This window comes from Bacteroides mediterraneensis, assembly GCF_900128455.1.
GTDB lineage: Bacteria > Bacteroidota > Bacteroidia > Bacteroidales > Bacteroidaceae > Phocaeicola > Phocaeicola mediterraneensis.
On record NZ_LT635783.1, the window covers coordinates 3321231 to 3378901 of the forward strand.

The 57671-nt window shown below is 47.6% G+C and carries 51 protein-coding genes (2 of these 51 cut by a window edge); 34 read left to right on the forward strand and 17 right to left on the reverse strand.

Annotation, left to right across the window (positions count from 1 at the left end; all coding sequences use genetic code 11):
* The 9 genes from BQ7480_RS14215 to BQ7480_RS14255 form a co-directional block, all read left to right on the forward strand.
* Positions 1-1079, forward strand: partial view of a S41 family peptidase gene (locus BQ7480_RS14215; protein ID WP_235816694.1) — the 3' portion only. The gene continues 331 nt to the left of window position 1, outside the view; the window shows 1079 of its 1410 coding nt (coding positions 332-1410); the start codon falls outside the window, past its left edge; its stop codon occupies positions 1077-1079.
* A gap of 131 nt (positions 1080-1210) precedes the next feature.
* Complete coding sequence (locus BQ7480_RS14220; protein ID WP_072543382.1) at positions 1211-2704, forward strand: TolC family protein; 1494 nt, start codon at positions 1211-1213, stop codon at positions 2702-2704.
* A 9-nt stretch (positions 2705-2713) separates the two neighbouring features.
* Entirely contained in the window at positions 2714-3697 is a 984-nt protein-coding gene (locus BQ7480_RS14225) for an HlyD family secretion protein (RefSeq protein ID WP_072543383.1), read from the forward strand.
* A gap of 8 nt (positions 3698-3705) precedes the next feature.
* Complete coding sequence (locus BQ7480_RS14230) at positions 3706-4881, forward strand: ABC transporter permease (protein ID WP_072543384.1); 1176 nt, start codon at positions 3706-3708, stop codon at positions 4879-4881.
* Positions 4882-4893: 12 nt separating this feature from the next.
* The gene (locus BQ7480_RS14235) at positions 4894-6156 is read left to right on the forward strand and encodes an ABC transporter permease (protein ID WP_072543385.1); all 1263 of its coding nucleotides are present in this window, start codon (positions 4894-4896) and stop codon (positions 6154-6156) included.
* 131 nt (positions 6157-6287) lie between these two features.
* On the forward strand, positions 6288-7631 hold the full coding sequence (locus BQ7480_RS14240) for a TonB family protein (protein WP_072543386.1): 1344 nt from the start codon (positions 6288-6290) through the stop codon (positions 7629-7631).
* 24 nt (positions 7632-7655) lie between these two features.
* The gene (locus BQ7480_RS14245) at positions 7656-9854 is read left to right on the forward strand and encodes a S9 family peptidase (protein ID WP_072543387.1); all 2199 of its coding nucleotides are present in this window, start codon (positions 7656-7658) and stop codon (positions 9852-9854) included.
* 79 nt (positions 9855-9933) lie between these two features.
* Entirely contained in the window at positions 9934-10785 is an 852-nt protein-coding gene (gene lipA, locus BQ7480_RS14250; RefSeq protein WP_072543388.1) for a lipoyl synthase, read from the forward strand.
* A gap of 51 nt (positions 10786-10836) precedes the next feature.
* On the forward strand, positions 10837-11826 hold the full coding sequence (locus BQ7480_RS14255; protein WP_072543389.1) for a hypothetical protein: 990 nt from the start codon (positions 10837-10839) through the stop codon (positions 11824-11826).
* 10 nt (positions 11827-11836) lie between these two features.
* On the opposite strand, the gene BQ7480_RS14260 is transcribed toward BQ7480_RS14255, so the two are convergent.
* The 4 genes from BQ7480_RS14260 to BQ7480_RS14275 form a co-directional block, all read right to left on the reverse strand.
* Entirely contained in the window at positions 11837-12541 is a 705-nt protein-coding gene (locus tag BQ7480_RS14260) for an SAM-dependent methyltransferase (protein WP_072543390.1), read from the reverse strand.
* A gap of 19 nt (positions 12542-12560) precedes the next feature.
* Entirely contained in the window at positions 12561-13553 is a 993-nt protein-coding gene (locus BQ7480_RS14265; RefSeq protein ID WP_072543391.1) for a gliding motility protein GldB-related protein, read from the reverse strand.
* 6 nt (positions 13554-13559) lie between these two features.
* Positions 13560-14417: an enoyl-ACP reductase FabI gene (locus tag BQ7480_RS14270; RefSeq protein ID WP_022354832.1), complete on the reverse strand. Its 858-nt coding sequence runs from the start codon at positions 14415-14417 to the stop codon at positions 13560-13562.
* Between the two features lie 328 nt (positions 14418-14745).
* Positions 14746-15720 (reverse strand): ROK family protein, encoded by a 975-nt coding sequence (locus tag BQ7480_RS14275; protein ID WP_072543392.1) that lies wholly within the window; start codon positions 15718-15720, stop codon positions 14746-14748.
* 147 nt (positions 15721-15867) lie between these two features.
* Here BQ7480_RS14275 and BQ7480_RS14280 point away from each other — a divergent pair, with 147 nt between their 5' ends.
* The 5 genes from BQ7480_RS14280 to BQ7480_RS14300 are packed head-to-tail and all read left to right on the forward strand — an operon-like array spanning position 15868 to position 21586.
* A complete protein-coding gene (locus BQ7480_RS14280) occupies positions 15868-16587 on the forward strand; it encodes an ABC transporter ATP-binding protein (protein ID WP_072543393.1) in 720 nt (239 codons plus the stop codon).
* A 12-nt stretch (positions 16588-16599) separates the two neighbouring features.
* Positions 16600-17850 carry an ABC transporter permease gene (locus tag BQ7480_RS14285; protein ID WP_072543394.1) on the forward strand — a complete coding sequence of 417 codons (1251 nt, stop codon included), beginning with the start codon at positions 16600-16602 and terminating at the stop codon, positions 17848-17850.
* A 2-nt stretch (positions 17851-17852) separates the two neighbouring features.
* Positions 17853-19097, forward strand: a complete 1245-nt coding sequence (locus tag BQ7480_RS14290; protein ID WP_072543395.1) for an ABC transporter permease — start codon at positions 17853-17855, stop codon at positions 19095-19097.
* A 38-nt stretch (positions 19098-19135) separates the two neighbouring features.
* Positions 19136-20233: an efflux RND transporter periplasmic adaptor subunit gene (locus BQ7480_RS14295; protein WP_072543396.1), complete on the forward strand. Its 1098-nt coding sequence runs from the start codon at positions 19136-19138 to the stop codon at positions 20231-20233.
* A gap of 3 nt (positions 20234-20236) precedes the next feature.
* Positions 20237-21586: a TolC family protein gene (locus BQ7480_RS14300; RefSeq protein WP_072543397.1), complete on the forward strand. Its 1350-nt coding sequence runs from the start codon at positions 20237-20239 to the stop codon at positions 21584-21586.
* Between the two features lie 132 nt (positions 21587-21718).
* Here the strand turns inward: BQ7480_RS14300 and BQ7480_RS14305 are convergent, their stop codons facing one another.
* A complete protein-coding gene (locus tag BQ7480_RS14305; RefSeq protein ID WP_072543398.1) occupies positions 21719-23131 on the reverse strand; it encodes a methyltransferase RsmF C-terminal domain-like protein in 1413 nt (470 codons plus the stop codon).
* Positions 23132-23209: 78 nt separating this feature from the next.
* Between BQ7480_RS14305 and BQ7480_RS14310 the strand changes: the two genes are divergently transcribed.
* Both BQ7480_RS14310 and BQ7480_RS14315 read left to right on the forward strand, forming a co-directional pair.
* Positions 23210-24004: a thymidylate synthase gene (locus BQ7480_RS14310; protein ID WP_072543399.1), complete on the forward strand. Its 795-nt coding sequence runs from the start codon at positions 23210-23212 to the stop codon at positions 24002-24004.
* Positions 24005-24025: 21 nt separating this feature from the next.
* Positions 24026-24520, forward strand: coding sequence for a dihydrofolate reductase (locus tag BQ7480_RS14315; protein ID WP_072543400.1), 495 nt, complete (start codon positions 24026-24028; stop codon positions 24518-24520).
* A gap of 10 nt (positions 24521-24530) precedes the next feature.
* On the opposite strand, the gene BQ7480_RS14320 is transcribed toward BQ7480_RS14315, so the two are convergent.
* The 3 genes from BQ7480_RS14320 to BQ7480_RS14330 all read right to left on the reverse strand — a co-directional run bounded on the left by BQ7480_RS14320 (position 24531) and on the right by BQ7480_RS14330 (position 27925).
* Complete coding sequence (locus BQ7480_RS14320; protein WP_022354822.1) at positions 24531-25010, reverse strand: Lrp/AsnC family transcriptional regulator; 480 nt, start codon at positions 25008-25010, stop codon at positions 24531-24533.
* A 174-nt stretch (positions 25011-25184) separates the two neighbouring features.
* A complete protein-coding gene (locus BQ7480_RS14325; RefSeq protein WP_072543401.1) occupies positions 25185-26426 on the reverse strand; it encodes a hypothetical protein in 1242 nt (413 codons plus the stop codon).
* A gap of 68 nt (positions 26427-26494) precedes the next feature.
* The gene (locus BQ7480_RS14330) at positions 26495-27925 is read right to left on the reverse strand and encodes a carbon starvation CstA family protein (protein ID WP_072543402.1); all 1431 of its coding nucleotides are present in this window, start codon (positions 27923-27925) and stop codon (positions 26495-26497) included.
* Between the two features lie 242 nt (positions 27926-28167).
* On the opposite strand from BQ7480_RS14330, the gene BQ7480_RS14335 reads away from it, so the two are divergent.
* From BQ7480_RS14335 to miaA, 9 genes are all read left to right on the forward strand, one after another.
* On the forward strand, positions 28168-29823 hold the full coding sequence (locus BQ7480_RS14335; protein WP_072543403.1) for a glycoside hydrolase family 10-like protein: 1656 nt from the start codon (positions 28168-28170) through the stop codon (positions 29821-29823).
* 86 nt (positions 29824-29909) lie between these two features.
* Positions 29910-31079, forward strand: coding sequence for an AIR synthase-related protein (locus BQ7480_RS14340; protein WP_072543404.1), 1170 nt, complete (start codon positions 29910-29912; stop codon positions 31077-31079).
* Positions 31080-31412: 333 nt separating this feature from the next.
* The gene (prfA, locus tag BQ7480_RS14350) at positions 31413-32522 is read left to right on the forward strand and encodes a peptide chain release factor 1 (RefSeq protein WP_072543406.1); all 1110 of its coding nucleotides are present in this window, start codon (positions 31413-31415) and stop codon (positions 32520-32522) included.
* A 33-nt stretch (positions 32523-32555) separates the two neighbouring features.
* Positions 32556-33380: an orotidine-5'-phosphate decarboxylase gene (gene pyrF / locus BQ7480_RS14355; RefSeq protein WP_072543407.1), complete on the forward strand. Its 825-nt coding sequence runs from the start codon at positions 32556-32558 to the stop codon at positions 33378-33380.
* Positions 33381-33674: 294 nt separating this feature from the next.
* Positions 33675-34715 (forward strand): UDP-3-O-(3-hydroxymyristoyl)glucosamine N-acyltransferase, encoded by a 1041-nt coding sequence (gene lpxD / locus BQ7480_RS14360; protein WP_072544061.1) that lies wholly within the window; start codon positions 33675-33677, stop codon positions 34713-34715.
* A 4-nt stretch (positions 34716-34719) separates the two neighbouring features.
* On the forward strand, positions 34720-36105 hold the full coding sequence (locus BQ7480_RS14365) for a bifunctional UDP-3-O-[3-hydroxymyristoyl] N-acetylglucosamine deacetylase/3-hydroxyacyl-ACP dehydratase (RefSeq protein ID WP_072543408.1): 1386 nt from the start codon (positions 34720-34722) through the stop codon (positions 36103-36105).
* Position 36106: 1 nt separating this feature from the next.
* Entirely contained in the window at positions 36107-36874 is a 768-nt protein-coding gene (gene lpxA / locus BQ7480_RS14370; protein ID WP_072543409.1) for an acyl-ACP--UDP-N-acetylglucosamine O-acyltransferase, read from the forward strand.
* Between the two features lie 44 nt (positions 36875-36918).
* Complete coding sequence (locus tag BQ7480_RS14375; RefSeq protein ID WP_072543410.1) at positions 36919-37476, forward strand: IS1096 element passenger TnpR family protein; 558 nt, start codon at positions 36919-36921, stop codon at positions 37474-37476.
* 98 nt (positions 37477-37574) lie between these two features.
* Positions 37575-38486 carry a tRNA (adenosine(37)-N6)-dimethylallyltransferase MiaA gene (gene miaA / locus BQ7480_RS14380; RefSeq protein ID WP_072543411.1) on the forward strand — a complete coding sequence of 304 codons (912 nt, stop codon included), beginning with the start codon at positions 37575-37577 and terminating at the stop codon, positions 38484-38486.
* Here the strand turns inward: miaA and BQ7480_RS14385 are convergent.
* Genes BQ7480_RS14385 through BQ7480_RS14395 form a run of 3 tightly spaced genes read right to left on the reverse strand, consistent with a single transcriptional unit; the run spans position 38473 to position 40159 of the window.
* A complete protein-coding gene (locus BQ7480_RS14385) occupies positions 38473-39495 on the reverse strand; it encodes an AI-2E family transporter (RefSeq protein WP_072543412.1) in 1023 nt (340 codons plus the stop codon). The two genes, miaA and BQ7480_RS14385, sit on opposite strands and share 14 nt — an antisense overlap.
* A gap of 19 nt (positions 39496-39514) precedes the next feature.
* Positions 39515-39856 carry a hypothetical protein gene (locus BQ7480_RS14390; RefSeq protein ID WP_072543413.1) on the reverse strand — a complete coding sequence of 114 codons (342 nt, stop codon included), beginning with the start codon at positions 39854-39856 and terminating at the stop codon, positions 39515-39517.
* Entirely contained in the window at positions 39857-40159 is a 303-nt protein-coding gene (locus BQ7480_RS14395; protein WP_072543414.1) for an FtsB family cell division protein, read from the reverse strand.
* 118 nt (positions 40160-40277) lie between these two features.
* On the opposite strand from BQ7480_RS14395, the gene BQ7480_RS14400 reads away from it, so the two are divergent.
* The gene (locus BQ7480_RS14400; protein WP_072543415.1) at positions 40278-42116 is read left to right on the forward strand and encodes a DNA polymerase III subunit gamma/tau; all 1839 of its coding nucleotides are present in this window, start codon (positions 40278-40280) and stop codon (positions 42114-42116) included.
* Positions 42117-42207: 91 nt separating this feature from the next.
* Here the strand turns inward: BQ7480_RS14400 and queF are convergent, their stop codons facing one another.
* The 3 genes from queF to BQ7480_RS14415 are packed head-to-tail and all read right to left on the reverse strand — an operon-like array spanning position 42208 to position 44026.
* Positions 42208-42666, reverse strand: coding sequence for a preQ(1) synthase (queF, locus tag BQ7480_RS14405; protein ID WP_022354806.1), 459 nt, complete (start codon positions 42664-42666; stop codon positions 42208-42210).
* Positions 42667-42668: 2 nt separating this feature from the next.
* Positions 42669-43331, reverse strand: a complete 663-nt coding sequence (gene queC / locus BQ7480_RS14410) for a 7-cyano-7-deazaguanine synthase QueC (protein ID WP_072544062.1) — start codon at positions 43329-43331, stop codon at positions 42669-42671.
* Between the two features lie 8 nt (positions 43332-43339).
* The gene (locus tag BQ7480_RS14415) at positions 43340-44026 is read right to left on the reverse strand and encodes a queuosine precursor transporter (RefSeq protein ID WP_072543416.1); all 687 of its coding nucleotides are present in this window, start codon (positions 44024-44026) and stop codon (positions 43340-43342) included.
* Between the two features lie 336 nt (positions 44027-44362).
* On the opposite strand from BQ7480_RS14415, the gene BQ7480_RS14420 reads away from it, so the two are divergent.
* From BQ7480_RS14420 to BQ7480_RS14435, 4 genes are all read left to right on the forward strand, one after another.
* Entirely contained in the window at positions 44363-45223 is an 861-nt protein-coding gene (locus tag BQ7480_RS14420) for a nitroreductase family protein (RefSeq protein ID WP_072543417.1), read from the forward strand.
* A 13-nt stretch (positions 45224-45236) separates the two neighbouring features.
* Positions 45237-46277: a magnesium/cobalt transporter CorA gene (gene corA / locus BQ7480_RS14425; protein ID WP_072543418.1), complete on the forward strand. Its 1041-nt coding sequence runs from the start codon at positions 45237-45239 to the stop codon at positions 46275-46277.
* A 28-nt stretch (positions 46278-46305) separates the two neighbouring features.
* Positions 46306-46953, forward strand: coding sequence for an endonuclease III (gene nth / locus BQ7480_RS14430; RefSeq protein ID WP_072543419.1), 648 nt, complete (start codon positions 46306-46308; stop codon positions 46951-46953).
* A 123-nt stretch (positions 46954-47076) separates the two neighbouring features.
* Positions 47077-48636, forward strand: coding sequence for a sulfatase (locus tag BQ7480_RS14435; RefSeq protein ID WP_083581838.1), 1560 nt, complete (start codon positions 47077-47079; stop codon positions 48634-48636).
* A gap of 334 nt (positions 48637-48970) precedes the next feature.
* On the opposite strand, the gene BQ7480_RS14440 is transcribed toward BQ7480_RS14435, so the two are convergent.
* Positions 48971-49318: a MerR family transcriptional regulator gene (locus tag BQ7480_RS14440; RefSeq protein ID WP_072543420.1), complete on the reverse strand. Its 348-nt coding sequence runs from the start codon at positions 49316-49318 to the stop codon at positions 48971-48973.
* A 15-nt stretch (positions 49319-49333) separates the two neighbouring features.
* The gene (locus BQ7480_RS14445; RefSeq protein WP_072543421.1) at positions 49334-50299 is read right to left on the reverse strand and encodes a M23 family metallopeptidase; all 966 of its coding nucleotides are present in this window, start codon (positions 50297-50299) and stop codon (positions 49334-49336) included.
* 133 nt (positions 50300-50432) lie between these two features.
* Here BQ7480_RS14445 and alaS point away from each other — a divergent pair, with 133 nt between their 5' ends.
* Complete coding sequence (gene alaS / locus BQ7480_RS14450; protein ID WP_072543422.1) at positions 50433-53051, forward strand: alanine--tRNA ligase; 2619 nt, start codon at positions 50433-50435, stop codon at positions 53049-53051.
* Between the two features lie 183 nt (positions 53052-53234).
* Entirely contained in the window at positions 53235-54599 is a 1365-nt protein-coding gene (locus BQ7480_RS14455; protein WP_235816695.1) for an MATE family efflux transporter, read from the forward strand.
* A gap of 8 nt (positions 54600-54607) precedes the next feature.
* Here BQ7480_RS14455 and BQ7480_RS14460 read toward each other — a convergent pair whose 3' ends face one another.
* Positions 54608-55516: an AraC family transcriptional regulator gene (locus tag BQ7480_RS14460; RefSeq protein WP_072543423.1), complete on the reverse strand. Its 909-nt coding sequence runs from the start codon at positions 55514-55516 to the stop codon at positions 54608-54610.
* Positions 55517-55679: 163 nt separating this feature from the next.
* On the opposite strand from BQ7480_RS14460, the gene BQ7480_RS14465 reads away from it, so the two are divergent.
* Positions 55680-56930: a TolC family protein gene (locus BQ7480_RS14465; protein ID WP_072544065.1), complete on the forward strand. Its 1251-nt coding sequence runs from the start codon at positions 55680-55682 to the stop codon at positions 56928-56930.
* A gap of 34 nt (positions 56931-56964) precedes the next feature.
* Positions 56965-57671: the 5' portion of an HlyD family secretion protein gene (locus BQ7480_RS14470; RefSeq protein WP_072544066.1), read on the forward strand. It continues 184 nt past the right edge of the window; only the first 707 of its 891 coding nucleotides appear in the window; the start codon lies at positions 56965-56967; its stop codon lies off the right edge, out of view.

Sequence of the window (57671 nt, forward strand, 5' to 3'; positions counted from 1 at the left end):
CGGAAAATGGGACGAACGCCCTCAGAGTGTTGTACACCCAGCCAGACTCTCCTGCGGAAGAGGCCGGATTAAAACGAGGTGACTGGATTATTGCCATAGACAACAAAAAAGTATCTACCAGCGATTATGCCACTTATATCACTCGTCCTACCAAAGCCTACAGCTTCACATTAGGGAAATACAATCCTTATCCCGAAGAAGTGGATGATCCGGAATTTAACTACATTGAATTTGACACGCTGGGCGTTGTACAAATGCCGGCACCTCGCTACGTAGAGGAAAAAGACGTGCTTAAAACAGGCATTGTATCTGCCGGAAGCCGTAAAGCCTTCTACATTTTATATAATGAATTCGATGAAAACACGGACCTGCTTAAAGAAGTGCTCACACAAATGAGCGGACAACAGTTTGACGACATCATTCTCGATTTGCGATATAATCCGGGAGGCTATGTAAACACCTCACAACTGCTAAGTACGGCATTGGCTCCTTCCACGGCCATGGGACAACCGTTCCTGTACATGATTTACAACGATAAGCTCAACAAGACCGAAACTTTGAACTTTGATGCGAGCTTGTTGCCGGGCGGAAGCAGCCTGTCTTATCAGAACCTCTATGTCATTACTTCTGAAAATACGGCCTCGGCTTCTGAAATCGTCATCAACTGTCTGAAACCTTACATGGAAGGACGCCTGTTCCAAGTAGGAACATCGACCTATGGGAAAAATGTAGCCCAACAGCTGTTTACCAGTGCTGATTCTCCGGGAATTGAATTATGGCTTACCACAAGCTATCTAAGCAATTCCCAAGGATATTATGAATACTTTCAGAACGGACTCTCGCCGGACTTTGAAATTGAGGAGAACTACGAAGAGGAACTCGGTGAGCTTGGCTCCACACAAGATCAGCTTTTGCAACCCGTACTTTATAAAATGGAAAATGGAAGCTTTCCGACCACCACGGAAGGGAATGACGAAACTACGACTTTACGTCAGAGCCGCACATACGGGAAAATGCAGGTATTGGTTGACCCCATTGCCCAAAAGCCACACTACAACCGGATAAAACCCGCCAAGTAACCCCTATGATACATTCCTGAAAAATAAAGCTAATTTACCATTTCTTTTCAACAAAATGCTTTGACGATTTGTTGTAATGTCATACATTTGCAATGTTGCATAAGCAACCAAATATAAAGTCAGCATCAGCAATGAAAAGGATTACAAGTTTACTCTTACTGCTCAGTACAATCCTCAGCAGTCACGCCCAGCAGATACTCACCCTGGACAGCTGCCGGGCACTTGCCCTGGCCAATAACAAAGAGTTACGGATTTCGCAAGAAAAAGTGAATGCCGCCCACTATGAGAAAAAAGCCGCATTCACAAACTACCTGCCCAAAATTGACCTTACGGGAGGATACATGCGTACCCAAAAAGAAATCTCCCTGTTAAGTGACGCACAGAAACAAACCATCGGGAATTTGGGTACCAACGTGGGAGGACAGCTCCAACAAGGCATGCAATCGGCCGAATTCCAGGCAGCCATGCAACAGTTGGCCGCAGCCAATCCCGGTCTGGCGGCCGGACTGCAGGGACTCCTTCCGGGGGCTGTAGCCGGACTGACGGAAGGGCTGAACAGCATCGGTCAAAGTCTGGTAGATGCTTTCCATACGGATACCCGTAACCTGACCGTAGGAGCTGCTACGCTTACCCAGCCGATTTTCATGGGAGGCAAAATTATCGCCTACAACAAAATCACCAAATATGCCGAACGCCTGGCCGAATCGCAGCATGCCACGGGCATGCAGGATTTAATCCTGCAAACAGATCAGGCTTACTGGCAAATCATTTCGCTTGTCAACAAGAAAAAACTGGCTGAGAACTTCCTGGAACTGGTACAGAAACTGGATTCGGACGTAGATAAAATGATTGCGGAAGGAGTAGCAACCAAAGCCGACGGACTTAGCGTGAAAGTGAAGGTCAACGAAGCCGAGATGATGCTGACACAAGTGGACAACGGACTGAGCTTATCGAAGATGCTGCTGTGCCAGCTTTGCGGTCTTCCGCTGGATACGGAATTCCAACTGGCTGACGAAAGCATGAAAGACCTGCCGCTTCCCAACACCTACACCGAAGCAAACGTCAGCACGGCTCTAAGCAACCGGGAAGAGCTGAAAAGTCTGGAACTGGCCTCGGAAATCTACCGCCAGAAAGTAAACATCGCCCGCTCCGAGTTCCTTCCATCGGTGGCCCTGACCGCCAATTATCTGGTAACCAACCCGTCGCTGGTAAACGGATTCGAAAACAAATTCCGCGGAATGTGGGCCGCAGGAGTCATCGTGAAAATCCCCATATTCCACTGGGGAGAAGGTATCTATAAGGTAAAGGCAGCCAAGGCAGAAGCCAATATCGCACGCTACAAGCTGGAAGACACCAAAGAAAAAGTAGAGCTGCAAGTCACACAAAACTCCTATAAAGTCAACGAATCGACCAAGAAACTGGCCATGGCCGAAAAGAATATGGAGAAAGCGGAAGAGAACCTACGCTATGCCAACCTGGGATTTAAGGAAGGGGTAATCCCTACCAGCAACGTACTGGAAGCACAGACGGCCTGGTTCTCTGCGCAAGCTGGAAAAATCGACGCACAGATAGACGTCAAAATGAGTGAACTTTATTTGAACAAATCAATGGGAATTTTAAAATAACACAACAATATGGAAAAGACGCAACGCAACAATATCATGCTGGCTTTCTTCACACTGTTAGCCGTGATTGTCATCGTGAGTATCATCGGATTCTTTACGCTAGGAAAAGGCCCTGAAATCATTCAGGGACAGGCGGAAGCGACGGAATACAGGGTATCCAGCAAGGTGCCGGGACGTGTTTTGAAATTCTTTGTCAGCGAAGGCGACAAAGTAAAGGCGGGAGATACGCTTGCCATTCTGGAAGCTCCCGATGTCATGGCCAAACTGTCGCAGGCTCAGGCAGCCGAACAAGCAGCTCAGGCACTGAACGAGAAAGCATTACGCGGTACCCGCAGCGAACAGCTGCAGGCTGCATACGAAATGTGGCAGAAAGCCAAAGCCGGACTCGAAATCGCCGAAAAATCCTACAACCGTGTCAACCGCCTGTATGAAGAGGGAGTGATGACGGCACAGAAAAGAGATGAAGCCAAAGCGCAATATGAAGCGATGAAAGCTACCGAACGTGCGGCCAACGCTCAATATACCATGGCCAAAAACGGAGCCCAGCGGGAAGACAAAGCCATGGCAGCCGCCCAAGTGGAACGTGCGAAAGGTGCCGTGGCCGAGGTTTCTTCTTACGTATCCGAGACCTTTCTGACAGCTTCTGCCGACGGAGAAATCTCAGAAATCTTCCCGAAAGTAGGAGAACTGGTAGGTACGGGTGCTCCCATCATGAATGTGGCCCAGCTGGACGACATGTGGGTAACCTTCAACGTACGGGAAGACTTCCTGAAGGACTTCAGCGTAGGCAACAAGATAAAAGCCTACATTCCTGCCCTGGAAAAGGATGTGGAGTTCCAGGTGACCGTCATGAAGGATTTGGGAACCTATGCCGCTTGGAAGGCGACCAAAACTACGGGTCAGTTCGACCTGAAAACGTTTGAAGTAAAGGCAAAGCCCGTGCAGACCGTAGAAAACCTGCGTCCGGGAATGTCCGCCATCATTGAAAAGTAAAAGTAACCATGTCGAAAACCACCTGTCAATGTTTTCTCAAGGTTGTACAGCGGGAGATTTTCCGCATAGCAACCAAGCCCATGTACCTGTTCTGCATGGTCATTGCCCCGTTGTTCTGTTTCCTGTTTTTCACGACACTGATGGGAAACGGACTGCCGACCAATCTGCCTGCAGGTGTGGTGGACCTCGACAACACTGCCACGACACGCAACATCATCCGCAATCTGGATGCTTTTCAGCAGACCCGGATTGTGGCACACTACCCAAGTGTGACGGAAGCACGGCAAGCGATACAACGAGGAGAAATTTACTCATTCTATTACATTCCGGAAGGGACTACGGAAGCTGCACTTGCTCAAAGGCAGCCTAAAGTATCCTTCTATATCAACTATTCCTACCTGATAGCGGGTTCCTTGCTCTACAAGGACCAGCGGACCATGTCGGAACTGGCCTCGGCCGCCATCGGACAAGCCACGTTACTGGCCAAAGGTGCCACGGAAGACCAGGCATTGGCTTTCCTGCAACCGGTAGTAATTTCCACGCATGCCCTGAACAACCCTTGGTTGAACTACTCTGTGTACCTCTGTAACACACTGTTCCCGGGCATTCTGATGCTGCTGATTTTCCTGACAACGGTCTATACCATCGGCACGGAAATCAAAGAAAATACCTCCAAGGAACTGATGCAGCTGGCAGATAATTCCATTGTGACGGCACTGACGGGAAAACTGTTTCCGCAGACCCTCATTTTCTTCATCATGGCTACTTTCTACAATGTATACCTGTACGGCTTCCTGCATTATCCCTGCCACAGCGGAATCATTCCGATGCTGCTGGCCGGACTGTTGCTGGTGCTTGCTTCGCAAGCCTTCGGGGTCTTCCTGTTCGGACTGTTCGGGTCATTGCGTCTGGCCTTGAGTGCAGCTTCCCTATGGGGAGTCATCTCCTTCTCCATCTCCGGATTCACCTTTCCGGTAATGGCCATGCACCCTACCTTGCAAGCTTTGTCCGTATTGTTCCCTTTACGGCACTATTTCCTGATATACGTCAATCTGGCATTGAACGGCTATCCGGTTATTTATGCCTGGCATGCGGTGATAGCCTTGCTGCTGTTCATGCTGCTACCTTTCTTTATTCTAAAGAAACTACGTACAGCCATGCTCCATTACGTCTACCTACCTTAACACATTGCATTCATGAAAAAAGAATCATTGAAACAAACCATACGACAAGGCTTTGCTGGACTCTTCCATATTTGCGCGCAAGAGCTGAAAGCGGTCTTCAAGGATCAAGGGGTACTGATTTTCTTCCTGCTTGTTCCTTTGGCTTATCCATTGGTATATGCTTTTATCTATACGAATGAAGTGGTCCGTGAAGTACCGACTGCTGTAATTGACAACAGCAATACAGCCCTCAGCCGGGAGTTCATCCGTTCGGTTGACGCAAGTGCCGATGTGCACATCCAGTCCCATTGTGCGGATATGGAGGAAGGAAAGGCACTCTTGAAAGAAACAAAAGTATATGGTATCATCTACATTCCGGAAAGCTTCAGCAAAGACATCTCCTCCGGAAAGCAAACCACCGTGAGTGTGTATTGTGACATGAGTGGAATGTTATATTATAAAGCTTTGGTATTGGCCAGTACCAATGCCTCACTGGCACTCAACAAACAGATTCAGATAAAACGTCTGGGAAACACCACCGAACGGCAGGATGAAATCAGCACGGCTCCCATTGAATACGAAGACATCTCCTTATTCAACCCGCAAGATGGATTTGCCAGCTTCCTGATTCCAGCCGTACTGATACTTATCATACAACAGACCCTTTTGCTTGGCATCGGACTTTCTGCCGGAACCGCCCGTGAGAGCAACCGTTTTCGGGATTTGGTCCCAATCAGCCGGCAATATCAGGGGACACTGCGCATTGTCGGCGGAAAATCACTGGCGTATTTTCTTATATACGTCCTGATCACCGCCTACGTGCTATGCTTGGTTCCCAAGATGTTCTCTTTGGTTCAAATCGCCCAGCCAGCCACCCTATTGGCTTTTGCCGTCCCCTACATTCTGGCCTGTATCTTCTTCGCGATGACCTGTTCCATTTTCATCCATCACAGAGAATCGTGCATGATGATTTATGTGTTTACCTCCGTGCCTTTGCTGTTCATCTCAGGTATTTCCTGGCCGGGAGCTGCTGTTCCGACATTCTGGAAGATTTTCTCTTATCTGTTCCCTTCCACATTCGGCATCAACGGATTTGTACGCATCAACAACATGGGGGCAACTCTCCCTGAAGTCCTCTTTGAATACAAAGCGCTCTGGATACAGACCCTCGTCTACTTCTTTACCACCTGCATGGTCTATCGCCGGCAAATCATCCTAAGCCGCCGGCATGCCATGGAACGCTTGCGTATGTTTAAACTTCGTAAGCTTGCAAAAAAGAGTTCACACGAACTTTAAATAAATAATCCAAAGACTATTATCCGGTTCTGTATTTCATACAAAGCCGGATAATTTATCTTTATTAACGTCTGAACACAGGTGAATACCCTAGAATACTTGTAGCTTTGCGGATATTTATAAACGAAGTTATGAAGCACCTCATTTATATACTTATTGGATTCACTTTCTTTCAAACCACAGCCCTCTCCCTGAAGGCTTCTTCTCTAGAAGAAAAGAAACAACTTTTCCGCATCACCGTACTCAATACAGGAGGGGATCCGCAGCAGGGCATCATCCTGAGAGTTGTAGGATACAGCAATGAATACGTCAGCGATGAGCAAGGGTTGATTGAGTTTGAACAATCCGCCGATAAAAATTATGCCCGTACGGCCAATTTTTATCTTCCAACGGACAAAAACAAGTCGCTTAAATCCTTACGGCTGGATGAAGCGGCACAAGACACGATTATCCGCATAGACCGCCCGGAGGATTTGGTGAAATTCAAACAAAGTGGAAGGACGTTTCAGGCAAAAGGGATACTGAAAGAAGGAGGGAGACCTGTTCCACATGCAGAAATCAGTGTGCAAGGCACAGGCAGACATTCTTTTTCTGATAAAAATGGGGAGTTTACCATTGAAGCAGACTACAGTCATCTGATCATGGTCAGAGCGGAAAGTATGGAAAACAAATACCTGGACAGCGAAGCTTTCCTGCAGCAGCCTGACCGCCCACTGGAAATACGTATGGTAAAAAAAGGGGCCGACCGGGTTTATCATGTGGTGGAAAAGATGCCGGAGTATCCCGGAGGGATGAAAGCCTTTTTCAACTATATCAAACGAAAGGCCCATACTTCCGAACTGGCAGAAAAGACCCAAAAGGAAGGGGCTGTCATGATACAGTTTGTCGTGGAAAAGGACGGAAGCATTACTTCTCCCAGCATCGTGAGAGGCTTGGACGCCCGACTGGATACGGCAGCATTGGATGCAATCATGGTCATGCCTGATTGGATTCCGGCACAAGACCACGGCATTTCGGTACGCTGTAAGTATTCCGTACCGGTACCCTTCAAGCGTCCTCAACCTGTGAAGCCTGCTCCGGTTGCCCCCAAAGCACCTCAGCAATCCACATCCGTAAAAGACAGCATGCTGGTTCAGCCGATTCCGACAGATTCACTCAAGCAGGATACAATGCTTCTGGCAACGCCGAAGACACCAGTGGATTCCTTATTGACAGACTCACTGAAAAAGGATACCACCCTGGTAGTTCCGGCAGACAGCCTCCTGCTCAAGCAGGCTACTCCCTCGAAAACTCCTTCGGAAGCTGTAGAAGTGAAGCCAAAGAAGCGCAACTTCCTGGTACGGTTTTTCCGCTGGCTATTCGGAATAAAGGATAAAGAAACTACAGAAAAGGAGGAAAAGGAGCCAAAGGAAGCGCAGGAAGTACAGGAGACCTTGGAGCCGGAACCCGCTCCTCCGATTACAGAAGAAAAATAAATGTAAAACAAAAATAAGACAGTCATGAAAAAACTTTTCGTACTTTTTTATGCGCTGCTGTGCCTGGTAAGTGTACAGGCACAAAAGGTAACCTTGCAAGATGTAGCCAACGGTACCTATCGCGCACAAAATATACAAGGATTAAAACCGACGCTGGATGGTGAACATTACACACAAATCAGCAAGGACCACAAACGAATCGTCAAATATTCTTTCAAAACAGGCAAGGAAGTGGCTACCATCTTCGATGTAACTACTGCCAGAAACCATACGCTCAAAAGTTTCGATGATTACATCATGTCGCCCGACGAAAGTCTGATATTGATACAAACAGAAACAAAACCGATTTACAGACGTTCCTTCACAGCCGTATATTACATTTACAACGTGAGAAACCGTACGCTTGAACCGCTTTCAAACAACGGTCCGCAACAGGTGCCTCTCTTCTCACCCGACAGCCATCAGATTGCGTTTGTGCGTAACAACAACATCTATCTGGTCAAACTACTTTTTGGCAACAGTGAATCGCAGGTAACCAAAGACGGAGAATACAACAAGGTGCTGAATGGTATTCCCGACTGGGTGTATGAAGAAGAATTCGGATTCAACCGTGCGTTTGATTTCAGTGCCGACAGCCGTATGATTGCCTATATTCGCTTCGACGAAAGCCAAGTACCCATGTTTTCTTTCCCTTGGTACAAAGGTATGGCACCCGAAAAGACAGAATATGCCACTTATCCTGGAAGCTATAACTACAAATATCCTAAAGCAGGAGTATCCAACTCCAAAGTCAGCGTCCATACATTTGACATCAAGAGTCATGTCACCCGCAAAATGGAACTGCCGGTAGACTCCGACGGCTATGTACCTCGTATCAAGTTTACAGACGACCCCGAAAAACTGGCTATCATGACACTAAACCGTCATCAAAGCCGTTTCGACCTCTACATGGCCAACCCGCGGAGTGCCATCTGCAAAGTAGCCATCCGCGATGAGGCCGAACAATACATCAAGGAACAGGCTTACTCTGACATCGCGTTTTATCCGGAACACATTATCCTGATGAGTGAACGAGACGGATACAATCATCTTTACCTTTACACCATTGGCGGAAACCTGGTGAAACAAATCACCAAAGGGAATTTTGAGGTGAAGGAATTTTTAGGCTGGGACCAAAAGGCCAATGTATTCTATTATACCAGCAACGAGGGCAGCCCATTGCGTACAGCCGTTTACAAGATTGACGGAAAAGGAAAGAAAACCAAACTGTCTACACGCACCGGAACCAACAGTGCCCTGTTCAGCAAAAACCTGAACTATTACATTAATACATATTCCAGCGCACAGACTCCTACGCTTATCACCCTGAACAATAACAAGGGACAGGAAATGAGCACCCTACTCGACAACAAGGAGCTGAAAGCAAAAATAGCCCAGCTGAACATGCCTGTAAAAGAATTCTTCACTTTCAAAACCAGTGAAGGAGTAGAATTGAACGGCTGGATGATGAAACCGGCTAATTTCAATCCTTCCAAGAAATATCCGGTAATCATGCATCAGTATAGCGGCCCGGGGGCACAGCAGGTACTCGACAAATGGGGTATCGGAAGCTTCAGCGACGGAGGCATGTTTGAAGCGGTGATGTGCGATAAAGGCTATATCATGGTATGCGTGGACGGACGGGGTACCGGAGGAAGAGGAGCAGCCTTCGAAAAGTGTACTTATCTTTCTATCGGTGTAAAAGAAGCCATCGACCAAGCCCAGGCAGCCAAATATCTTTCTACGCTACCGTATATTGACGGAAGCCGCATCGGTATCTGGGGATGGAGCTATGGAGGATATAACACCCTGATGTCCATGAGTGAAGGCTCCGGAGCCTTCAAAGCCGGAGTAGCCATTGCTGCCCCGACCGATTGGCGATTCTATGATACGGTTTACACGGAACGCTTCATGCGTACTCCAAAAGAAAACGGAGATGGCTACCGCAGCTCTTCCGCCATCAACCGTGTGCACCAGCTGAAAGGCAAACTGCTGCTCGTTCATGGCAGTGCGGACGACAATGTACATTTCCAGAATTTCATGGAATACAATGAAGCACTGATACAAGCGAACATTCAGTTTGAGACACAGATATACACCAACCGTAACCACAGCATTTTCGGAGGGAATACCCGCAATCACCTGATGAACAGAGTGGCAAATTTCTTCCTGCAAAACTTATAATGAACTCATCATACGGATGACACTGGAGAAAAGCCTTCCAGCGTCATCCGTTTTCTCTTTGTAATCTATCTTAACCACTATGACACACATCAAAAAGCCCAAATGGCTGAAAATACAAATAGGCACCAATGCCCGTTACACAGAGACCAAACGTATCGTCGATACCCATAAACTCCATACGATATGCAGCAGCGGGCGCTGTCCGAACTTAGGTGAATGTTGGGGAAAAGGTACCGCCACCTTCATGATTGGAGGAGCTATCTGTACCCGCGCCTGCAAATTCTGTAATACCCTCACCGGAAAGCCTCTTCCGCTGGATCCGGACGAACCTAAACGGGTGGCGCAGTCCATCCAGCTCATGAAGCTCAACCATGCAGTCATCACTTCCGTAGACCGGGATGACCTGAAAGATTTGGGTGCCGCACACTGGGCTGCCACCCTCAAAGCGATTCGAGAGCTATGCCCCACAACTACTATCGAAGCCCTGATTCCCGACTTCCAAGGACATGCAGACTTATTACAGCTGGTCATCGATACACGTCCGGATATATTGTCGCACAACCTGGAAACAGTGAGACGCATCAGTCCGCTGGTACGCAGCGTTGCCAACTATGACACCAGCCTGAAGGTGATTCACCAGATTTCCGAAAACGGACTCAAAGCGAAATCTGGTATTATGGTCGGACTCGGAGAAACCCCGGAAGAGGTAGAAGAAACCATGGACGATTTACTGCAAAACGGCTGTCGTATCCTGACCATCGGACAATACCTGCAACCTTCGGCCAGACATTATCCCGTGGCTGAATACATTCACCCTAATCAATTTCAAAAGTATAAGGAAATCGGTGAAGCGAAAGGATTTGAGATAGTGGAAAGCGGACCATTGGTACGGTCTTCCTATCATGCTGAAAAACATCTGCGGAAAGAATGAACAATTTACTTTTTTCGATTGTTCAAAATTTACAACAGGTGCTCTTCTATTATGAATCTATTGCTTAAATACAAAGACAAAATCGTATCATTCGGACTACTTCCTATCATCATCACGTTGATAGGTATTCATCTTTTCCCTACCACAACCATGCTGGGTATTGGGCTTGGCATCAGCATTATCGGGGTATTATATGATGTGTTACGACTGAAAGGACTCAATTTCTTCCTTCTGCAAGGTACAATTGGTATCGGCATCTGTTTCCTCTTAAGGCTGTTTACGGGATATGAATACATTCCTCACAACAGCCTGACTCCTACGCTTGAATTCATGCTGTTGGTATGTGCATTCATTCATATCACCGCCCCAGAGTTATACCGGAACTTCCTGAAGAAGTTTCATCTTAATTTCACTTCTTCCTACTTACTGGAGGCCAAACTAATCGTCATACTCTCCAGTATCCATTTGATTATCTTGTTTGTACTGCGCAACAAACTGACTCCTTTTTCACCAGAAAATAATTTTGGGGCTATTTACCTGATTCCGACGCTCATTTATCTACTTTGCCTAATCATCAACATTGTAGGCATACAAATCGCAGCCAAGCAATCTCCACAAGAACAACATATTATACGCATCATTCCCATCTGCAACGGGAAAATCTATCTCACTCCGCATGCAAAAGATACAACAACCTGGGATGCTCCCATCAAATCGTTGTTTGAAGGACCTCTACGAAAAAGCCAGCAACATGCAAAGCACATCGTGCTAAGGAATCAGATTTCAACAAAGAAAATATCTTTTTCCCTAAAGAAGATTCACCCCCGACTGATTCTCAGCTATCGGTTGCAAGGCCTCCTTCCTGCATTTGTACAATTATACATACTCCCTGTAAGCCAGGAAAATGAACTGTCACTTCCTGGAGGACAGTTCTTTGCATGTGAAGACATCAAAAAGAATCCGGACAGATTCAGCCACGAACTGATGATTGAATGTGAACGCCTGCAGCTAGTGGCACAGGTATGGAAAGAATTCAAATAAAAAGAAGAGCCTACTTATAAATTAAAAAGATACAAGGTATTTTACTTAAATCCGGTAAATGCCCTTTCCATTCCTTTACCGTTTTAGTCTTGATAAACTCTCCTTCACATGTGATATTGGCCGCAATGCACAATTTCGTCTGCGGACGACAGGTTTTCAGAATCTCTTCCAACATTTTATGGTTGCGGTAAGGCGTCTCAATAAACAGCTGGGTCTGGTTCTCGGAATACACTCGGGTCTCCAGCTCCTTCAACCTGCGGGTACGGTCGGCCGGCTCAATGGGTAAATAACCATGAAAAGCAAAACTCTGCCCATTGAATCCAGACCCCATGACAGAGAGAATGATGGAAGAAGGTCCTACCAAAGGTACCACCTTCAGGTTCCGGCGCTGGGCGATAGCAACCACATCTGCTCCCGGATCGGCCACTGCCGGGCATCCGGCTTCAGATATTACTCCCATCGAATTCCCATTCATCAACGGAGACAGATAACCGGCAATATCCTCCGGAGAAGTATGCTTGTTCAAGGGATAAAAAGTAAGTTCATCAATATTAATGGCACCGTCCACTTTTTTCAAGAAACGACGTGCCGAACGAACATCCTCTACAATAAAATGCTTGATTCCTACAATAATCTCCCGGTTATAAGAGGGCAGCACTTTTTCTATAGCCGTATCCCCCAAAGTGACAGGCAACAAATACAACGCAACTTCCATAAGGAACTTTTCAAATCAATTAGTTGAATTCTTTCATGATACTGGAACAATCCGTAGATTCCAGCAAATTTTTTATACCAATTTCCGGACGACGCTTCATATATTTCTCGACCATTTGCATACCCAGCCATATCCCCAAGAACGGAGGAGTTTTCTCTCCTTTGAACAGCAGACGGCTATCAGAAGATATATAAGACCGAATTACCATGGGATCGGTAGCGGCAGCATAGTGATTCCGCTCAATTTCCTTCCACAGTTCATTTTCATGCTCTTCACACCAGTCCACCTCTTCCGAAGAATATCCCAAGGCTATCCTGCCATCTCCGTCTCCGTCCAAGATGGTCTCCACAATCCATGCAATCTTTCCTCGATATAACAATATGTCCATCAACGAACGATGCCCTTCCATCCAAGGAAAAGGATACTGCCCCAGCAGATAAAAGGTAAAGCAATCGGGTACAATGTATTCTGGCGACATCGAACGGCGCTGATTGGCATAATAATATCTTTTATAAAGCGGAAACTCTGCACCCATATATTTATCAAGACTGATTCCCAGTACGCTGTCACCCACCACTACCGACTGGTTTAACGCGGAAATCTGTGTATAAATCCTCGGTACGGGCAAGTCCGGAATTTCCCGTTTCAAATGCTTGAACCCTAGAGCCAGTTTCTTTTCAAACCGATCCATGTTCTTAAAGTTCGCCTCCACATCTTCCATCAAATGTACCAAAATGGTATCAGAGAAATACGCACAGAGACGCTCATTAATATCAGGCATATTCACCGCTCCCAAATCCAATACATCTTCCACCAGCAGACGGGTTTCCTGGGCGAATTCCGTATTCATCCGCTGCAAAGAGAAAAAACTGTTCTGCACAGTAGCCTCATACTGAAGCCGGTCATATCGGGCTATTTTTATTCCTGTAAACGAAAAATCGTCTCTCCGCTCATCGGAATGACAAGCAGAAAAGACGATTATACTCAGTAATATAAAAATAAACCGATACATTAACGATTATCCGTAAATGATATGACCATTGGCATCTTTATATTCATCCAATCCTTTTTCGTAAGTAGCCATGGCTCTCAAGCTCATTCCGACACTAGAGAAACCTCCGTCGTGGAACAGATTCTGCATCGTTACCTTACGAGTCAGATCAGAGAACATCACAATACAGTAATCCGCACATTCATCAGCCGAAGCATTACCCAGCGGAGACATACGGTTGGCAAAGTCAAACAGCTTGTCCATACCTTTCACACCCGAACCGGCAGTAGTCATAGTCGGTGACTGAGAAATCGTATTGATACGCACATGGTGTTCACGACCGTAAATATAACCAAAGCTACGTGCAATGGATTCCAACAAAGCCTTGGCATCCGCCATGTCATTGTAGCCATAGAATGTACGCTGTGCAGCTACATAACTCAGGGCCAAAATAGAACCATATTCATTGATGGCATCCAGCTTCTTGGCCGACTGAATCATTTTATGGAATGATACGGCAGATATATCCAATGTTTTTGCCAGCATGTCATAGTCCAAGTCATCGTATGTACGTTTCTTGCGAACATTTGGAGACATACCTATTGAATGAAGCACAAAGTCAATCTTGCCGCCCAATACTTCCATTGAACGCTTGAATACATTTTCCAAATCTTCTACGCAGGTGGCATCAGCGGGAATCACTTCACAGTTCAACTTTTCCGCCAAGGCAGATACCTGCCCCATACGTACTGCTACAGGGGTATTAGACAACGTGATGATAGCACCTTCTTCTACAGCCTTTTCTGCCACTTTCCATGCGATGGACTGCTCATTCAGGGCACCAAAAATAATACCTCGTTTTCCTTTCAGCAAATTATAACTCATATTGTTTTCAATTATAAATTCGGGGCAAAGATACAAACTTTATTTACATTATTTACATTTATCTCTTCAAATTATCAAATCAGACACTGATATGCCCCATTTTTTCACGGATAAAATCAAAAAAATGCAAGCCTATATTCCACAGAATGATTATTTTTGCATCTTGAATAAAAAAGGTTTTTCATAATATTATTTAGGTTAGAATTAGGTTTATTATTCTCCGGCATGCCCTCTGCGAAGACCGCATGTTCAGGAGGATAATAGAAAAAAACAGCCTTGGCAAGTAGAATTCCCGCCAAGGCTGTTTTTCTAAATTTATAATTACGGATTAATTATCCTTTACTTCCCATCCCAATGCACTCGCGCCTAATACAGCCGCATCCGCATCTTTCAATTGAGAAAGCAACAACTTAGTCTTTCCCGCATAAATCTTCAATACATTTTCATCAATTGCCTTCTGAATCGGTTTCATGATGTAATCGCCCGATTTAGCCAAGCCACCGAACAGGATAATGGCTTCCGGACTGGAGAATGCGATAAAGTTAGCCAACGCCTCTCCCAAGATACGTCCCGTATATTCAAAGATATCCTGTGCCAGCTTGTCGCCTTTCACTGCAGCATCATATACATCCTTCGACTGGATTTCATCCGCAGGCACATTGCGCAACAAACTCGGTTCCGTACGCTGTACCAGGAATTCGCGGGCTGTACGGGCTACTCCGGTAGCTGAACAATATGTTTCCAGACAACCTTTACGTCCGCAACCGCACGGACGACCGTTACGGTCTACAATCACGTGTCCAAGTTCACCGGCAAAGCCATCATGGCCATAAACCAGCTGTCCGTTGACTACGATACCACTTCCTACGCCGGTACCCAAGGTAATCATGATAAAATCTTTCATACCGCGAGCTGCACCATACGTCATTTCCCCGATAGCAGCCGCATTGGCATCGTTTGTCAACGCAGTGGGGATACCCAGCTGTTCCTCAAACATGGAAGCCAACGGAATAATGCCTTTCCACGGCAGGTTCGGAGCAAATTCAATGGTTCCACTGTAATAGTTACCATTCGGCGCACCGACTCCCATACCTTTTATCTTTTCAGCTCCACCAAACTGAGAAAGCAACGGAAGGAGCTTTTTACATACTGCATCGACGTAATCTTCGATATTTTCATATTGCTGAGTTTTGACAGAATCAGATGCCAACACGTTACCACGCGAGTCTACCACACCAAAAACGGTGTTCGTTCCGCCAATATCCATACCTACCACATAAGGTTTTTCCATGTTTATTGCCATGACATTTCTCTATTTAGGGTTAATTATCTACGGACAAAAGTAAATAATCAGTAAAAACAGAACAAATTTTTCACCCACTATTTTTAGAAACGTATCACTTTTTCTACTTTTGCGAAGTACGATTAAAAATCAATTAACACAAACCAAATGATACTTTTAAAAAACATTCACAAAACCTACAACAACGGCACTCCCCTTCATGTACTCAAAGGTATCGACCTGCACATCGACAAAGGAGAATTCGTCTCCATCATGGGTGCCTCCGGTTCCGGAAAATCCACCTTGTTGAATATTCTCGGGATATTGGACAATTACGATTCTGGTGAATATTACCTGAACAATGTACTCATCAAAGACCTCAGTGAAACCAAGGCTGCTGAATACCGCAACCGGATGATCGGCTTTATCTTCCAGTCGTTCAACCTTATTTCGTTCAAGGACGCCATGGAAAATGTAGCGCTTCCCCTCTTCTATCAAGGTGTCAGCCGGAAGAAGCGAAATCTACTGGCTATGGAATACTTGGACAAACTGGGACTGAAAGAATGGGCTCATCACCTCCCCAACGAAATGTCGGGAGGTCAAAAGCAACGAGTGGCCATCGCAAGGGCGCTGATATCAAAACCGGAAATCATTCTGGCCGATGAACCGACAGGAGCCTTGGACAGCAAGACTTCGGTAGAGGTAATGAACATCTTGAAGGAACTGCACGACCGGGACGGGCTGACCATCGTCGTAGTCACCCACGAAAGCGGAGTGGCCAATCAGACCAATAAAATCATCCATATCAAAGACGGACTGATAGAACGCATAGAAGACAATATCGACCACCATGCCTCTCCGTTCGGACAAAACGGATTCATGAAATAAAATTCCACCGCCATGACAGAACTGATACAAGAAATCTACGGAACCATCATGCGCAACAAACTGCGCACTTTATTGACCGGCTTTTCCGTGGCATGGGGCATTTTCATGCTGATTGTACTCTTGGGAGCTGGCAACGGCCTCATCCATGCATTTGAGAATCAGTCGGAAGGGATGCTCATGAACTCCATGAAAATCTATCCGGGCATGACTTCAGAACCTTATAAAGGAATGAAAGAAGGACGCAGCATCTACCTGAAAGAAAGCGACCGACAACTCACCTCCTCTTCCTTTCCCGACCATATTTTAGAGACAGGCGCCACCGTCAGCAAGAGTGATGTCACCCTGACCTACGGCAAGGAGGCTCTCAGCATCGAACTAAACGGCATACTTCCCAACTATCCTTCGCTCGAAGCCATCAAGATAAAGGAAGGACGTTTCATCAACAAACGTGACATAGAGGAAAAGCGAAAAGTCATTGTCCTCCACGAAAAAACAGTCAAAAATCTTTTCCCACATACTTCTCCCATCGGAAAATACCTCAACGCACAAGGGGTTTCCTATCAGGTGGTGGGTATCTACAAAGACCAAAACAGTTTCTCTCCTTCGGCACTGGTACCTTTCACCACCCTGCAAACCATCTATCAGAAAGGAGACAGCATTGATAACATCACTTTTACCACTAAGGGACTGGCCAATGAAGCCTTGAACGAACAATTCGAAGCCGACTACCGCCGCACCTTAGGGCTGAAAAAACAATTCTCTCCTACCGATGACGGAGCCATCTGGATTTGGAACCGTTTCACCCAGTACCTACAGCAACAAAGCGCTACGAAGATTCTGCATACTGCCATCTGGGTGATTGGCATCTTTACCTTGCTGAGTGGCATCGTGGGAGTGAGTAACATCATGCTCATCACCGTCCGCGAACGGACCCACGAGTTCGGCATCCGCAAGGCACTGGGAGCCAAGCCGATGTCCATCCTCTGGCTGATTATCTCGGAAAGTGTGACCATCACGACTTTCTTCGGTTACATCGGTATGGTGGCAGGTATTGCCGTCACGGAATACATGAATCAGGTGGCTGGAAAACAGACCATGGACATGGGGGTCTTTTCCATGACGTTCTTCGAGAACCCCACGGTCGATCTTTCCATCGCCATCGAGGCCACCCTGACATTAGTTATCGCCGGTACGCTGGCCGGACTTTTCCCGGCAAGGAAAGCAGCCAGAATCCGACCCATTGAAGCACTTAGAGCAGATTAATCATGAGACGATTTGATTTAGATACATGGGAAGAAATTCTTCTCACCATCACCCGCAACAAAACCAGAAGTTTCCTGACGGCCTTCGGCATCTTCTGGGGAATATTCATGCTGATAGCCCTGATGGGAGGGGCCAAAGGCCTTCAACAGCTGCTGTCACGCCAATTTGAAGGTTTTGCCACCAACTCCGGTTTTCTGGGTGCCAACAAAACCAGCAAGGCCTATAAAGGATTCCAACAGGGAAGATACTGGGATTTGGAAAACAAAGATGTGGAACGGGTCCGGAAACAGGTCAACGAGTTGGAAACCGTGACTGCCACCCTGGCCAAATGGGGCATCAATGCCATTTACAATGAGAATAAAATCTCAGGAACCCTGAAAGGCCTGTATCCCGAATACCAGAAGATTGAAGAACCAAACATCGTGTTCGGACGTTTCATCAACGACATCGACATCCGCGACCAACGGAAAGTGTGTGTCATCGGAAAGCGTATCTACGAGAGCCTGTTCCCGGGAGGAGAAGACCCCTGCGGAAAGTTTATCGAGGTAAACGGCATCTACTACCGGATTATCGGGGTCAGCATGGCCGTAGGAAACATTTCCATACAAGGACAGTCGGAAACCTCGGTCGTCATCCCGTTCACCACCATGCAACAGAACTACAACTTCGGCCAAAAAGTACAGCTGCTTTGCTATACAGCCCGTAAAGGCTATTCCATTGGAGAGGTAGAGAAGAAAGTGGAACAGGTGATTAAAAAAGCCCATCTGATTCACCCCGACGACGGACAGGCCGTGATTCTGGTCAATGCGGAAGCCATGTTCAGCATGGTAGACAACTTGTTTTCGGGCATCAAAATCCTAGGCTGGATGGTCGGCCTCGGCACATTGCTGGCAGGAGCCATTGGAGTGAGCAACATCATGATGGTCACCGTCAAGGAACGGACCACCGAAATCGGTATCCGGCGTGCCATCGGTGCCCGCCCCAACGATATCCTGTCACAGATTCTGTCGGAAAGCATGGTACTGACCATTCTGGCAGGCATGGCCGGCATTACCTTTGCCGTATTCCTGCTGAACCTGACAGAAATGGGCACTTCCACCCCTACTGCGCCCACCGAGTTCCAGATTAGTTTCTGGGAAGCTATCGGTGCCTGCGCCCTCTTGCTCGTATTAGGACTGCTGGCCGGACTGGCTCCTGCCTACCGGGCCATGAGCATCAAACCCATTGAAGCCATACGCGACGAATAAATAAAGCCACAAAACAAACAAAAAAACCAACGTTCATTATGAAAAAGTACATCAAAATCATCTCACTGGTGCTGATCGCACTGATTTTTATCGGGACCTTCGTGTTCCTGTATCAGAAATCGCAGCCGAAAGACACGGCTTACGAAATTCTCCATTCACAGACCATGGATTTGGTGCAAACCACCGTAGCCACGGGAAAGATTGAACCGCGCGACGAAGTGCAAATCAAGCCGCAAATTTCCGGCATCATTTCGGAAGTGTACAAGGAAGCCGGCGAAACGGTGAAGAAAGGCGAAATCATCGCCAAGGTCAAAGTCATCCCCGAACTGGGTTCGCTCAATTCGGCTGAAAGCCGTGTCCGTCTGGCCGAAATCAACGGACGACAGGCAGAAACGGATTTGGAACGCATGGAAAAACTCTATAAGAGCAAGCTGGTGAGCAGCGAAGAATACGAAAAGACGCTGCTGTCCGCCAAACAAGCCCGCGAAGAATTGCAGGCAGCCAAAGACAACCTGCAAATCGTAAAAGAAGGAATTACCAAGAGCAGCGCCTCCTTCAGCAGTACCCTGATTCGTTCTACCATCGACGGACTGATTCTGGACGTCCCCATCAAAGTAGGTAACTCCGTCATCATGAGTAACACGTTCAACGACGGTACCACCATCGCCACTGTAGCCGATATGAGCGACCTCATCTTCCGCGGCAATGTGGACGAAACGGAAGTGGGACGTATCCGCGAAGGTATCCCTGTCAAAATCACGCTGGGAGCCTTGCAGAACATGAAATTCGATGCCGTACTGGAATACATTTCTCCGAAAAGCGTGGAAAACAACGGAGCCAACCAGTTTGAAATCAAGGCGGCCATCACCGTGCCCGACAGCGTGACCATCCGCTCCGGCTACAGCGCCAATGCGGAAATCGAACTCCAACGGGCCAACCACGCACTGACCGTACCGGAAAGTGCCATAGAGTTCAGCGGGGATTCTACTTTTGTCTATGTATTGACCGACAGTGTACCCACACAGAAATTTATCCGCCGCCAGGTACAGACCGGCATCAGTGACGGAGTAAATATCGAGATAAAGAGCGGGATGAAACCCGATGAAGCTATCCGAGGACTCAAAAAAGAAATGTAAGCCATGAGAATCAACTTGAAACAACTGGCCGTACTGAGTTTCGGCCTGCTGGCCACAGGTGCCAGCCAAGCAGAGGAAGCATGGGACTTGACCCGCTGCATCGAGTATGCCATCGCCCACAACCTGACCGTCAAGCAGCAGGAAGCTGCCCGCGACAAGAGTGAAGTGGAACTGAACACTGCCAAATGGAGCCGTCTGCCCAACCTGAACGGCAGCGCCTCCCACTCGTTCAACTTCGGACGAAGCCTGCAGGCCAACAACACCTACCAGAGTATCAACACCCAGAACACGGGCTTCAACCTGAGTACCAGTGTACCCTTGTTCACCGGCATGCAGATTCCCAACAACATCGCACTCTCCAAGTTAAACCTGCAAGCAGCCACGGAAGACTTGAACAAGGCCAAAGAGGATATCAGCATCCAGGTGACCTCGGCCTACCTACAAGTGCTCTTCAACGAGGAACTGGTGAAAATAGCCCGGCAGCAAGTGGAACTGAGCCAGGAAATGCTGACCCAGAAAGAAGCCTATTTCCAAAACGGGAAAGCCTCGGAAGCAGAATTGTACGAGGCCAAGTCGCGCGTGGCACAAGACCAGCTTTCACTGGTACAGACCGAGAACGACTATCGCTTGTCCCTGCTCGACCTCAGCCAACTGCTGGAACTGCCTTCACCGGATAATTTCCAGATTGTCAGTCCCGACATCCAGCCCGAACAACTGTTCGGAACGCTGACCTCGCCGACCGACATCTACAATCAGGCACTGCTCATCAAGCCTTCCATCAAGGCGGCACAGTATCGCTTGCAAGGCGCGGCCCGCAGCATCCGCATCGCCCAAAGTGCCTATTATCCCCAACTCAGTTTCGGTGCTGGTCTGGGTACCAGCTACTACAAGATGTCGGGCAGAGACAATGCCAGTTTCCATTCCCAGCTGAAGGACAATTTCAGCCAATACGTGGGACTTTCGTTGAGCATCCCCATCTTCAACCGACTGAGTACCCGTAACCGGGTCCGCACGGCACGCCTGGAACAAACCACCCTGAACTGGCAACTGGAGGAAAGTAAAAAGGCACTCTACAAGGAGATACAGCAGGCCTATTACAATGCCGTCAATGCAGAAAGCAAATACCAGAGCAGTCAGGTAGCCGACGAAGCGGCAGAAGCCTCCTTCAAACTCATGAAAGAAAAATATGCCAACGGAAAAGCCAACGCCACGGAATACAACGAAGCCCGCACCAACTGGATGAAAGCCGTGTCCGACTGTGTGCAGGCAAAATACGACTACCTGTTCCGCACCAAGATTCTGGATTTCTACCAAGGCATTCCACTTACATTAAAAGACGCCGAATCACGCTAGTTTACAGCGAATTATAAAGCAAGAGCCAAATGCCTGAACGTTGCAGAAAAAACGCAAGTGCGTTTTACTTAAAACGCTTAGGCGTTTGGTTCAAAACGTACTTGCGTTTTAGTCTAAACGCACTTGCGTTTTTCAGACGAATAAATCGGGGAGAATTTCCGGCAAATATCCGCTCCGGATTCTCCATTCCTGGGGATACAGATTATTGGCCCGGTTGCCGATATTTTTAGCAAAGCCCAATGCCTGTCCGCGATAAGCCAGCACCACATATCCTTTCGGTACCTCCGGTGAAAGTGCCACCGCCTCTTTCCGCAAATAAGCCACAGCTTGTTCATAAGTCAGTTCCGCTGTCGGAAAAGCTTCTTTCCGGAATGCCGTACTCATGGCCAGTGTATGCGAAGGCTGCCAGTCCTTCCCCTTCCATTCTCCTAGCGTGACACCGGCATGCAACACTTTAAGCCGACTTTTCAGCAACTCATAAAGAGCTTTATGGGCCATGGGAAAAGCCACCGCTTCCATCTCTTCCACGCTGAACTCGTAACCTTCCGCTCCGTATATCCACGCCTGCACCTCTCGCGGCACCTGCAACACCGGTGTCTTTCCTCCTTTTCCTTTTTTGGGAGACTTACCCGCCGGCTTCACCCGTGCACATTCCCGGTCTTCTTCCGACGTTTTCCGCAAGACAGCCAGAAACAATCCTTCCCCCGTCGTCTTGTGCGGCAAGAAACGATAAACCGGGAAAGTATGTTCGGTCAGATTTCCGGTAATATGCCATTCCGGCTTCACTTCAAGAGGCAGCACCTCTGCGCCCAGCTCCCGTGCAATCCAGGCCACATTGTCTTCATTCTCTTCCCGGTTGTACGTGCAAGTGCTGTACACCAGCAGACCTCCAGTCTTCAGACAAGGCCATATATCACGCAGAATCCGACGCTGCCGCTGCCAGCACGTATCCACGTTAGCGATACTCCATTCCTGTACTGCCACTTCATCCTTGCGGAACATTCCTTCTCCCGAACAGGGCACATCAGTCAGCACCACATCGAAAAGAGGACCCAGTTCCGTAAAATCCGCCGGGTCGTTGTTCGTTACCATCACCTCCGGATTTCCCCATTTGACCAGATTCTCAGCCAGTACCTGCGAACGGTTGCGCATCACTTCATTGGCTACCAGCAGACTGCCTTCGGGCAACACTGACCGGGCCAGTGTGGATTTTCCTCCGGGAGCCGCACACAAATCGAGCATTACGGCCAGTTCCTGCACGTATTGCCGGAGTGCCTGGGCCAAAAACATGGACGATGCCTCCTGCACGTAATAACATCCGGCGTGAAACAACGGGTCGAACGTAAACGCCGGCCTGCCGGACAAGTAGTATCCTTCCGGACACCAGGGCACTGGTGTGCTGTCCACAGGAACAGATGTACATTTATCCTGATTGATACGGATGCTGACCGGAGTCTCCTTTTCCAAGGCTTCCTCCAACGCAGAAAAGTCGGCATCCCCCATCAGCCGACATGTGCGAGTGACAAAATCAGAGGGTAAATTCATGATGAAGCTAAGCAATTATGTTACGCCGGCAAAAATAAAAAAAATTAGCTACCTTTGCAAAAACAAAAAAATCCAATCATGAAACAATATCTTGACTTGTTGCACCGCATCCGTACGGAAGGCGTACGCAAAGACGACCGTACCGGCACAGGCACCCTCAGCGTGTTCGGCCACCAGATGCGCTTCAACCTGGAAGACGGCTTCCCGCTCATCACAACCAAAAAACTTCACCTGAAATCCATCATCTACGAACTGTTGTGGTTCCTCAAAGGGGATACCAACGTGAAATACCTGCAAGAACATGGCGTCAGAATCTGGAACGAATGGGCCGATGAAAACGGAGACCTAGGCCATATCTACGGCTACCAGTGGCGCTCCTGGCCCGGCTACGACGGTAAGTTCATCGACCAGATTTCGGAAGCGGTGGAAACCATCAAGCACAATCCCGATTCCCGGCGCATCATCGTCAGTGCCTGGAACGTGGGCGACTTGAACAACATGAACCTCCCCCCGTGCCACGCGTTTTTTCAGTTCTATGTGGCCAACGGCCGACTGAGCCTGCAAATGTACCAGCGCAGTGCAGACACCTTCCTGGGCGTACCGTTCAACATCGCCTCCTATGCCCTGCTGCTGCAAATGATGGCACAGGTGACCGGACTGAAAGCGGGTGACTTCATCCATACGCTCGGAGATGCCCACATCTACTTGAACCACCTGGAGCAAGTGGACCTCCAGCTGACACGTACTCCCCGTCCGCTGCCTACCATGAAAATCAATCCGGACGTAAAAGACATCTTCAGCTTCCAGTACGAAGATTTCCAGCTGGAAAACTACGACCCGTGGCCACATATTGCCGGAAAAGTATCTGTGTAACAAATCATAAAGAACAAAAATATGATCTTATCCATCATCGCCGCCATCAACCAAAAACGAGGTATCGGCTACCAGAACAAATTGCTTTACTGGCTGCCCAACGACCTGAAACGTTTCAAAGCACTCACCACAGGCCACACCATTCTGATGGGACGGCATACCTTTGAATCTCTCCCCAAAGGCGCCCTGCCTAACCGGAGAAATGTCGTACTGAGCAGAAAGGATTTGCATTTTGAAGGAGCAGAATGCTTCCACACACTGGAAGAAGCCTTGAAATCCTGCAAAGAGGAAGAGGAAGTCTTCATCATCGGAGGAGCCATGCTCTACACGGAGGCCCTCCCGCTGGCCGACCGCCTCTATCTGACAGAAGTGGAAGACGAACAAGTGCCCGCCGACACATTCTTCCCGGAAATAGACCGCCGTATATGGCAAGAAAAAAGTAGAGAATGCCATCCGACGGACGAAAAGCATCTCTACTCATATAGTTTCGTTGACTACGAACGTACACAAGAATAAGTGTCACGCATCAATCATCGTCATTCGCCAGGTCCATGATTGGCATCTGGCGTTTGATGGCTTCACGGAAAGAAATGATTGTTTCCGAACGTGACAGGCCCAGCGGCTGAAGTTTGTCATGAATGATTTCCAGCAGGTGATGATTGTTCTTCGCATAAATTTTGATAAACAAGTCATACTGCCCGGTGGTGAAATGACATTCCACGACTTCCGGAATGTGCTTCAATGCCTCCGTAACGGAATCAAACTGTTCCGGGTCTTTTAAATACAAACCGATATAGGCACAAGTTTCATAGCCTATCTTTTCCGGATCAATGATAAATTCTGAACCTTTCAGAATTCCCAGGTTCGTCAACTTCTGAATTCGCTGATGAATAGCGGCTCCCGATACATTACACGCGCGTGCCACTTCCAGAAATGGAATACGTGCGTTACCTGCAATCATGCGCAGGATCTGTTCGTCTAAGGTGTCTAATTGATGATGTCCCATCTTCTATGTTTTTGTATTTATGCAAAGGTAATACATTTTCTTCATACAATCTCAATATTTATAACCTTTACTTGATTTTTAACATGAAATTTGTAGAAATACAAGGACTTATCTTCAACTTACACTTTTCATGTTCCAACCGCCTCATTCAGCGGACAGCAGGCGTATCTTGTCTCAGAACTGAAACAAGACAGTGAATACAATACGGTTATTTTTTACCAAATGCGTATCGGTCACGCGGGCCTTTGCTGTATAATCTCCATACCAGGCACCTGTCCAGGTATATTCGGCTCCGATTTTCCAGTTCGGACGGTTATAAGTGAATTCAGCGCCCAAAGTATTCAACTGGTCAATATCGGTTCCAGTACCCAACACTCCGGTCACTTCTTTCGATGCACCCAAGTTTTTCAGATATCCGGCAAAGATTCCGCCACGGAAGGTACTTCCATACATCATATTCAACCAAGTATGGGAAACGCGCACCGGCGTATATTCCTGTTCCCCGGTCCGGGAATCAGTGGAAGTAATGCCATAACCTCCGATGGTACTGGCCTGTGTGAGGTTGGAGCCCAGCACACTCTTGGCAGCCAGCAGGAAACGCTGGTGTGTATACTTCACATGTGCCTCGGCAGAAACTCCCGTAATGCGTTCGCTCACCTTGTAGGTTTTTCCATCATATTCCGACTGCGTACGAGGAGTTATGGAAGACACATGTACGCCTGCTCCGGCCAACAGCCCCGGACGTTTATAATCCATTCCCAGATAAAATTCCGGCGTACATCCGTTCTTGATGAAACTCTGGTTCTTCTGAGTAATTGTCGCACCTGCCTGGTTGGAAGACGGACCGACCGACAGATATTGTGACTGCCATACTGCGGCAGCAGTCAGCACGAAATGTTTTTCCGTCAAACGGTAGCGCACCTGAGGCGCACGGCTGAAAGGCTGATAAGGAGCTCCCATATTCAGGTTCAAGATCTCGGGCGACACATCTCCATACAAAGGATGCCAAGTCTGTCCTACCAGTAACGCAGATTTTCCCCAATCCAGATTAAAATAGGCATGACGAATACGAATCAGAGAATAGGTGGTACCTGAACCGCGGAAATCTATCTCTACCTTTGCCGAAGTCTTAGCCTTCCCCCACATCGGCCCGGTCACATCCACCCCCAACCTGGTATATAAGGTATAGAAATTGCCATCGGGCTTTGCATTCAAATCCTTTCCATCCGCATCGGGAGCCACATCCTTGGGATACATATAAAAAAGTCCATCCACTGTCTCCGAATTGGAACGGCTGTTATAAAACAGGTCCGTACGCACCTGGCCATAAAACTTATAGCCAAAATCTTTCTTCTGAGCCATTACTCCCGTCGAAACAACGGCCATGGCCCACATCAAAAAGAATTGTTTTTTCATTTGATTTCACTTTTATCCTTTACCGGCTGCAAAAGTAGCCATAATCTGTTGAACAGCCAAACAAATTCCTACAAGGAACGTACCCGGCGGAACCAGCACACGAACCACACCGCTGCTACCAACGTACAGCCTCCTCCAATGGCATAGGAGACTTCGCTTCCCAACGAAAAACCTTCGGGGGCAATAAACAAATAAGTGGAGCAGACACATGTCATGAACAGGGCAGGCACCAAGGTCACCCAGTAGTTTTTCCGGGCCCCCACCAGATAGGCGGTAATAGCCCATAGCGTAAAAACAGATAAAGTCTGGTTACACCAGGCAAAATACCGCCAGATTATCTTGAAACCTTCCGCATCGCCAAAGCTGTAGACCAACAATCCTACGGTGACCAGAAAAATCGGAATACTGATGGCCAGACGCTTTCCGATGGAACGCTGCTCCACATGGAAGAAATCGGCCACAATCAGACGGGCCGAGCGGAGGGCCGTATCGCCACTCGTAATCGGAGCTGCCACAATACCCAGAATGGCCAGGATACCTCCGAAGGTGCCCAACCAGTCCTTGGAAATGTCAGTGGCTACCTTGGCTCCTGAATAAGCCACTCCCGTCACCTTGTCTACGATGCCGTTTTCCTGAAAGAAATACGTCGCAGCGGCTGCCCAAATCAAAGCCACAATACCTTCGGTCACCATCGCCCCGTAAAACACCGGACGACAATGTTTCTCATTGGTAATGCAACGCGCCATCAAGGGTGATTGGGTGGCATGGAAACCGCTGATGGCCCCACAGGCAATGGAAATGAACATCATCGGAAATATGGGATTTCTCTCATACTTGGTTCCAAATCCTTCCCATATCTCCGGAAGAGCCGGACTTTTCACATACAGCATGACCAGAATTCCTACCGCCATGAACAACAGGGCAAATGCAAACAGTGGATATATCCGACCGATAATCTTGTCGATAGGAAGCATGGTGGCCAGAATATAATACAAGAAGATGACTACCACCCAGAAATACACATTCAAGGAAGCAGGTGTCATTCCGGCCAACAGTTCTGCTGGACCCGATACAAATACGGCCCCCACCAGAATCATCAGCAACACGGTGAATACACAAGCTACATTTTTCGTCCTTATTCCCAGATAACGACCGATAATTTCCGGCAAGCTTTCCCCTTTGTGCCGCAATGACAAGGTGCCGGACAGAAAATCGTGGACCGCACCGGCAAAAATCGTACCGAACACAATCCATAAGTAAGAAGCCGTGCCGAACTGTGCACCCATGATAGCCCCGAAAATAGGACCTAAGCCGGCAATGTTCAAGAACTGAATCATAAAGATTTTCCACGTAGGAAGTGGAATGAAATCAACTCCGTCCGTCAAGGTCAATGCCGGAGTTTTTCGGGCAGAATCAGGTGCAAACAACGTGTCGATGTATTTTCCATAAACCCAATATCCTACCACCAGTAAAACCAATGCGATAGTAAATGTGACCATAGATTTTCGATTTATCTCTTATTTCGCCGCAAAAGTAATAAAAAGAAGAAAAACAGTGCTATAAAAAGAGAGATTTAATCATCAAATCACCTTTCATTTTGGGAAACGGCTTGGACGTGTCCAATCTCCTACTGCCAAACAAGATTGGTACCATATAGTATATACCCTACCATCGAAAACTCTATTTTCAATTTGTCTCTGCAACCAGCTTTGTGTATATTTGCGCAAATTTTGAATCCGACATGCGAATACTTATCAGTTTGTTATTCATAAGCTGTTCCCTCTTGATACAAGCACAGCCTAAAGAAGAAATCCGGGCTACCTGGCTGACCACGCTAGGAGGAATGGACTGGCCTGCCCGCAAGGCCAATTCGCCACAAGGCATTGAAGCACAAAAGAATGAACTCATCCGGCAGCTGGATGCCTTACAGGAGGCTCACTTCAATACCGTACTTTTTCAAACTCGGCTTCGGGGAGACGTGGTGTACCCTTCGGCTTATGAAACATTTGCCGAAAGCCTGACCGGACATACGGGAAAGAACCCCGGATATGACCCTTTACAATTTGCCGTCGAAGAATGTCATAAGCGAGGACTTGAACTCCATGCATGGCTGGTATGTATCCCTATCGGCAACAAACGGCAAGTCGGCCTGTTAGGAAAAGACTGCGTTGTCAAAAAACAGCCCAAGCTCTGCAAGCAGTTCAACGGCAGCTGGTATCTTGACCCCGGAAATCCCGGCACGGCCGAATACCTCTGCCAGATAGCCAAGGAAATCGTCTCACGCTACGATGTGGACGGTATCCATCTGGACTATATCCGCTATCCGGAACAAGGCGAAAAGTTTCCCGACAAGGACACTTACCGCAAATACGGAAAAAAACAGGAACTGAAGCAATGGAGAAGAGACAACATTACACATATTGTCCGGCGGATTTACACGGAAGTCAAACGGTTGAAGCCCTGGGTAAAAGTGAGCAGTTCTCCCATCGGCAAATTCAACGATACCCGGCGGTACTCTTCCTTCGGATGGAATGCCTATGAAACCGTTTACCAAGATGCGCAGAAATGGTTGAACGAGGGTATTCAGGATGCCCTTTTCCCGATGATGTATTTTCAAGGGAATCATTTTTATCCTTTTGCCCTCGACTGGAAAGAAAACAAGAACGACCGATGGATTATTCCGGGATTGGGAATTTATTTCCTGCATCCCAAAGAACAGGATTGGAAAATCGATGAAATCATCCGCCAGATTTATTTCTCCCGAAAAATCGGATTGAACGGACAGGCCTATTTCCGCAATAAATTCGTACTCAGCAATACCAAAGGAATTCTGGATGAGTTGAAAGAAAACTTTTATGCCTACCCGGCTGTCGTCCCTCCCATGCGGTGGACAAAAACGCCCCTTCCTTCACAACCCACTCAACCTTCTCTCACCGTGCAAGGGAATCACATCCAAATGAGTTGGAAAGGGGCCGAAAACCAGCCTGGAGGCATCTACTATCGCATTTATACCTCTGACGCTTATCCTGTAGATATTGAGAATGCCCGAAATCTGGTCATTACCCGAACGGACAGCTGCCGGTACACCTTCATCTCCGGCACCTCACAAAAAGGAAGCATCTACTGGGCGGTTACAGCCGTCAACCGTTTTGGAGTCGAAAGTACCCCGCTGGCCTTGAATGCTCCTTTAAAAGACGAGCCTACCATATTATATGGACGGCTGCCCATATTACCCAAAGGGTATACCCTGATTGTCAGTGAGGCGACAGGAATTGAAATCCTCCGGACCACCCAGCCGGAAAAAGACATTCCCCGCAAAATCGGTAAAGGATTTTTCCGGTTAAGTCTGCTGGCACCCGATGGAAGCATTACTCCGGCAGGCGTCACCGTGTTCTGATGTATTTTATTCCGAAACGCATGGTAATAAAAGGAATAATCACTAAATTTGCACATTCAATTGAAATAAACAAACTTACTATACTCATGAGCAATCAACGATACATGCAGCGCGGCGTATCTGCATCGAAAGAAGATGTACACAACGCCATCAAGAACATTGACAAAGGTATTTTCCCAAACGCATTCTGTAAAATTATCCCTGATATTCTGGGAGGTGACCCGGAATACTGCAACATCATGCATGCCGACGGAGCCGGCACAAAATCCTCACTGGCGTATTTGTACTGGAAAGAAACCGGCGACTTGTCTGTATGGAAGGGCATCGCACAGGATGCACTGATTATGAACATTGATGACTTGTTGTGCGTGGGTGCGGTAGACAATATCTTGGTATCTTCTACCATCGGACGCAACAAACTGCTTGTACCGGGTGAAGTGATTTCAGCCATCATCAACGGCACGGACGAATTGCTGGCCGAACTCCGCGAAATGGGCGTCGGTGTATATGCTACTGGTGGAGAAACCGCTGATGTAGGCGACTTGGTCCGCACCATCATCGTGGACAGCACGGTGACCTGCCGTATGAAACGTGCGGATGTCATCAACAATGCCAATATCCGTCCGGGGGATGTGATTGTGGGTCTGGCTTCTTACGGTCAGGCTACTTATGAGAAAGAATACAACGGTGGTATGGGCAGCAACGGACTGACCAGTGCGCGTCACGATGTGTTCAGCAAATACCTGGCAGAGAAATATCCGGAAAGCTATGACCATGCTGTGCCTGAAGAACTGGTTTACAGTGGCAAACTGAAGCTGACGGATGCCGTAGAAGGTTCTCCGCTGAATGCCGGCAAACTGGTGCTGTCTCCAACCCGTACCTATGCTCCGGTAGTCAAGAAACTGCTGGATGCCCTGCGTCCGCAAATCCATGGTATGGTTCACTGCTCAGGTGGTGCCCAGACAAAAGTGCTGCATTTCGTAGGCGACAACTGCCGGGTCATCAAAGACAACCTCTTCCCTGTGCCTCCTTTGTTCCGCACCATCAAGGAACAGAGCGGCACTGACTGGGACGAAATGTACAAAGTGTTCAACATGGGACACCGTCTGGAAGTCTACCTGTCACCGGAACATGCAGAGCAGGTAATTGAAATCAGCAAGTCGTTCAACATCGATGCGCAGATTATCGGACGCATCGAAGAAAGCGACCACAAAGAACTGATTATCCGTTCCGAATTCGGAGAATTCAAATATTAATCAGCGACCTCTTACGATTGTATGAAACCACAGGAAAAGCAAGGATGTCTTATCGGCATCGGATTACTCGTTATATGGCTTGTCCTTCTCTTTCTTAGCATTGAATTTGACGCTCCCATTCTAAAAGGGATAAGTGGAATCCCCGGGGTGGCCATTCTCTTTGTTTTTGGGAAATACTTTTGCGTAAAGGAGTTTAAATGAAAAGCCAAAAGAGACTTGTTGCTCATCCTGCTTGGACTCATATTGTTGGTATTCTTTACCTGGATGGCCTATAGCAGATTATGGTAAACAAATACCTATCTAATCACTCAACTGTATAAGCATTCCATTAGAATGGCAGAAAACAATACATTACTGGAAAAATTAGACGGTTTGGTTTCACGTTTTGAAGAGGTCTCTACACTCATTACAGACCCGAATGTGATAGCCGACCAGAAACGGTACGTCAAACTGACCAAAGAATATAAGGAACTGGGCGACTTGATGAATGCCCGCAAGGAATATTTGCAATGCCTCAACGGACTGGAAGAGGCCAAAATAATGATGGCTGAAAGCGACCCGGAAATGAAGGAGATGGCCCGCGAAGAAGCGGCTGCCTGTGAAGCCCGTATTCCCCAGCTGGAAGAAGAAATCAAACTGTTGCTGGTACCAGCCGACCCGCAAGATGACCGCAATGCCATCCTGGAAATCCGTGGAGGTACGGGAGGAGATGAAGCGGCTATCTTTGCCGGTGACTTGTTCCGCATGTACTCCAAATACTGCGAACGCAAAGGCTGGAAACTGGAAGTATCCAGTGCCAACGAAGGTGCTGCCGGAGGTTTCAAGGAAATCATCTGCTCCGTTACCGGAGACAAGGTATATGGTACTTTGAAATATGAATCAGGCGTACACCGCGTGCAACGGGTTCCTGCAACTGAAACTCAGGGACGTGTTCATACATCAGCTGCCTCGGTTGCCGTACTTCCCGAAGCAGAACCCTTTGACGTAGAAATCAACGAAGGTGAAATCAAATGGGATACTTTCCGAAGCGGAGGTGCCGGAGGCCAGAACGTAAACAAAGTAGAATCGGGGGTCCGCCTGCGTTACAACTGGAAGAATCCGAACACGGGTATCGTGGAAGAAATCCTCATCGAGTGTACGGAAACCCGCGACCAACCGAAGAACAAGGAACGCGCCCTGAGCCGTCTTCGTACCTTCATCTACGACAAGGAACACCAGAAATACATCGATGACATCGCTTCCAAACGAAAGACCATGGTGAGCACGGGTGACCGTTCGGCCAAAATCCGTACGTACAACTATCCGCAGGGACGTATCACCGACCATCGCATCAACTACACCATCTACAACCTGGCGGCTTTCATGGATGGCGACATCCAGGATTGCATTGACCACCTGATTGTGGCCGAAAATGCGGAACGATTGAAAGAGAGCGAATTATAAAGTCACATTATTACCATTAATCATAAAAACATTATGAACAAACAGGAATTATTTGAAAACATCAAAAAGAAAAAATCTTTTTTGTGTGTAGGACTGGATACCGACATCAAGAAAATTCCGGAACACCTCCTGAAGGAAGAAGACCCGATTTTCACATTCAATAAAGCTATCATCGATGCTACTGCCCCTTACTGTATCGCCTATAAACCCAATTTGGCCTTCTATGAAAGCATGGGCGTAAAAGGATGGATTGCGTTTGAAAAGACTGTGGAATACATCAAAAAGAACTATCCTGACCAGTTCATCATCGCCGATGCCAAACGTGGCGATATCGGTAACACTTCGGCCATGTATGCCCGTACTTTCTTTGAAGAACTGAACATCGATTCTGTCACTGTTGCCCCCTACATGGGTGAAGACAGTGTGACTCCGTTCCTCACCTACGAAGGCAAATGGGTTATCCTGCTGGCTCTGACTTCCAACAAAGGCTCACATGATTTCCAGCTGACGGAGGATAAAGAAGGCGAACGTCTGTTCGAGAAAGTATTGCGCAAATCACAGGAATGGGCCAACGACCAGAATATGATGTACGTGGTAGGTGCCACTCAGGGACGTATGTTTGAAGACATCCGTAAAATCGTCCCCAACCACTTCCTGCTGGTTCCGGGAATCGGTGCACAGGGTGGTTCACTGGAAGAAGTCTGCAAATATGGCATGACCAAGGAATGTGGCCTGATTGTAAACTCCAGCCGTGCCATTATCTATGCGGATAAAACTGAGAATTTCGCCAAAGTAGCAGGAGAAGAAGCACAGAAAGTACAGCAACAGATGGAAAAACAACTGGCTGCCATCCTATAATTTACAAAAAGTCATCTTTACTCCATATCATAAGAAGTATAAAGAAGGTGTGTGTTTACACAAGTTCTTTATACTTCTTTTTTATTGCAAATTCGATATAAAAAGGCTTAAATTGGAAAGGCTTTTGAGGTCATACACAAAAATCGCAGTACATTTCGGGCAAATAATTGGCTTTTTTCACGGATATATAAAAAAAAAATACGTAATTTGCATAATTAAGTAGTAAGTATGCTTCTTTCAAGCAGCAAAGAATTGAAAAACGACCAAGAAACAAAGGAACAAAAGATATCAAATATGGAGTTCTCAGCTAAACAAATTGCAGAATACATCCAAGGAATCATCGTAGGAGATGAGAATGCCAAGGTACATACCTTTGCCAAAATAGAGGAAGGAGTACCAGGGGCATTGTCCTTTCTATCCAATCCCAAATATACTCATTACATATACGAAACACAATCGACCATCGTATTGGTAAACAAGGATTTTCATCCGGAACATGAAATCAAAGCCACTTTAATTAAAGTGGACGACGCGTATGAAAGTCTGGCCAAATTAATGACCCTCTATGAAATGAGTATACCCAAAAAGAAAGGTATCAGTTCGTTAGCCTCCATTGCTGAAAATGTAAAGATTGGGAAAGATGTCTATATCGGTCCTTTCGCATGCATTGAAGAAGGGGTTGAAATTGGTGACAATGCGTATATCCACCCGCAAGTGACTGTAGGAAGCAATTCGAAAATAGGTACCAATACCATACTTTATCCCCACGTCACAGTTTATCATGACTGCAGAATCGGCAATAACTGTATCCTGCACGCAGGAGCCGTTGTCGGTGCTGACGGGTTTGGGTTTGCTCCCGCACCGGAAGGATATGAAAAAATTCCCCAAATCGGTATCGTCATCATAGAAGACAATGTAGAAATCGGTGCCAATACCTGTATAGACCGCGCCACGATGGGAGCTACCCTTGTGCACCAAGGAGTCAAACTGGATAATCTGATTCAGGTAGCTCATAACGTGGAAATCGGCAAGAATACGGTAATGGCCTCTCAGGTAGGCATCGCAGGTTCTGCTAAAATCGGAGAATGGTGCATGTTCGGCGGCCAGGTAGGCGTAGCCGGTCACATCAAAGTGGGAGATCACGTAACAGTAGGTGCCCAATCAGGTATTCCGGGAAATACCAAATCCCATTCTACTTTAATGGGATATCCAGCCATCGACCCGAAACAGTTTGCACGTTCCGCTGCGATTTACAAGAAACTTCCGGATATGTACGTAGAACTTGGACGCCTGCAGAAAGAAATCGAAGAATTAAAAAAACAACTAAATAAATAAACCCATGTTGAAACAACAAACCTTAAAAGGCAGCTTTTCACTCAATGGTAAAGGACTCCATACGGGAGTAAAACTTACCGTTACGTTCAATCCTGCCCCAGAGCACCACGGGTATAAAATACAGCGAATCGATTTGGACGACCAACCCATATTGGATGCTGTAGCTGAAAATGTAGTGGACACTACCCGCGGAACAGTTTTAGCAAAAAACGGGGTAAAAGTTAGTACCGTAGAACATGCACTGGCTGCGTTGTATGCAGCCGGCATCGACAACTGCTTGATTCAGGTAGACGGACCGGAATTTCCCATTCTGGACGGTAGTGCCAAAGCCTATGTGGAATGTATCAAGCGAGTAGGCATCGAAGAACAAGCTGCTCCGAAAGACTATTACATCATCAAGTCCAAAATTGAATTCCGTGACGAAGAAACGGGTTCATCCATCATTGTACTGCCAGATGACAAGTTCAGTGTAAATACGCTCATATCCTACGACTCCAAAATTCTGACGAACCAGTATGCCACTTTGGAGAACATGACTGATTTCCCTACGGAAATTGCTTCTGCACGTACATTTGTGTTTGTTCGTGAAATCGAGCCGTTATTGAACGCCGGCCTGATTAAAGGAGGAGACTTGGACAATGCCATCGTCATCTATGAAAGACAGATGACCCAAGAGAGTTTCGACAAGCTGGCCGATGTGATGGGAGTTCCCCACATGGATGCCAGCCATCTGGGATATATCAACCATATTCCATTGGTATGGCCTAATGAACCTGCCCGCCATAAGCTGCTGGACATCATTGGTGACTTAGCCCTTGTGGGAAAGCCTATTAAAGGCCGCATCATCGCCACCCGTCCGGGACACACCATCAACAATAAATTTGCCCGTCAGTTGCGCAAGGAAATCCGCCTACACGAAATTCAGGCTCCCATATATAACTGCAACGAAGAGCCCCTGATGGATGTAAACCGCATCCGCGAACTGCTCCCCCACCGCTATCCGTTCCAGCTGGTCGACAAAGTGATAGCCATCGGTGCCAATTACATTGTCGGCATCAAAAATGTCACGTCCAATGAACCGTTCTTCCAAGGACATTTTCCCCAAGAACCGGTCATGCCAGGCGTCCTTCAAATAGAAGCGATGGCTCAAGTAGGCGGATTGCTGGTGCTCAATTCTGTAGACGAGCCTGAAAGATATTCTACTTATTTTCTGAAAATAGATAATGTGAAATTCCGCCAAAAAGTTGTGCCGGGAGATACCCTGATTTTCAGAGTTGAACTGATGGCGCCCATTCGCCGCGGCATATCCACCATGAAAGGATATATTTTCGTGGGAGAAAAAATTGTCTGCGAAGCTGAATTTATGGCACAAATTGTAAAAAACAAGTAACATGATCAGCCCTCTAGCATATATAGACCCCGAAGCTAAAATCGGAGAAAACGTAGAAATAGGTCCATTTGTTTTTATTGACAAGAATGTGGTGATTGGAGACAATAACGTCATCATGCCCAATGCCAATATTTTATATGGTTCTCGCATCGGAAACGGGAACCGGATTTTTCCAGGTGCTGTAATCGGTGCGATTCCCCAAGACCTGAAATTTCACGGAGAAGAAACCACCGCAGAAATCGGCGACAACAACACTATCCGCGAGAATGTAACCATCAACCGGGGAACAGCCGCCAAAGGCAAAACCATTGTGGGTAACAACAACCTGTTGATGGAAGGCGTACACGTAGCCCATGACGCATTGGTAGGCAGTGGCTGTATCATCGGCAACCAGACCAAAATGGCAGGAGAGGTCATCATTGATGACAATGCCATTGTGAGTGCTTCCGTACTGATGCACCAGTTCTGCCGCGTGGGAGGTTACGTAATGATTCAGGGAGGCTGCCGTTTCAGTAAAGATATCCCTCCATTTATCATTGCCGGACGCGACCCGATTGCTTACTGTGGCATCAACATTGTCGGACTGAGGCGAAGAGGATTCTCCAATGAACTGATTGAAAACATTCACAACGCGTATCGCATTATCTACAATAGTGGGAAAATGGTAAGCGATGCCCTCGAAGAAATCCGTAAGGAAGTGCCGATGAGCAAAGAAATAGAATATATCATATCATTCGTGGAAAACTCACAACGAGGCATCATCCGATAAAAAAGATTTTGTATATTTACCACATCAACCAAAGACAAACAAAAATGGTATACAAATTTAGAATCATATCTGACGAAGTCGATGATTTCTTAAGAGAAATCAAAATCGACTCTGAAGCTTCCTTCTATGACCTGCACGAAGCTATTTTGAAATCAACGGGATATAAGGATGACCAAATGACTTCCTTCTTTATCTGCGACGATGACTGGGAAAAGGAAACTGAAATCACACTTGAAGACATGGGAACGGGAAGTTCTGAAGAAGATACCTACGTGATGAAAGATACCCGCCTCAGTGAACTGCTGGAAGACGAAAAACAAAAACTGCTGTATGTATTCGATCCTTTGGCAGAGCGAGTGTTCTTCATTGAACTATCCGAAATCATCACTGGAAAGGATTTGGACAAAGCAGTATGTTCCCGTAAAAGTGGAGAAGCTCCCAAACAGACCATCGACTTTGACGAGCAGATGAATACCAATGCCGCACTCGACCTGGATGAGAACTTCTACGGCGACCAGGACTACGATATGGAAGATTTTGACCCGGAAGGATTCGACATCAACGAAGGAAGCGGAAATCCTTACGACGAAGACAAATACTAACCTATCCGATTTTCCATACTTAATTTTATATCACAAGAATGTCATCCTGGACGAGGGTTCAGAATGACATTTCTTTTTTCTGCTAATGCATATCATCCATGAAAAAGCCCGCCCTTATCGTACTTATCGGCCCCACTGGTGTAGGCAAGACCGAGTTGAGCCTTTCTGTCGCCGAACGGTTTCACACCTCAATCATTTCCTCGGACTCCCGCCAATTATACAAAGACCTGAAAATCGGGACCGCGGCCCCCACTCCCTCACAACTGTCGAGGGTTCCCCACTATTTCGTCGGAACATTGGAACTGACCGACTATTACAGTGCGGCACAATATGAGACAGAAGTGCTGAAAAAACTGGAAGAACTGTTCCAGACCCATCCGGTAGTCGTCATGACAGGAGGTTCCATGATGTATGTCGATGCAGTCTGCAAGGGTATTGACGATATTCCTACCGTAGATAAAGAAACCAGAGACCTGATGATACACCGCTATGAGACGGAAGGACTGGAACCACTCTGCGCTGAATTACGGCTACTCGACCCTGAATATTACCGCATTGTAGACCTGAAAAACCCCAAGAGAGTGATTCATGCACTGGAAATCTGCTACATGACCGGAAAGACTTATACCTCCTTCCGCACCCGCACACAAAAAGAGCGTCCTTTCCACATCATCAAAATCGGCCTGACGCGCGACCGAGAGGAACTTTACCAGCGCATCAACCAGCGCGTAAACGAAATGATAAAAGATGGTCTGCTGGAAGAAGCCCGGCGTGTGTACCCTTACAAGCACCTCAACTCCCTGAACACCGTAGGCTATAAGGAAATTTTCAAGTACTTGGACGGAGAATGGGAACTTCCCTTCGCCATTGAGAAAATCAAGCAGGACTCCCGGATTTATTCACGGAAACAAATGACCTGGTTCAAGAAAGATACGGAAATCACCTGGTTTCATCCCGACCAAAAGGAAGAAATCATGCAGTTTCTGGACAGCCGGATTAACCTTGACTGACTCCTGAACCATCCTCATCCTCCAGCAAAAACTCTTTCCGGAACATATCCACAAACAGAAGGAAAAGAGACACCAGCAGCGGTCCGAAGATGATACCCATGAAACCGAACAGAGGAAGACCGGCCACCACTCCGAAAATGGTAATCAGCGGATGCACATCGGCCATCTTCTTCTGCAACAGAAAACGAATCAGATTGTCACACTGCGACACGATAATTGCCCCATATCCCAGCATCATCAAGGCATTTACCCAATTACCTACTACCAGGAAATAGACCGTAATCGGCCCCCACACCAAAGCGGTACCGACAATGGGAATCACCGAAGCAAATGCCGTCAGCATGGCACTCAGAAACGGATTGGGCGCATCGCAAATCAGGTAGCCCCCCAATGAGATAAATCCTTGGATAATGGCCAGCAATGGAATGCCGATGGCATTGGAACGAACCATCAGCTGTACCTTTTTCAATACCTCAACCTTATTTTCGGCCTTAAAGGGAAGCAACGTAGAGATATAATGTTCCATACTCTTCCCTTCATACAGCATGAAAAACATCAACATGATAGCCACGCACAGGTTGACCAGCAAGTCACTGACGCCACTCATCACCGACTGCCCGATGGAAGAAGCCTGTGCCACCAAGAAAGAGAGACTTTTTTCCGACATCACATCAAAACCTGTCCGGTCCTTGATAAAGTCCACCACCTCCCATACCGGCTTGACAATCGCTTCCGTATCAAAATGCATCTGGGAAATCTGACTCACCATAGCCCATGCGAACAAGGAAAGCGGTACCAGAATAAACAGCGTAACCCCGATTGTCACCAGCCACACGGCCAAAGCCCTCTTCATCTTCGTCTGCAGCCAAAACGTAAAGTTACGCAACAGCAGGTAAAGCGTAAATCCACCCAGAATACCGTTCATGAAAGGCTGCGCCTGGCGGAACAACAGGTACCCCAGTCCAAGGATAAACACAATCAGTGAATATTTCCAATATCTTTCCTTCATAAGCACTTCCTCTCCGAGATTAATTTTCCTTTGCCTCCTCCTGTGGAATCCGGAAAGCCGTGTAAAGCTCCAGCACCGCAGAAACCGTCAGACAGACAATCCATTCGTTCCGCTTCCAGAGCAACATCACCACTCCCGTCAGTACCAGCAACATCGCACCTAAGAGCTGCTGGCGCCGCAGACGACGAATCACCACACTGCTCCCCTTATATTCTGAAACCAGCTGCACGTAGGCAAACAGGCATGCCCCCACCAGATACACATAAGGAGCCCATTCCATTTTCAAAAACTGAAATAGCAAGCCCACAAAAAGGACTACAGCCCCCACCACAGCCAGGTTGTCTTTTATCTTCGCATTCATTTACTTATCTTCCTCAAAAATAAAAATATCCTCGTTTGACTTTTTCATCAAATACTTCTCACGCGCCACCTTCTCCAGCGCTTCCTTGTTGGAAGTAATCTCCTTCAGCATCTTACTGTCTTCCTCATACTGCTTCCGGTAGCGCTCAATCTCCGTATTCAACTGATGAATTTCCCGCTTATGTGCCACACGGCGTATCAGACTGTTCTCGTCCAGCACGCCGATAATCAACAGAAAGGCCCCAATGGTCACCCAATATTTATGCCTCCCGATAAAAGCCCATATATTAGCCAGTTTACCCATAAAAATTCCTGCTTTATTACCTTGCAAAGATAGAAATTATTTCGCAGCAAGTCCATGACAAGAAAGAGATTTTATGTACATTTGCAGAAATATCAAGGAATCAAAAACGAATCGACTCATGGAAAATTATATCGTATCGGCACGCAAATACCGCCCGTCTACATTCGATACCGTAGTAGGACAGCGTGCATTGACCACGACCCTGAAAAATGCCATTGCCAACCATAAACTGGCGCATGCCTACCTGTTCTGCGGTCCGCGAGGGGTAGGAAAAACCACCTGCGCCCGCATTTTTGCCAAGACCATCAACTGCCTGCATCCCACGGCAGAAGGCGAGGCCTGCAACGAATGTGAATCGTGCAAGGCATTCAACGAACAGCGCTCTTATAATATCCATGAGCTGGATGCTGCTTCCAACAACTCTGTAGAAGACATCCGTTCCCTGATTGAACAAGTACGTATCCCGCCACAGATTGGCAAATACAAGGTGTACATCATCGACGAGGTACACATGTTGTCTACGGCAGCTTTCAACGCCTTCCTGAAGACTTTGGAAGAACCTCCCCAGCACGCCATTTTCATCCTGGCCACCACGGAAAAGCATAAAATCCTGCCGACCATCCTGAGCCGTTGCCAGATTTATGACTTCAACCGCATCACGGTGAGCGACACCGTGGAGCACCTGGAGAATGTGGCCCGCAAAGAACATATCGAGGCCGAACCGGAAGCCCTGAACGTGATTGCCCAAAAGGCGGACGGAGGTATGCGCGACGCACTCTCCATCTTCGACCAGGTGGTGAGCTTCACCAACGGGCATATCACCTACCAGAGTGTCATCGAGAACCTGAACGTATTGGACTGCGAATACTATTTCAAACTGACCGATTTCTTCTTGGAGAACAAGGTTTCCGACTGTTTGCTGACCTTCAACGACATCCTCCGGAAGGGTTTCGACGGCAACCATTTCATCACCGGACTGACATCCCATTTCCGTGACCTGCTGGTGAGCCGTGACCCGGCCACCCTGCAACTCCTGGAAACCGGCGCTTCCATCCGCGAACGCTATCAGGCACAGGCACAGAAATGTACCCCGCAATTCTTGTACAAGGCCATGAAACTGTGTAACGACTGCGACCTGAACTACCGGCAAAGCAAGAACAAGCGTCTGCTGGTGGAACTGACGCTGATTCAGCTGGCGCAGCTGACGGCTGAACCGGAAGACACGGGAAGTGGGCGCAGCCCTAAAAAACAGTTATCTCCCGTTTTCCACACCGCGCAAGCCGGTCAGCCCACCACACAGCCACAGGCAGCCCCGGCTCCAGCCACCGCAACTGCCCCTGTAGCTCCTACCGCATCGCCGGCTCAACCGGCTTCTCAGGCACAGCCTTATACAACCACGTTAAAGCAGGCAGAAGTTCCTTATACCAAGACCAGCCCGCTGCCTAAAGCCACTCCCGAAAGGAAAGCTCCGGTTCTCAAAGCGGGCACGCTGGGCATGTCCATCCGTAAGGCACAGACACAGACGGCAGCTCCGACTCCACAGCCTGCGACACAGGCTCCCGTACAAAATGCCGCCGACAACTGGGAAGACTATATCTTCAATGAAAAGGACCTCGGCTACTATTGGCGTGAGTTTGCCAGCCTGTTGCCCAAGGAAGAAGCGGCCAATGCCGGACGTATGATGAACATGCACCCCCATCTGCTGACCGACCAGCATACTTTCGAAGTAGCAGTGGACAACGACATCGTACAGAAATACATGCAGCACCTCGCTCCGCAAATAGAAGCCCACCTGCAAAAGAAGCTGCACAACCGCAAAATCAAGATGACCACACGGGTGAGTGAAGCCAACGAGAACGTGCGGGCTTACAGCCACGTAGAACGTTTCCAGATGATGAGCAAAAAGAATCCCAGTCTGCTGAAGCTCAAAGAAGCCTTGGGACTGGAACTCTCTTGAGGGCTGTACCCTTATAAACATAAGACAGGCGGAGATACCTCAAAATCAGTTTCTCCGCCTGTCTTTCTTGTATCTTCCGGCGAACTTCGGTTTACAAGTCATGATTCTTCATCCGATACTCGGCCAACTCCTCGTACTTCGTACCCGGTCGGCCATAGTTGCAGTACGGATAGATGGAAATCCCCCCACGTGGCGTAAAGATTCCCGTCACTTCAATGTATTTCGGATCCATCAGCTTAATCAGGTCCTTCATGATGATGTTCACACAATCCTCGTGAAAATCTCCATGATTACGGAAACTGAACAAATATAGTTTCAGACTCTTGCTCTCGACCATCTTCACATCCGGCAGGTAACTGATACGGATTTCCGCAAAGTCCGGCTGCCCCGTAATCGGACAGAGACTGGTAAACTCCGGACAGTTAAAACGCACCCAGTAATCGTTCTCCGGATGCTTGTTCACAAACGCTTCCAGCACTTCCGGTGCATAATCCTGTTTGTACACCGTTTTCTTGTTGCCCAACAAGGTCAGTTCGTCTTTTCTTTCCATACTCATTTGTTTTCTTTTGAAGCCAAATATTTTTCCAATCCCTCACGACGCAGCTTGCAAGCCGGGCAATGTCCGCAGCCGTCTCCCGGAATGCCATTGTAGCACGTCAGCGTCTCGTTCCGCACCAAATCCAGCACGCCCAGCTCATCGGCCAAAGCCCATGTCTGCGCCTTGTCAATCCACATCAACGGCGTATGAATCACGAACTGCTCGTCCATGGCCAGGTTCAGCGTCACATTGAGCGACTTGATAAACGAGTCGCGACAATCCGGATAACCGCTGAAGTCCGTCTGTGAAACCCCCGTCACCAAATGGAAAATTCCCCGCTCACGGGCATATACCGCCGCGATACTCAGGAAAAACAGGTTCCGTCCCGGCACAAACGTATTCGGGAAAGAATCTTTCGGTTTCACCTCATCCATGTGAATGGAAGTATCCGTCAGCGAGTTTTTGCCCAAGTGACCGATAAACGACACATCCATCACGTCAAACTCCACACCCGCTTTCTCTGCAATCTTGCGCGCCAGTTCCACTTCTTTTTCATGCTTCTGTCCGTAGAGGAAACTCAGCGCATGTACTTTCTTGAAGTGCTTCTTTGCCCAAAAAAGACAGGTCGTAGAATCCTGTCCGCCGCTGAATACGACAAGGGCCTCTTTCTGATTCATCATATCCTTTAAATCTCCTTGATTTTTAATACATTGTACGAGATATGCTCGTCATAGACATCCGTATCGTCCACCCGCTTGATGTATTTCACCACGCGCACGGTTACCGGCAACACAATCACTTCATACAAGGTCTTGAGTACCACCTGCACCAACATCATCTTGGCCAGTTCACTCACCGGCATCAGTCCCCCGAACGCCAGCGGGAAGAAAATCAGTGAATCGGCTCCCTCTCCGGCCACAGTCGACAAAATGGCACGGGCCGAAAAATTCTTTCCATGGGAAGCCACTTTCATGCGGCTCATCACATACGCATTGATAAACGAACCTACCAGGAAGGCTGCCAGACTGGCTGCGGCAATACGCGGTGCCATACCGAACACGAAGTTGAAGCTTTCTTCTCCCTCCCAGAACGGAGCGGCAGGAAGGGCTACGGCCAACTGTCCCATGGCCACCACCATGAAATTCATCAGGAATCCCATCCAAATAATCAGACGCGCCTTACGGAAGCCCCACACTTCGGCAATACAGTCATTAATAATGTAAGAAATCGGAAAAACAATGAGTCCGGCAGTCACAGAAATCGGACCCAGCTGTACGACTTTGGTTTCTAACAGATTGGCTGCCACCAGGCAGACACAAAACACAATACCCAAAACCATAAAGGGCACTGATACGAGATTTTCTTTTTTCATCGCTCCTGTTTTTTACGTGGTGTTCTAGAATACACGACCGCTATTCACGGCATCGCATGTAAATGTTCTCTTTTAATCGGGCGCAAAGATACAAAGAATTTTCGGGATAGCCATGCAGTTTCATCTGCTTAATCACACTTCCCCGTTCCAATAGCTCCAAACACCACTTCACTTACTTCCTTTCGCCCATACATATTCTCTGTACCACACAGTGGAATTTGTATCCCACACTGTGGTACAGAGAAATCTCTTCAGAGAAAGACATTAAATGCAAGGCAAAAAACAAATAAAAATCGTACCTTTGTATATTATGTAGCTAAACTCATTCTATAAACAATGGTTCAAATACAGATTGATCAAAATACCTGCATACGCTGCAAAAAGTGCGTTAGAATATGTCCCTCGGCGTTATTCTCTTTCCATGAAGACAAAGGTATAGAGGTAAGCACCGAAAACTGCATCAGCTGCGGACACTGTGTGGCCGTTTGTCCCACAAGTTCCATCACACATTCCGAATTTCCACCGGAGAAAGTCCACACCTTCAACCGGAACCAGCTGCCCACTGCCGACCAGATAGAATTGCTGATACGTACCCGCCGTTCCAACCGGGCGTTCTCCAAAGAACGGATTCCCGAAGAAACGTTACAACGCATCATCGAAGCGGCTCACCGTGCTCCGACTGCTACTAACGCGCAGGAAGTCAAGATAATACTGATTACCCGCCCGAAAACATTGACGGAAATCAGCCGCCTCACCATCGGTACGTTCATGTCCATTGTACATACGGTGGAAAATCCCTTGGTAAAACTGATACTGAAACCACTCATGCCCTCCAACTACCGTTACATCCCTGTGTTCAAGCAGCTGCAAGACGAGTTTGACAAAGGAAACGACGGCATTCTTCGCGGGGCTACGGCAGTACTTTTCTTCTACACAGAAAAGAAAGCCCGTTTCGGATGTCAGGACTGCAACCTGGCCTACCAGAACGCTTCACTAATGGCCGAAGCACTCGGCGTAGCCCAATTCTATACCGGATTCGTATGCACTGCAGCAGGCATGAACCGGAAAAAAGAATTACAGAAACTGTTAGGTATTGAAGGCTGTACCATCCATGCCGGTATTGCCCTGGGCATGCCTTCCTTCCGCTTTGACAAATATATTGACAGAAAAGAACTTTCCTTGAAAAGAATCGACTAAACTTTGAATGGTCATGACAAAGAATAACCAGCTAAGCGAGAAACTGAATTATACGGGAGCCAGCCATACCCCTACGCACCTGCACCTTTGTACTTACAATGCCGAAAAAGCGGAGTTCTATCAAGGAGCTTCCATGAAAGAACTGGAGCCGCTTATCCAAGCCGACGCCATCAATTGGGTACAAATTCACGGACTGCAGAATACACAAGTGATACAGGAAGTATGCGACTTCTTCCATATCAATTTCCTGACCACGCAGGATATTCTCAACGCCGAACACCTGACCAAAATCGAGGAACACGACACCTACAACGTGGTCATTCTGAAACAGCTGTCAGCACATGAGGAAAACACTTACGTGCCGCAACAGCTCTGTATCATACAGGGAAGTAACTTCGTCCTGACCTTCATGGAACACGACAGTGATTTCTTTAATGAAATCCATACGGCCCTGAAGAACAACACCCTGAAAATCCGGAACCGTCAATCGGACTTCCTGCTCAGCGTGGCCCTGAACAGTGTCATGACCAGTTTCATGTCCATCATCTCCCGCATGGAAGATGAACTGGAGGACATGGAAGAATCGCTGCTTTCGCCCGAAACCCGCAGCGGCCTGAAACTGGAGGACATACAGCCCTACCGAAGAAATGCCCGCCTCATCAAGAAGTGTATCCTTCCGCTGAAGGAACAGATGAACAAGCTGTTTCATACAGACAACGTGCTGTTCCACAAGGCCAACCGCCCGTTCTTCACTGATGTGAACGACCACCTGCAATTCGTACTGCAGACTCTTGACGGCTGCCGGGATATGATTTCGGCACTGGTCGACCTTTACCTGTCGAACAACGACCAGCGGATGAACAACATCATGAAACAGCTCACCATCGTATCCACCATCTTCATTCCACTGACCTTCCTGGCCGGTATTTGGGGAATGAACTTCGAATGGATGCCCGAACTGGGTTGGGAATACGGGTATCTGATGGCATGGGGTATCATGCTCGTGACCGGCGTCGGGGTCTACCTGTTTTTCAAACGAAAGAAATGGTACTGATTTATCCACACCTTTAATTTACAGAATTATGCGCAAGAAAGAACTTTACCAGAAAGTCATTGAATATTTCCAGAAAGCCATGCCTGTGGCTGAGACTGAACTGCACTACAGCAATCCGTTTGAACTGCTGATAGCCGTTATCCTGAGTGCCCAGTGTACCGACAAGCGGGTGAATATGATTACCCCTCCCCTCTTCCACGACTTCCCCACACCGGAAGCCTTAGCCGCTACCACTCCGGAAGTCGTGTTCGAATACATTCGCAGCGTCAGCTACCCGAACAACAAAGCCAAACACTTGGTAGGTATGGCCCAGATGCTGGTGCGCGATTTCCACAGCACCGTACCCGACACACTGGAAGAGTTGGTAAAGCTGCCGGGAGTGGGACGAAAGACAGCCAACGTGATTCAGAGCGTGGTCTTCCACAAGGCCGCCATGGCCGTCGATACCCATGTGTTCCGTGTGAGCCACCGCATCGGACTGGTTCCACGTTCTTGTACCACCCCGCTGGCCACCGAAAAGGAGCTGGTGAAATACATTCCCGAAAACCTGATTCCTACCGCACACCATTGGCTGATTCTGCACGGACGCTACGTCTGCACGGCACGTGCCCCCAAATGTGAAAGCTGCGGGCTCAACGGGATATGCAAAGAATCACTGAAATCTGTAGCCAAATAACGAACTCCCCACAAGAGTGTAATAAATCAGAAAAGATTAACTACACACTTGCGAGTCCCTATACGGGCCTCATCATTCCATAATACAACCTTCCATCTGATATCCACCACTAAAAGTAAAATTATGAAACGAATCACTATCCTCCTAAGTACCTGCAGCTTGGTAAGCAGTGCTCTATTTGCACAAACTACAGACAAACCCAATATTATTCTGTTCTTGGTAGACGACATGGGTTGGCAGGATACCTCCGTGCCTTTTTATGAAAACCACAAGACCTTGCTCAACGAACGCTACCATACCCCAAATATGGAAAGAATGGCCCAAATGGGCGTACGCTTTACGGAAGCTTATGCCTGTGCCATCTCTTCACCTACACGCTGCAGCCTGATGTCGGGCATGAATGCTGCCCGGCATAAAGTCACGAACTGGACACTGGAATTGAACCAACAGACAGACGAGACCAGCGAGGTAATTGAACTGCCCGACTGGAATTACAATGGTATCCAACCGGCAGAATCCCACATCAACAATTCCACTCCCATCACCTCGTTTCCACAAATTTTGAAAGATAACGGGTACCGTACAATCCACTGTGGAAAGGCTCATTTCGGGGCCCGTACCACCCCCGGCGAAAATCCCCTTAACATGGGATTCGACGTAAATATTGCAGGAGGAGCCAACGGCGCACCGGGAAGCTATCTGGGAACCAAAAACTTCGGAGAAGGAAGTCCGTTTGCAGTCAAAGGACTGGAGAAATATTACGGTCAGGATATCTTTATCACAGAGGCTCTCACCCGGGAAGCACTCCGAGAAATCAACAAATCGGTAGAACTCAAAAAACCGTTTTACCTGTATATGTCACACTATGCCGTACACACTCCTTACGATGAAGACAAGCGATTTAGCGAAAATTACAGGGGAAAATACGACAAACAGCTCCAAACAACCCTGAATGAACAAGAAGTGAAATATGCGGCACTGGTAGAAGGCATGGACAAAAGTCTGGGAGATATCCTTGATTACCTTTCCTCACACCCGCAAGTAGCCCAAAATACAATCCTACTTTTCATGTCCGACAACGGGGGACTAGCACAGAGCCACGCCCGTCAAGGAATGGAAGACCGTGATCAGAATGCTCCTGCCCGTGCGGGAAAAGGCTCAGCCTTTATGGGAGGTGTGCGCGAACCGATGATGGTGTACTGGCCCGGCATTACTAAAGGAAATACGGTATGCAAACAACGGATAATTATTGAAGACTTTTTTCCCACTATCCTGGAAATGGCTGGCATAAAAGACTACAACACCCAACAAACGATTGATGGTACCAGCTTTGTACATGTACTCAAGAATCCCAATAGTATTCAAGCCCATACTCTGGTATGGCATTTTCCTAATTTATGGGGTGAATCACAAAACAAGGAAGAAGGATACGGCGCCTATTCCGCCATACTGAAAGGCGATTATCATCTCATTTATACATGGGAGACACAACAACTCAGACTATATCACGTCACTCAAGACATTGGTGAACAACAGGATTTGGCCAACCAGCATCCTGAAATTGTCGAGCAATTGAGCAAAGAACTGTCCGATTATCTGAAAGAAAGAAACGCCCAAAGACCTTCTCTGAAGGCTACAGGTAAGCCTATTCCGTATCCGGATGAAGTTTGTATCAAGAAATAAAGGAAAATATTCTCCTTATCAGAGATATAAAGAAAGGAACTTGAATACAATTTTACAGCTCATTAACCTAATTGTGCACGATTCAAAATCAATACCACATGAACAGATTATCGCTTGTACCTTTTATTTTGTGTAGCACTCCGCTCGCCCTTTACGCGCAAACAACTCAACCTCCCAATATCGTCCTGATTCTCTGTGACGAAATCATCCCCTGAAAAACAAGAAAAAAGGCTGTCTCTTTGAGATGGCCTTTCTTGTAGCTACAAAAAACGGACAAGTTCTAACTTCGCTCAGCCAGAACTTGCCCGCCTCCTTTTATTTCGAACAGTCTAAATCAGGTCAGGTAATCCAACTCTTTCCGCATACTCATCAATTCTTCGCGGATGTGCTTGAGACGTTCCACCACGTTAGCCGTTTGCAAAGTTCCCTCCCGGTTCTGTTTCAGGCGTTGTTTTGCACCTGCCAATGTCATCCCTTTTTCCTTCACAAGATGATACACCAGCCGAATGTTCTCTATGTCTTCCTTCCGGTACTGACGGACATTCCCTCCCGTCTTCTTGGGAGAAATCATCGGAAACTCCTTTTCCCAATAACGCAACAGGGATTCATTGACATCGAACATCTTTGCCACTTCACTGATGGAATAATATAGTTTTAACTCTTTTTCTGATTTCAAAGCCATACAAAACCTTCTTTTTTAATCAAATACCCTACCATGGTTCGCTGCCAGTTCTACCATCTTCTCATAATCATCCGCATTCAAGTCCATGAAATAATAGTTGACAGGATTCACAATCTTCCCTTTGACACGAACTTCGTAATGCAAATGGGGTCCCGTACTCTTACCTGTAGAACCGACTTCTCCAATTACCTCTCCACGGGCTACGTTCTGCCCCACCCGTACCTCAATCTTGTTCAGATGGGCATAACGGGTGACGTATCCGAAACCATGGTCGATGATGATACAGTTACCATAGAGGCCATCCCATCCAGCCTGTCTCACCCGTCCGTTACCAGTAGCATAGACTGGTGTACCTATATTAGCCGAGAAGTCCATACCGGCATGGAATTTTACAGTCTTATAGATGGGGTCCACCCGCATACCATAGCCCGAAGCCGTCTGCTTCAGATTTTTATTGGAAACCGGTTGTATGGCAGGAATACACGCCAACATTTTATCGTGCTGCTTGCAAAGCGCAACGACCTCATCGAACGACTTCGACTGTGCATAAATCTTCTGTTCCAAATCATCCATCTTCTGCGAAGTATGAATCACCAAATGACTGTTGGCCATATCCATCAGTTCCTTGTAGCGCTCATTATTTACTGTAGCCGAACGCTGCTCGTCAGGCAGCGGATCTGCCTGCATCATGACCCGATAAATGTTATCATCACGCTGCTGCAAACGTTGCATGACTCCTTCAGCCTCATCCAAACGGGAGGATAAAATGGTATACTGCGACAAAAGCCGGGAATTCTCCGTACGAAGGTCTTTTTCCGAAGGTGACCCGAAAATCCACAACAACAGAATGAAGCTTCCGGCTCCTAATCCCATTCCCACAAACAGCTGACGCAGATAGCTTAAAGCCCGCTGCCGCATGGTCGGATAAATACGGTCGTAAGTACGTGTTTTCGGATTATAAATATAATAGACTTTACGCATGTCGTTCGATTTTGGAAAAATTTAAGCAACGAAACATCAAGTTTTTGCACCAAACATACAGACAAAAATAATAAAACCAATTATCTTTGCAAATCAATTTTGGGAATATTAACTACAAGACAATATAACGATTATGTTGACAGCAAATGAAATCCGCGACTCATTCGTCAAATTCTTTGAGTCGAAAGGACATCAGATTGTGCCTTCTGCACCGATGGTCATCAAAGACGACCCGACCCTGATGTTCACCAATGCCGGTATGAACCAGTTCAAGGATATCATACTCGGAAACCATCCTGCTAAATACAAACGCGTAACCGACTCACAGAAATGTCTGCGTGTGAGCGGAAAGCACAACGACCTGGAAGAAGTAGGCCACGACACGTACCACCACACCATGTTCGAAATGTTGGGTAACTGGTCATTCGGCGACTACTTCAAGAAAGAAGTGATTGGCTGGGCATACGAATACTTGGTAGAAGTATTGAAACTGGACCCGAAAGACTTGTATGTCACCGTATTTGAAGGAAGTCCTGAAGAAGGTCTTGCCCGTGACGATGAAGCTGCCGGCTACTGGGCACAGTACTTCCCTGCAGACCACATCATCAACGGTAACAAGCACGATAATTTCTGGGAAATGGGTGATACAGGTCCTTGCGGCCCATGTTCTGAAATCCATATCGACTCCCGTTCAGCCGAAGAAAAAGCAGCCGTTCCGGGACGCGAACTGGTAAACAAAGACCATCCTCAGGTGATTGAAATCTGGAACCTTGTGTTCATGCAATACAACCGTAAAGCCGATGGAACACTGGAACCGCTTCCTGCAAAGGTTATCGATACAGGAATGGGATTCGAACGTTTGGTACGTACCCTGCAAGGCAAGACTTCCAACTATGATACAGACGTATTCCAGCCTATCATCAAAGTGATTGGCGACTTGTCTGGCAAGAAATATGGCGATGATCCGAAAGTGGACGTAGCCATGCGTGTAGTAGCCGACCACATCCGTACCATCGCCTTTTCTATTACCGACGGACAGCTGCCGTCGAATGCCAAGGCTGGTTATGTAATCCGTCGTATCCTGCGCCGTGCCGTACGTTATGCCTATACTTTCCTGGGACAGAAACAAGCTTTCATGTATAAACTGGTTCCGGTACTGGTTGAAAATATGGGAGGTGCTTATCCTGAACTGAAAGCCCAGCAGCCGCTGATTGAAAAAGTGATGAAGGAAGAAGAAGAATCTTTCCTCCGCACACTGGAAACAGGTATCCGCCTGCTCGACAAGACAATGAACGAAGCAAAGGCTGCCGGAAAGACTGAAATCAGCGGAGTAGATGCCTTTACATTGTATGATACCTTCGGATTCCCGTTCGACTTGACTGAACTGATTCTTCGTGAAAACGGTCTGACTGCCGACGTGAAAGGTTTCGAAGCAGAAATGCAGAAACAGAAACAGCGTGCTCGTAATGCCGCTGCCGTAGAAACAGGCGACTGGGTAACCCTGAAAGAAGGTGAAACCAAATTCGTAGGCTACGATTACACGGAATACGAAACCAGCATCCTGCGCTATCGCCAGATCAAACAGAAAAACCAGACACTCTACCAGATTGTTTTGAGCGAAACTCCGTTCTACGCAGAAAGCGGTGGCCAGGTAGGTGATACCGGTGTATTGGTCAGCGAATTCGAAACCATCGACATCATTGATACCAAGAAGGAAAACAATCTTCCAATCCATATCGCCAAGAAATTGCCGGAACACCTGGATGCACCGATGATGGCTTGTGTGGATACCGACAAACGTGCCGCTTGTGCAGCCAACCACTCCTGTACACACTTGCTGGATGAAGCCCTCCGCCAGGTGCTGGGTACCCACGTAGAACAGAAAGGTTCTTTGGTTACTCCGGACTCTCTGCGTTTCGACTTCTCTCACTTCCAGAAAGTGACTCCGGAACAGCTGCGTGAAGTGGAACACTTGGTAAATGCCAAGATTCGTGAAGACATTCCTTTGACAGAATACCGTAACTTGCCGATTGAAAAGGCCAAAGAACTGGGTGCCATTGCCTTGTTCGGTGAAAAATACGGTGACGAAGTACGTGTCGTACAGTTCGGCTCATCCATTGAGTTCTGTGGAGGTACGCACGTATCGGCTACCGGGAAAATCGGTATGGTAAAAATCTTGTCTGAAAGCTCTGTAGCAGCAGGTGTACGCCGTATCGAAGCCGTAACCGGTGCCAAGGTAGAAGAAATGTTCGATACCGTACAGGATACCATCAACGACCTGAAAGCCTTGTTCAACAACGCTCCGGACCTGAAAGCCGCCATTACCAAATACATCGATGAGAATGCCGGCTTGAAGAAACAGATGGAAGAATTCATGAAAGAGAAAGAGGCTTCTGTAAAGAACAAGCTGATTGAAAACGCCAAGGAAATCAACGGCGTAAAAGTGATTAAAGCCGTACTTCCGATGCCGGCCGATGCCGTGAAAAACATTGCCTTCCAGTTGAAAGGACAAATTCCGGAGAATCTGTTTGTGGTAATCGGTAGCGTATTCGAAAACAAGCCGCTGCTCACAGTCACCATGAGCGATGACCAGGTGAAAGCTGGACTGAATGCCGGACAGCTGGTACGGGAAGCTGCCAAACTGATTCAAGGTGGTGGTGGTGGACAGCCTCACTTCGCTACTGCCGGAGGTAAAAATCCGGATGGCCTGACTGCTGCGGTAGACAAAGTGACAGAACTGGCCGGATTCTAATCCGTCGCACAAAATAGCAACTCTATGTATCATAAATCCTCCTTATTCCTCTAAAATGGGCAATAAGGAGGATTTTTTATGTTCATTTCCTTCTATGCGACCAAAGTTTAGCCGAACTGAACTTTCCATACTGTCGTTTTTTTCGTACTTTTGCTGCTGTTCTATTCTATCAAACAGACAATCATGCCCCAAGATAAATATACCCTCATGACCACGGCACCGGTGCCACGCCTCATCCGTAGATTGGCTGTTCCGACCATCATCAGTATGCTGGTCACCTCTTTCTATGTCATGGCCGACACCTATTTTGTCGGGAAAATCAATACACAATCTACCGCAGCCGTGGGTATCTCCTTTTCCATCATGGCCATCATTCAGGCTTTCGGCTTTTTCTGCGGACATGGTTCGGGCAACTTTATCTCCAGACGGCTAGGTGCACGTGACTACCGAAGTGCCGAACGGATGGCTGCCACCGGTTTTTTCTGTGCCTTTTTCATCGGCTTTCTGATTGCACTCTTCGGACTACTCTTTTTGGAACCGATTTGTGTGGCATTAGGTTCCACTCCCACCATTCTGCCATACGCCAAAACATATCTGGGCATTATCCTGCTGGGAGCTCCGTTCATGGCTTCTTCCCTCGTGCTGAACAACCAGATGCGTTTTCAGGGAAATGCCGTTTATGCCATGATTGGTATTACCGTAGGCGCCTTTCTGAACATAGCCCTCGACCCGCTGCTGATTTTTGTATTCGACATGGGTATTGCAGGAGCAGCCTGGTCCACCTTTATCAGTCAGGTGTGCAGCTTTACTATCCTGATATTCATGGACCGCAAAGGAGAAAACATTCGCATCAATTATCGTTATTTCACCCCTACCCCGGCTTATCTGAAAGAAATCGTCTATGGAGGCAGCCCTTCACTGTGCCGTCAGGGACTGGCCAGCATTTCGACCATTCTGCTGAACGTGGCCGCCGGAAATTTCGGAGATGCAGCCATTGCCGGGATGTCCATTGTCACCCGTATCTGCATGTTCATCAACTCTTTTGTCATCGGTTTCGGACAAGGTTTTCAGCCCGTATGCGGATTCAACTACGGGGCAGGACTGAACCGGCGTGTGCTCCAAGGATTCAAATACTGCGTGAAAGTAGGACTCATCTTCTTGGCTGTCTGCTCCCTGATTGGCTACATTTACGCACCGGAAGTCGTATCCTGGTTCCGAAAGGAAGATCCGCAAGTCATTGCCGTAGGAGCCGAAGCACTCCGCTGGCAGCTCATCACGCTTCCGTTGGGGGCATGGGTCATCCTGTGCAACATGCTTTTGCAGACCATACGCCAGCCCAAGCGGGCCGTCATCCTGTCTTCCTCCCGCCAAGGATTGTTTTTCATCCCGCTGATTCTACTCCTCCCTTATTTTCTTCAACTGCAAGGAGTGGAAATGTGCCAGGCCGTATCCGACTTATGCTCATTCTTATTGTCGCTTCCATTGACCATTCCGGTTTTAAAGTCACTGCGCACGGACCGACAGCCTCTTTCGAAACTCCCATCCTAAGCAAACGTTTATCCGTTCTCCTGCCGATAGTCCTTGGGAGTCATTCCTGTCATACGCCGGAAATACTTGCAAAAGAACGAAGCATTGGGAAAATTCAGTTCGTCGGCTATCTGATACACCAGCTTGTCTGTATGACATAACATCAGTTTGGCTTCCTGCATCACGGCCTCATTGACCCAGTCCATCACCGTCCGCCCGCTGGCTTGTCGTACCAATGTACTCAAATAACGGGAAGTCAGGCATAAATGGTCGGCATAAAACGCACAGCTTCGCTCATGAACGGCATATTTGTTGACTAATTCCAAAAAGCGATTGAACACTTCCTCCTGACGGCTACGTTTCTGTTTGTCCGCTTCCAATTCACGCCCTCTGAAACCATCCGTCTGGTGAAAGACGAGAGAAATCAAGCTTTGTACGGATTCCTTTGGGAACGGCCGGTCGTGGACTACCTCCCACAACAAAGCAAAAATCTGTTCCATCCGCCGACTCTCCTGCTCAGTCAGTGAAAGGTGAAGAAACAGTCTGCCTTGTAAATAGACCTGCAACAATTCTTCTTTCTGCCAGCTTTCCATCAGACTATTGGAAAAAGCCAACATGGCCAAATCCCAATCAGACGACACGTATAGAAATTCGAATACAGTTCCGGGAGACACTACCAGAAAATCCCCCGCCTTAAACTCCAGCTCACGCAAATTGATGCGCAGACGAAGCGTACCGGCACGAAAATACACCACTCTCCCCTCCGTCAGACGGTAAGGCTGTCCTTCCACAGACAGGAAACGAACCACATCGGCTATTCCATGAATAGAACGGAGCAGTCCCAGTTCCGGAATCAGAAAACGATAGGCATTGTGACTTTCTCCCACCCGTTCACGCATTTGCCTCAAGGCCAGCAACAACAGACGATTCGATTTCATTTCACATACACAATTTCCTGCAAAGATAATATTTCATTCGATTTCTGGGCTACATACGGACCATTATCGAACAAAAAGAACATTCCGTCACACATATAGGACCGAAAGATATCATAAAATCCCTGTATCTTTGTCTCATTACCTCAACAAAGATTGAATGCGTATGCTACGAATGTTTCTCTTCTTGTGCGTATGGGGCTTCAGTCACATCGTCCATGCACAAGTCACATTGGAAGATTGCCGGCAAAAAGCCCGTGAGAATTACCCGCAAGCCCGGCAATACGACCTGCTCCGCCTCTCGGAAGAATATACCTTATCGAATGCGGGAAAAGGCAACTTGCCACAGATTAGTCTGAGTGGAAAAATCTCTTATCAAAGTGAAGCTACCACCTTCCCCTTTGACATCCCCGGACTTGGCAGCAAAGGATTGCCCAAGGACCAATACCAGGCAATGATTGAAGTCAGACAGAACCTGTGGGACGGAGGAAAAATCCGGAACCAGAAAGCCCAGATTCGGGCTGAGACAGAGGAAAGCGAACGACAGCTCGACAACAGTCTGTATGCACTGGAAGAAAGAGTGGACCAGGTTTTCTTCGGTATTCTCTTACTCGACGAACAATTGTCACAACACACACTGCTCGAAGAAGAACTGGCCCGAAGTCTGAAAGATGTGCAATCCTATCGCGCCAACGGCACAGCCAATAACGCCGATGTGGATGCCGTGCAAGTAGAAATTCTGCAAACCCACCAGCAGCGCATCCAGCTGGAAAGCAACCGCAGTGCCTATCTGCGCATGTTGTCCCTGCTGACGGGGAAAAAATTTCCACCACATACGCACCTCCAACGGCCTGAAATCGTCTTGGAAACGACCGACATCATCAACCGTCCTGAACTCCGATGGTATGAAGCACAGGAGCAGACCGTTTCCGTACAACGCAAAGGATTACAGATCAACTACCTTCCCTCTTTCAGCCTCTTCGCACAAGGAGCCTACGGCAATCCGGGACTGGATATTCTAAAAGACAAGTTCAGGGCCTACTATCTGGTCGGTGCCCGCTTTACGTGGAATTTCGGAAGTCTGTATACCTTAAAAAACGACCGGAAAAAGCTGGATAACCAGCTCCAGAAAATCCAAAGTGAACGGGATTTGTTTCTGTTTCATACCCACCTGCAGCTGGCGGAAGAGGACGGTACTATCCAAACCCTCCGGCAACAGATGAAGGAAGACGAAGAGATTATCCGGCTACGGAAAAACATCCGGCTTTCTGCCGAAGCCAAAGTGGCCAACGGTACCCTGAGTGTCAATGACCTGCTGAAAGAAATCACGGCCGAGAACCTGGCCCGGCAGGCAAAAGTTCTCCACGAAATCCAACTGCTCATGCACCTGCACCAGCGAAAACACCTCACCAACTAATTTTTATTTACCAACTGTTCAAAATATGCTGAATATGAAAACAAAATATGGATTCCTACTCTTTGCAGTGTACTGTCTCACCGCCTGTGGAGAAAAAGACGACTTTGATGCGACCGGTACTTTTGAAGCAACCGAAATTGTGGTCTCTTCCGAAACTGCCGGAAAACTGTTCTACCTGAATGCCGAAGAAGGGATGCACTTTACCCAAGGTACAGAAGTGGGACTAGTGGACACCGTACAACTCTACCTGAAAAAACGGCAGCTGGAGGCACAGATGAAATCCGTAGAAAGCCAACGTCCCGACATTCACCGCCAGATTGCCGCCACCAAGGAACAAATCGCCACCGCACAACGGGAACGCGACCGGGTGGAAAACCTGCTGAAAGCACAGGCAGCCAACCGCAAACAGCTGGATGACTGGGACGCTCAACTGGCGGTACTCAACCGGCAACTGGAGGCGCAGGTTTCGTCTTTGGGAAACACCACTGCCAGCCTGACGGAACAAAGCTCGTCGGTAGCTATCCAAGTGGCACAAATCGAAGACCAACTCAAGAAATGCCATATCACCACCCCGATAAGCGGAACGATTCTGGCCAAATATGCTGAACCGGGAGAACTGGCTACCATCGGGAAACCACTGTTCAAGATAGCCGACACGGAACACATCTTCCTGCGGGCCTACGTCACCTCCCGGCAACTGGCCTCCGTAAAACTGGGAAGCGAGGTCACGGTATTTGCCGA

What these genes read in the sequence shown, in the direction of transcription:
- BQ7480_RS14220 (WP_072543382.1), top strand. Translation starts at nt 1,211, where the DNA reads ATGAAAAGGATTACAAGTTTACTCTTACTGCTCAGTACAATCCTCAGC.
- BQ7480_RS14225 (WP_072543383.1), top strand. Translation starts at nt 2,714, where the DNA reads ATGGAAAAGACGCAACGCAACAATATCATGCTGGCTTTCTTCACACTG.
- BQ7480_RS14230 (WP_072543384.1), top strand. Translation starts at nt 3,706, where the DNA reads ATGTCGAAAACCACCTGTCAATGTTTTCTCAAGGTTGTACAGCGGGAG.
- BQ7480_RS14235 (WP_072543385.1), top strand. Translation starts at nt 4,894, where the DNA reads ATGAAAAAAGAATCATTGAAACAAACCATACGACAAGGCTTTGCTGGA.
- BQ7480_RS14240 (WP_072543386.1), top strand. Translation starts at nt 6,288, where the DNA reads ATGAAGCACCTCATTTATATACTTATTGGATTCACTTTCTTTCAAACC.
- BQ7480_RS14245 (WP_072543387.1), top strand. Translation starts at nt 7,656, where the DNA reads ATGAAAAAACTTTTCGTACTTTTTTATGCGCTGCTGTGCCTGGTAAGT.
- lipA (WP_072543388.1), top strand. Translation starts at nt 9,934, where the DNA reads ATGACACACATCAAAAAGCCCAAATGGCTGAAAATACAAATAGGCACC.
- BQ7480_RS14255 (WP_072543389.1), top strand. Translation starts at nt 10,837, where the DNA reads ATGAATCTATTGCTTAAATACAAAGACAAAATCGTATCATTCGGACTA.
- BQ7480_RS14260 (WP_072543390.1), bottom strand. Translation starts at nt 12,541, where the DNA reads ATGGAAGTTGCGTTGTATTTGTTGCCTGTCACTTTGGGGGATACGGCT.
- BQ7480_RS14265 (WP_072543391.1), bottom strand. Translation starts at nt 13,553, where the DNA reads ATGTATCGGTTTATTTTTATATTACTGAGTATAATCGTCTTTTCTGCT.
- BQ7480_RS14270 (WP_022354832.1), bottom strand. Translation starts at nt 14,417, where the DNA reads ATGAGTTATAATTTGCTGAAAGGAAAACGAGGTATTATTTTTGGTGCC.
- BQ7480_RS14275 (WP_072543392.1), bottom strand. Translation starts at nt 15,720, where the DNA reads ATGGCAATAAACATGGAAAAACCTTATGTGGTAGGTATGGATATTGGC.
- BQ7480_RS14280 (WP_072543393.1), top strand. Translation starts at nt 15,868, where the DNA reads ATGATACTTTTAAAAAACATTCACAAAACCTACAACAACGGCACTCCC.
- BQ7480_RS14285 (WP_072543394.1), top strand. Translation starts at nt 16,600, where the DNA reads ATGACAGAACTGATACAAGAAATCTACGGAACCATCATGCGCAACAAA.
- BQ7480_RS14290 (WP_072543395.1), top strand. Translation starts at nt 17,853, where the DNA reads ATGAGACGATTTGATTTAGATACATGGGAAGAAATTCTTCTCACCATC.
- BQ7480_RS14295 (WP_072543396.1), top strand. Translation starts at nt 19,136, where the DNA reads ATGAAAAAGTACATCAAAATCATCTCACTGGTGCTGATCGCACTGATT.
- BQ7480_RS14300 (WP_072543397.1), top strand. Translation starts at nt 20,237, where the DNA reads ATGAGAATCAACTTGAAACAACTGGCCGTACTGAGTTTCGGCCTGCTG.
- BQ7480_RS14305 (WP_072543398.1), bottom strand. Translation starts at nt 23,131, where the DNA reads ATGAATTTACCCTCTGATTTTGTCACTCGCACATGTCGGCTGATGGGG.
- BQ7480_RS14310 (WP_072543399.1), top strand. Translation starts at nt 23,210, where the DNA reads ATGAAACAATATCTTGACTTGTTGCACCGCATCCGTACGGAAGGCGTA.
- BQ7480_RS14315 (WP_072543400.1), top strand. Translation starts at nt 24,026, where the DNA reads ATGATCTTATCCATCATCGCCGCCATCAACCAAAAACGAGGTATCGGC.
- BQ7480_RS14320 (WP_022354822.1), bottom strand. Translation starts at nt 25,010, where the DNA reads ATGGGACATCATCAATTAGACACCTTAGACGAACAGATCCTGCGCATG.
- BQ7480_RS14325 (WP_072543401.1), bottom strand. Translation starts at nt 26,426, where the DNA reads ATGAAAAAACAATTCTTTTTGATGTGGGCCATGGCCGTTGTTTCGACG.
- BQ7480_RS14330 (WP_072543402.1), bottom strand. Translation starts at nt 27,925, where the DNA reads ATGGTCACATTTACTATCGCATTGGTTTTACTGGTGGTAGGATATTGG.
- BQ7480_RS14335 (WP_072543403.1), top strand. Translation starts at nt 28,168, where the DNA reads ATGCGAATACTTATCAGTTTGTTATTCATAAGCTGTTCCCTCTTGATA.
- BQ7480_RS14340 (WP_072543404.1), top strand. Translation starts at nt 29,910, where the DNA reads ATGAGCAATCAACGATACATGCAGCGCGGCGTATCTGCATCGAAAGAA.
- prfA (WP_072543406.1), top strand. Translation starts at nt 31,413, where the DNA reads ATGGCAGAAAACAATACATTACTGGAAAAATTAGACGGTTTGGTTTCA.
- pyrF (WP_072543407.1), top strand. Translation starts at nt 32,556, where the DNA reads ATGAACAAACAGGAATTATTTGAAAACATCAAAAAGAAAAAATCTTTT.
- lpxD (WP_072544061.1), top strand. Translation starts at nt 33,675, where the DNA reads ATGGAGTTCTCAGCTAAACAAATTGCAGAATACATCCAAGGAATCATC.
- BQ7480_RS14365 (WP_072543408.1), top strand. Translation starts at nt 34,720, where the DNA reads ATGTTGAAACAACAAACCTTAAAAGGCAGCTTTTCACTCAATGGTAAA.
- lpxA (WP_072543409.1), top strand. Translation starts at nt 36,107, where the DNA reads ATGATCAGCCCTCTAGCATATATAGACCCCGAAGCTAAAATCGGAGAA.
- BQ7480_RS14375 (WP_072543410.1), top strand. Translation starts at nt 36,919, where the DNA reads ATGGTATACAAATTTAGAATCATATCTGACGAAGTCGATGATTTCTTA.
- miaA (WP_072543411.1), top strand. Translation starts at nt 37,575, where the DNA reads ATGAAAAAGCCCGCCCTTATCGTACTTATCGGCCCCACTGGTGTAGGC.
- BQ7480_RS14385 (WP_072543412.1), bottom strand. Translation starts at nt 39,495, where the DNA reads ATGAAGGAAAGATATTGGAAATATTCACTGATTGTGTTTATCCTTGGA.
- BQ7480_RS14390 (WP_072543413.1), bottom strand. Translation starts at nt 39,856, where the DNA reads ATGAATGCGAAGATAAAAGACAACCTGGCTGTGGTGGGGGCTGTAGTC.
- BQ7480_RS14395 (WP_072543414.1), bottom strand. Translation starts at nt 40,159, where the DNA reads ATGGGTAAACTGGCTAATATATGGGCTTTTATCGGGAGGCATAAATAT.
- BQ7480_RS14400 (WP_072543415.1), top strand. Translation starts at nt 40,278, where the DNA reads ATGGAAAATTATATCGTATCGGCACGCAAATACCGCCCGTCTACATTC.
- queF (WP_022354806.1), bottom strand. Translation starts at nt 42,666, where the DNA reads ATGGAAAGAAAAGACGAACTGACCTTGTTGGGCAACAAGAAAACGGTG.
- queC (WP_072544062.1), bottom strand. Translation starts at nt 43,331, where the DNA reads ATGAATCAGAAAGAGGCCCTTGTCGTATTCAGCGGCGGACAGGATTCT.
- BQ7480_RS14415 (WP_072543416.1), bottom strand. Translation starts at nt 44,026, where the DNA reads ATGAAAAAAGAAAATCTCGTATCAGTGCCCTTTATGGTTTTGGGTATT.
- BQ7480_RS14420 (WP_072543417.1), top strand. Translation starts at nt 44,363, where the DNA reads ATGGTTCAAATACAGATTGATCAAAATACCTGCATACGCTGCAAAAAG.
- corA (WP_072543418.1), top strand. Translation starts at nt 45,237, where the DNA reads ATGACAAAGAATAACCAGCTAAGCGAGAAACTGAATTATACGGGAGCC.
- nth (WP_072543419.1), top strand. Translation starts at nt 46,306, where the DNA reads ATGCGCAAGAAAGAACTTTACCAGAAAGTCATTGAATATTTCCAGAAA.
- BQ7480_RS14435 (WP_083581838.1), top strand. Translation starts at nt 47,077, where the DNA reads ATGAAACGAATCACTATCCTCCTAAGTACCTGCAGCTTGGTAAGCAGT.
- BQ7480_RS14440 (WP_072543420.1), bottom strand. Translation starts at nt 49,318, where the DNA reads ATGGCTTTGAAATCAGAAAAAGAGTTAAAACTATATTATTCCATCAGT.
- BQ7480_RS14445 (WP_072543421.1), bottom strand. Translation starts at nt 50,299, where the DNA reads ATGCGTAAAGTCTATTATATTTATAATCCGAAAACACGTACTTACGAC.
- alaS (WP_072543422.1), top strand. Translation starts at nt 50,433, where the DNA reads ATGTTGACAGCAAATGAAATCCGCGACTCATTCGTCAAATTCTTTGAG.
- BQ7480_RS14455 (WP_235816695.1), top strand. Translation starts at nt 53,235, where the DNA reads ATGCCCCAAGATAAATATACCCTCATGACCACGGCACCGGTGCCACGC.
- BQ7480_RS14460 (WP_072543423.1), bottom strand. Translation starts at nt 55,516, where the DNA reads ATGAAATCGAATCGTCTGTTGTTGCTGGCCTTGAGGCAAATGCGTGAA.
- BQ7480_RS14465 (WP_072544065.1), top strand. Translation starts at nt 55,680, where the DNA reads ATGCTACGAATGTTTCTCTTCTTGTGCGTATGGGGCTTCAGTCACATC.